The following is a 56,673-nucleotide window of genomic DNA, read 5'->3' as shown; positions in this document are numbered from 1 at the left end:
ACACGACGTACACGACGATCACAACGACGTAGATCACCGCGGTTGCGACGGCGCTCCAGATCGCGAACTTCTTCGCATCGTCAGAGGCCCGTTGAGCGCCCGCGTAGTCGCCCATGGCCCACAACTTGCCGACCGATGTCGACTTGACGATCGAGACCACCCCGAGCGGCAGGCAGCAGAGCACGGTCGACAGGATCGCCCACACGAGATAGTCGTCGGGCTGCGCGGCACGAGGAGGCCCCACCGGGTAACCCGGCTGCGCGAATCCGGGTTGGACGTAGCCCTGCCCTGGACCCGGAACGTATCCCTGCTGGGCGTATCCCTGCTGCGGCGCACCGAACTGCCCCTGCCCGAACTGCGGGTCGGGAACCTTCGACTCACTCGAATCGGGCGAGCCCTCACCAAGGGGCGTGTTCGTTTTGTCAGGCTCGACGCCGTCGGGATCAGTCATCACCGTTCGATATTCCCCTCAGTTCTGATGTTCACACTCTAGTTCAGTTAGCTGAATATTTGCCACCCGCCGTTCGGGCGACGTCACTTGGAACCGACGACCAGGCCCCGTCCCGTCACGAGCGGCAGATCCAACGCCGTGACCAGTCCCGGACGGGCGGCGACGACAGCCGGCACGGCGTTCACAAGTCGCTGCGCGGTCACAATCATGCCCGACACGTTGTGGTCGCCGTCGCGGCCGTGGTGAGTCATCTCGACATTCATGTGGGGTTCGCCGGAGATGACGATGCGGTAGCAGCCGTCCCCTTCGGCCGGGCGTGGCCACCCTGGACACTGGTCGCGGTGTGTGCGGGTGTAATGCTCGAGCACAATCCGGTCGACGCCGTCGACCTGCCCGACCACCTCGAAGTGCAGCGCGGCCATCGTGCCCGCTGGAATCTGCACCGACACGGTGTCGACGTCGGCCGACGCCGCGACCTTGTCATGCCGCTCGACAAGCGGCTCGTCGAGCGTCACACCGAGCCCCGCCGCGATCTGACGGACAACGCTGCCCCACGCCAATGACAGGACACCCGGCATCAAGAGCATCGGGGTGTGGTCGAGAGGCTTTCCGAAGCCGAACAACTCAGCCATGACAACGGGTTGGAAATACGTGGAGTAGTCGGCGATCTCCATGCAGCGGACTTCGTCGATCTCCTGCGACAGGCTTGTCATCGACAGTGGAAGCACATCGTTCGCGAATCCCGGGTCGATGCCGTTGACGTGAATACTCGCGCCGCCCGTCTGCGCAGCATTCTCGACGGACTCGATCATCGACTCGGGCAGCACACCGTACGGGAACTGCAGGATCACCGGCCCAGACGACACGACGTTGATTCCGGCCGCGACAAAAGACGTGAGGTCGGCGATCGCCTCGGCCACTCGATCGTCGGTCATGGCCGTGTGAACGATCGCATCCGGCCTGAGCGCGAGGAGGGCGTCCTTGTCGTTGGTCGCGACGACGCCGAGGTCTCGATCCAGTCCGGCGAGACGCCCCGCGTCCTGCCCCACCTTCACCGGATCCGACACCCACACGCCGACGAGTTCGAGGTCGGGGTGCGCGTCGATTCCCGTGATCGCATGTCGGCCAACAGTTCCGGTGGACCATTCCACAACTCGCAATGTCATGAGCCCCACGCTATGGCCAGGCTGTCGATCCTGGGACCGTTTTGGTCCACCGCGGCCGAGAACGGCGACGGCCGCCGAGAACGGCGACGGCCGCCGAGAGTCACAGTCATGTGCCCCTCGGCGGCCGTCGAATCAAAGAGCCTCTAGCCGCTGATGATCACCAGATCATTGGCGGCCTTGTCGTGCCATCCCTGCATGCGGCCCGAGTTGTCGAACAGCGGAGAGAGGTACACGACGATCGCGCCGACGTAGCACGCGATCGCACCTGCGAACGGAATGATCTGTCGAACAAAAGCACGACCGAGACCGATCGGCTGACCCGACAACTGGTCGACGACCTTGATGTGCATCGCCATCTTGCCGAGCGTCGCACCCTTGATTCCGATCATCAACCACTCGTAGAGCAGTCCGAAGGCCATCGCCAGCAGCATGACGACGAAGAATCCCATGACTCCGGCACCGCCGCCGTCACACGTTGTGGTCCCGAACGAGTTGGTGCTGCACTCGATGGGATCGGCAACGATCGACGCCGCGCCGACCCCGAACATGATTCCGTAAATCACGCCGTAGATGACACCGTCGATGAGGCGAGCGAGAAAGCGCTTGCCGATGTCCGCGACCTGCACGCGCCCCAGTCCAACGATGTCGACATAGCCGGTGTTGGCCTGAGGAGTGAATCCTGCCGGAACCGTGCCCGGGGAGACCGACCCGTCTGGCTGGCGGTTCCACTCGCCTCCTTGCTGGCCTGCGAAGCCCGCATTCTCCTGGCCGAAAGCGCCGTACGGCTGCTGCCCGTACGCAGGCTGACCGGGCTGACCGTACGCCGGCGGCACCGGCTGACCGTATGCGGGCGGCTGCTGGCCGTAGTCGGGAGACGCGGGAGGTGTCTGCGGCTGCTTCTCGAAATTGGGAGTCTGACCGAACTGCGTCGCACCGTACGGGTCAGGCTGAGCGTTCGGGTCTCCAGGATTTCCCGGCGGATTCGTCATTTGGTGTGTCCTTAGCAATTCGGGTCGAGGCGAAGTGATGATACCTGTACCCAGCGCTCGTTTGTGACGTCCACTCGAAGACAGCGGCAACAGTCATTCGGTCGAGCGACACGAATGGCGAACCAGTCTTCGCGAATCACGGTGCAATCCCATACGGGCGCCCACGGCGCACACGACAAAACCGCGCCGGGGAGTCTCCCCGGCGCGGCCAAGTCAGTGCGCAATGCCGCCTCGTCAGCGATTCTCATCGAAGCGAGCACCTTCCGGCTTGCTGTCCATGCACAGGAAGACGATCAGAGCGATTCCGCCGACAACAGGGACGAAACCGATGAGGTACATCCAGCCGCTGTAGCCGGCGTCATGGAGTCGACGCACCGCCACGGCGATGGTGGGAACGAGCACACCAAGGCTCCACACGAGCAGGAGAAGTGCAACGATGCCGCCGAGGGCATCGCCAACAGTGCCCCCGATGCCGACGATTCCAATGAGAACGAGGATGTACAGAACAGCGACGACGGCGAAGTTCGCCAGCACCCACCACCAGTACTCGCCACGGCTCGCTCGCCCGTCGAATCGTGCGTACTTCTGGAAGACGCGACGGGCAGCGTCCGCGAAGCCGATTCCATACCAAGGAAGGTTGAGAGTTCCGGGGTCACCGGACTGCGGGACACCTGCCGCGCCGTACGGGTTCTGACCGTATTGCGGCTGCGGCGCGTATCCGCCCGGCTGCTGACCGAACTCGGGCTGCGGCGGCTGCCCGTATGCAGGCGGCTGCTGGCCGTACTGCGGCTGGCCCTGCGGCGCGCCGTACGCCGGAGGCGGAGTCTGCGGCTGACCCTTGTCGAAGTTCGGAGTCTGGCCGAACTGGGTCTGGCCGAACGGATCCGGCTGCGCGTTCGGATCGCCGGGGTTCTGAGGCGGGTAAGTCATGGTCGTCCTGTTCGGTTCGGATCATGGAGACGCGTTCTCGTCTGAGCACGGCCGGGCCAGGGTGACGATACCTGCACTTCCGCCACACTTCATCCGGTCAGGGGACCCTGCGGACGCCGATCGAAGCGTGCGCCCAGTCACGATTGTGGCCGACAGATGTCAGCGGCGGGCGCGGACTTTGCGCAGGATCATGTCGCCCATCGGGATGCCCATGCTGTACACGACGCCTTTGTATCCATACGAGGTCTTGCGGTACTCGACTCGGGAGTACCACAGCGACACAGGGTCCTTCGCATACGAAGCGGTCATTCCGCGCTTGGTTGGAGTCAACCGCATGATCGTGAGATTCCGCGGGCCGACACCGTAGTAGTCCTGGTAGTAGGTATTGCCGATGATCCTGGCGTGCGCCAGCGGCGTCGGAATAGCGCCGAACTCAACGAACTGGGCCGTGTACCGCCCAGTTTCGATCCGAGCTTCAGCGATACCAGCTCCCGCAGGCAGACCGAGGCAGAGCGCGGCAGCAGCGAGTAGAACAACAATCATCTTCTTCATGTGCGGAACATTAGCAATAAACCGGACAGATGCCGAGCATGCCGCTCGCACCTACTTCTCCGGCCCGTCGTGGCCGCGGAGTTCGTTCAAGGCGTTGCGAATCCGCTGAGTGTCGGCGGCGGTCCAGCCGTCGGGATTTGTCACCGCGACCCATCCGTCGAGGATCTGTGTGCCGTAATTGTGTCCGTGGCCGTCCGGAACGCCCGCCGCGTTGCCGAGATCGGCGCTGACCTGCCAGAACGTGACGATCGGATACCACCGCATCGCGGAGGCGTCATCGGCCGTCCGTTCGGCGAGCCAGTCCGGTTCGGAGAACAGCAGATCCGTGGACCACCAGACGACGGGGTCGGACGGATGCTGGATGTACAGGACCCGCGGCGACAACCACTCTCGTGGATTCCGTGTGATGCCTTCGGCGTCGTTCGCGAACCGAACCACCAGGCCGTCCGCGTACGTCGGTTCCGTCTCCGGCGTGCCGGGATCGCGCCTGTCGGTGAGACTGCGCCACAGCGGATTCGAGTTCGGCGGGCCCACCCACAGAACGCCGTCGACGGTGTCCCGGATCTCGGCGAGGCCGTCGAACGCCCCCTCGCCCGCCTGCGTTCCCAAGCTCTCGCCGTAGACGAACAGCTTCGGGCGATGCTCGGCGGGTTTGGTGAGCCACCGATCGTGGACGGCCGTCACCAACGCTCGTCCGGCATCGGCGGCGGCCTGTCGATCGGCGACGAACGACAGCCAACTCGGCAGATACGAATACTGCGCGGCGACGAGTGCCGAGTCGCCGTCCGCGACGAGTTCCATCGTCTGCGCGGCCGTCGGATTGACCCATCCTGTGCCCGTCGTCGGGATGACGACGAGAGTCTTCCGATCGAATGCGCCGGTGCGTTCGAGTTCGTCGACGATCACCCTCATCCGCGCATCGGTGTCGTCAGCGGTCTCCAAGCCTGCGTAGACCCGGATCGGCTCCTTCGCCGGGCGGCCTGTCAATCGACTCAACTCGGACGCTCGGACTCCGCCTGAGACGAAGTTCCGGCCCTCGAAGCCGAGCGACTCCCACGACGCCTTCGACGCCGGGCTCCCCGACTTCTCCGGAAGGGTCGGTCGAACCGCACCGTCGCGAGTGGTGTCGTTCTGTGCACTGAACGCCCAGTTCAACGCAGCATAGCCCACGCGGACGCCGATGCCCGCGACGAACAGATAGGTGACGAGTGCAACGACGACCACGCCGACGGCGACGGCTGCACGTCGCGGAAAGCGCCACCGCCTGATCAGCAGCCCGGCGACCCACCTGCTCTCGTCACGTAGGCCGCGGGCGGTCGCCAGAATCACCAGGCCGATGACTGCGCTCAACACGATCGTCCTGGAGTAACCGAGGACGGTGGGCGGGACAGTGCCCATGTAGTCGGCGATCTGGCTCTGCCACCGCACCGCTGCGACCAGCATGAGCACCGTGCCAACGGCACAGATCGTGTAGATCCCCAAACGGATCCTCGTCTGCACGAGCGTCGACGGCGGCCAGAACGCCAGTCTCGGAGCCAGCCAGCGTCGCGCCGCTGCAGCGACGACGATCCCGATTCCGTGGCCGATCGCAGCACTGATCCCGCCGATGAGACCTTGGAACATCCAGTCACGCGGCAGGAGGGACGGCGTCAGCGACATCCACAAGAACAGCGTCGCCCCCACGAGTCCCGCTGTCGGGACCCGCAGGAGCGAGCCGATGGAATCGGCTGCGCGACGAGCAGGCGAAGGAAGCGCGCGAAGATCGAGGAGGCTCAGCCGAAGAGCTCCGGCAGTGTGCCTTCGTGTGCTTCCCGCAGTTCGGTGAGCTTCACGGAGAACTGGTCCTGGACCTCGAGCTCGTCGCTGCCCTGGTCTACGACGCCGATGCGAGTCCACGGCATCTGACGCGCCGTCAGCATGCCCGTGAACCGGGTCTCCTCCGACCGTGGAACGGCGACGAGCACACGTCCGGTCGACTCCGAGAAGAGCCACACGAACGGGTCCGCGCCTTCCGGCAGCAGGATCCGGCAGCCCGTCTCACCGGCGAGAGCAGCCTCGGCGACCGCCTGGATCAGGCCGCCTTCAGAGAGGTCGTGCGCCGCCGACACGAGACCGTCACGCGACGCGGCGATCAGGATGTCGCTGAGCAGGCGCTCACGCTGGAGGTCGACCTTCGGCGGAACGCCACCGAGGTGATCGTGCTCCACCTGCGACCAGATCGAACCGTCGAACTCGTCGAGGGTGTCGCCCATCAGGATCAGCGTCTCGCCCGGCTCGGTGCCGATACCGTTCGGGATACGGCGACGGACGTCGTCGATCACACCGAGCACTGCCACCACCGGAGTCGGCAGGATCGCGGTCGAGCCGGTCTGGTTGTAGAAGCTGACGTTGCCGCCGGTCACCGGGATGCCCAATTCGGCACAGCCGTCGGCGAGGCCGCGGACGGCCTGGCTGAACTGCCACATCACGGCGGGGTCCTCCGGCGAACCGAAGTTGAGGCAGTTGCTCACCGCACTCGGCTTGGCGCCCGACACCGCGACGTTGCGGAACGCTTCGGCGAGAGCGAGCTGCGCGCCGTTGTACGGGTCGAGGTACGTGTAGCGCCCCGACGCGTCGGTCGAGATCGCGACGCCGCGCCCGGTCTCCGCGTCGATGCGGACCATGCCGGAGTCGGCGTGCTCGGCAAGGACGGTGTTGCCGCGGACGTAACGGTCGTACTGCTCGGTGATGAACTTGCGGCTGCACAGCGCGGGGCTGGCGACCATCTTCAGGAACGTCTCGCGCAGTTCGTCGCCGGTCTCGGGGCGCTTCAGGCCGGCGGTGGTCGACGCGATGACGTCGTCCTGCCAGTCGGGGCGCTCGACGGGACGGTTGTACACCGGGCCGTCGTGGGCGACGGTGCGCGGCGGGACGTCGACGACGGTCTCGCCGTGCCAGGTGATCTGGAGGTGCTCACCGTCGGTGACCTCGCCGATCACGGTGGCGAGCGCGTCCCACTTGCGGCACACCTCCATGAACTTGTCGACGTTCTCCGGCGTGACGACTGCGCACATGCGCTCCTGCGACTCGCTCGAGAGCACCTCGGCCGGCGTCATGCCGACGGCACGCATCGGGACCTTCTCGAGGTCGATGTGCATGCCACCGTCGCCCGCTGCGGCGAGCTCGCTCGTGGCGCACGACAGTCCGGCGCCGCCGAGGTCCTGGATGCCGACGACGAGCCCTTCGCGGTACAGGTCGAGGCAGCACTCGATGAGGACCTTCTCGGTGAACGGGTCGCCGACCTGGACACTCGGCAGCTTCTTGCGGTTCGGGCCGTTCTCTTCGGAATCGTCGAACGTCTCCGACGCGAGGACCGACACGCCGCCGATGCCGTCGAGGCCGGTGCGGGCGCCGAACAGGATGATCTTGTTGCCCGCACCCGACGCGAAGGCGAGGTGCAGGTCTTCGGCGCGGAGGACGCCGGCGCACAGTGCGTTGACCAGCGGGTTGCCCTGGTAGCTTGCGTCGAAGACGGTCTCGCCGCCGATGTTCGGCAGGCCGAGCGAGTTGCCGTAACCGCCGACGCCGCGGACCACGCCGTCGACCACACGACGGGTGTCCGGATGATCGGCCGCACCGAAACGCAACTGGTCCATCACCGCGATCGGGCGGGCGCCCATCGCCATGATGTCGCGGACGATGCCGCCGACGCCGGTGGCCGCGCCCTGATACGGCTCCACGTAGCTCGGGTGATTGTGCGACTCGACCTTGAACGTCACCGCCCAGCCGTCGCCCACGTCGACGACGCCCGCGTTCTCGCCGATGCCCGCGAGCATGCTCGACCGCATCTCGTCGGTGGTGGTCTCACCGAAGTAGCGCAGGTGCACCTTCGACGACTTGTAACTGCAGTGCTCGGACCACATCACCGAGTACATCGCGAGTTCCGCGTCCGTGGGGCGACGGCCCAGGATCTCGCGGATACGCGCGTACTCGTCGTCCTTCAAACCGAGCTCGGCGTACGGCTGCGGTGTGTCGGGGGTCTCGGCGGCGTGGGAAACGGTATCTACCTGGGCGCTCACAGCAGACATTCTATGTCAGCGGGCGAGTGCTCCGGTCCATCACCCAATACGGCTCGATCGACTGCATCGGGGAGGCGTCGCCACTAGTGTCGTATCAGACAGTCGATTCGGGGGGATCACGATGAATGTCGGTACTGCGCGCGACTATTTCACAGCGGGCCTCGGAGCTCTCGGCGTGCTCGTCGCCGAGACACCACCCGACCGAGATCGGGCGCTGGCCGCGTTCACACTCGCCACCGACGTCGACCCGACGATGGGCGACGCCTGGCTCGGGCGCGCGGCAGCGGGTGACCGGTCGGGAGCATGTGTGCTCGGCCTGTACCGCTCGCGGACACGGATCGGCGCAGACCAGCGGCGTATCGGCCTGCCTGCCGGACACCTCGTCGGACATCTGCCGACCGGCATGTTCATCGACCTTCCGGTGTCGACGGCGTCGGACGCCGCAGTCGTCTACGCGGCGTCGTTGCTCGCCGGAGGCGACCCGGACGGCGCAGCCGACGTCCTCGACGCCGACGCCGACGGACCGTCGACGCAGTACTGCCGAGCGCTGATCGCGTTGACCCGCCAGCAGTGGCGGGACGTCCTCGAAGCCTTGTCGGAGACGACGTCGTCGGACGAGTATCTGCGCGCGGCCTGCGACTTCCTCGCCGGAACGGCGTGCGCCCATCTCGGGTTGTTCGACGAAGGCCTGCGCCGCCTGGAGTCGGTGCGCAACTCCGTCCTGGTCAACGCCCGTGCGCAGTCGCTGTTCATGATGGGCATGACCCTGCGGACGAAAGGCGATGAGGACTCCGCACTGCCATGCTTCCAAGAGGCGTACGCCGTCGACCCGACGCTCGCCGAGGCGGCCCGCGCAATCGCCGATCCCCGGTACCGACTGGCCGTCGAGGGCACGACGACGACGCCTTCCGCGTCGCACACCTCACCGGACGACGCCGCGGCGCTCGCCGTCATCGACGAACTCGACGCGCAGATCGGTTTGGCGGCGGTGAAGGATCAGGTGGACCGACTCCGGTCGGCGGCTCGCCTGGCACAGGTCCGATCGGAGAAGGGACTGCGCACGCAGTCACGGAGCCTGCATCTGGCATTCACCGGTCCACCCGGAACCGGCAAGACGACCGTCGCGCGCCTTGTGGGCCGATTGTTCCGGGCGCTCGGCGTCCTCGACTCCGACGCCGTCGTCGAAGTCAGTCGGAAAGACCTCGTCGGCACTCATCTCGGTTCGACGGCGCCCAAGACGTCCGCGGTCATCGACTCTGCAGTCGGTGGCGTCCTGCTGATCGACGAGGCGTACACGTTGATTCAAGAAGGACTGTCCGGCGGCGACGCCTTCGGCCGTGAGGCCGTCGACACGCTCCTCGCTCGGATGGAGAACGACCGCGACCGGCTGGTGGTGATCATCGCCGGGTACGACGACGAGATCAATCGCCTTCTCGCCGCCAACGAGGGCCTCGCGTCGCGTTTCTCCCGCCGCCTCCGATTCGACTCGTACACACCGGCCGAGTTGGTGCGGATCGCCGAGTCGATCGCGCAGTCGCGCGACTCACGCCTCGACCCCGGAGCGGTCCGCGTCCTCGAGGAGTCGTTCGACGCACTCTGCTCCTCGAACATCGGATCACGTCCGGCGATCGACGTCGCAGGCAACGGCAGGCACGCCCGCAACCTGATCGAGGCCGCCGAGGAAGAACGCGAACACCGACTCGCTGCGTCGGACGATCTCGACTCGTTGACGGCCGTCGACCTCATGACCCTCACCGCATCCGACGTTCGAGCCGCCCTCGCACGTGTCGCTGTCGGTTAACCAGGTCCGTTACAGTCAGAAAATGACATATGACGCAAACAGCGAGGCTCAGCGACTTCGGGCCAAGGCGAAGACGTTGACGGTCTGGATCTGGATCATCGGCGCGGTCGGCGTCTTCTTCGCAGCGTCGCGGCTCAGCATGGCCGCCCGAAGCGCCGAGAATCCGGCGTCGGGAGGCACCGCCTACCTGACCGGTTATCTGATCGCCGCAGCACTCTTCGTGATCATCCCCGTCGTCGCGGCAACCCTTGTCTATCGCCGCCGCTCGCGTCTTCTCGCCCATGCTCGCGAACTGGACGGCATGCCGTAGCTCGGACGTATCCCACCGTTGCCCGGTGTCGCGCGCCCCTAGAGACCCAGTCTCTCCAGGATGAGGTCGGCGATGTCGGCCGGGGAGCCGTCGGAGGGACGGATCACCAGTTCCGGCGTCACGGGACGTTCATACGGCGAGTCGATGCCGGTGAACTGCGTGATCTCGCCGGCCCGCGCCCGCGCGTAGAGCCCCTTGGGATCGCGGGCTTCACAGTCGTCGAGCGGAGTGTCCACGAAGACTTCGTAGAACGGGATGTCCCGCGCGGCGTGGATCTCGCGGGCGCGTTGCCGTTCGGCGGCGAACGGGCTGATCAGTGATACGAGTGCAACTGCGCCCGAGTCCGCGAAGAGTGATGCGACCTCCGCTGTTCGGCGGATGTTCTCACGCCGGTCGTCGTCGCCGAATCCGAGATCCGCGTTGAGGCCGTGCCGGAGATTGTCACCGTCCAGCAGATACGCCGGACGCCCTTCGGCGACGAACCGTCGTTCCAATTCTGTCGCCAGCGTCGACTTGCCCGAGCCCGACAGCCCGGTGAGCCAGATCGTCGCGCCGCGGTACGACCGATGCTCGCGGGACACCTTCGTCGCCTGCCACACCACGTTGGTGTCGTGGCTGACGGGCGCCCCGATCATGCCGGCCGCGACCGTGGCGTTGGTCGACTCGTCGATCAGAATGAAACTGCCTGTCTGGCGGTTGCGTCGGTACTCATCGAACATCATCGGATGTTGACAGTGGAGCGCCACGCGAGCGATCTCGTTGAGCTCGATCAGGTCGGCGTCGGCGTCCCGGTGCAGGGTGTTGACGTCGAGTCGGTAGGTCAGCGAGGTGACGGACACCCGCGTCTGCCGGGTGCCGCACAGCATCAGGTAGGTGTCGCCCTCCGCCAGCGCCGTCGACTCGGAGAACCAGCACACCATCGCGTCCATGTCCCGGCCGACATGCGGCCGGTTGCCCGGCCGGACCAGCATGTCGCCTCGGACGATGTCGATCTCGTCGGCCAGCTCGATCGACACAGCCGCCCCCGCGACCGCCTCCGCCATCTCGCGGCCTCCCGGCCCCCAGATCTTCGACACCTCGGTGCCGAAGCCGCCGGGCAGCGCGACGACTTTGTCGCCGACGGCGAGCGCTCCGCCCGCAACGGTTCCGGCGAACGCGCGGTGGTCGAAGCCGTCGCCGCGCTGTGGGCGGATCACGTACTGAACGGGGAAACGCGCGTCGATGAGATTGCGGTCGGACGCGATGTGCACCGTCTCGAGGTGCCCGAGGAGCGGTCGGCCCGTGTACCAGTCCATCACCTCGGACTTGTCGACGACGTTGTCGCCGCGGAGCGCGGAGATCGGGATGAACATGACGTCGGTGACGTTGAGCTTGGCCGCGAAAGCTGTGAACTCGTCGACGATCTCCTCGTACCGCTCCTGGGAGTAGTCGACGAGATCCATCTTGTTGACGCACACGGTCAAGTGCGGGTTTCCGAGCAAGGACGACAGGAACGCGTGTCGACGAGTCTGCTCGAGCACACCCTTGCGGGCGTCGACGAGAATGATCGCGAGGTCCGCAGTCGAGGCCCCGGTGACCATGTTGCGCGTGTACTGCACGTGCCCCGGAGAATCGGCGATGATGAACTTCCGCGCAGGCGTCGAGAAGTAGCGGTAGGCGACGTCGATCGTGATGCCTTGCTCACGTTCGGCGCGAAGACCGTCGGTGAGCAAGGAGAGGTCGGCGGTCTCGTCGCCGCGCTGCGCACTGGTCCGCTCGACCGCTTCGAGCTGGTCGGTGAAGATCGACTTCGAGTCGTAGAGAAGACGTCCGATGAGCGTCGACTTGCCGTCGTCGACGCTGCCTGCGGTGGCGATGCGCAGCAGATCGTTGCGGCCTCGCTCGGCGTTGTGGGCGGTGCTCATCAGAAGTACCCCTCCTTCTTGCGGTCTTCCATGCCTGCTTCGGAGATGCGGTCGTCGGCGCGGGTCGCGCCGCGTTCGGTCACGCGGGTGGCGGCGACCTCTTCGATCACCTTCTCCGGGGTGTCGGCGTCGCTCTCGACACAGCCTGTGCACGTCGCGTCGCCGACTGTGCGGAAACGCACCCGCTCCACATGCGCCGTCTCACCGGGATACTTCTCGAGAAACCTCGTGTCGGCGAGCAGCATGCCGTCGCGCGGAACCACCGGCCGTTCGTGTGCGTAGTAGATCGACGGGAGCTCGATCTGCTCGGCGGCGATGTACTCCCAGATGTCGTGCTCGGTCCAGTTGCTCAGCGGGAACACGCGGATGTGCTCACCGCGCGCGTGTCGTCCGTTGTAGAGATTCCACAGTTCAGGTCGCTGGTTCCGCGGGTCCCACGCGCCGAACGAGTCACGGAAGCTGAACACCCGTTCCTTCGCGCGCGCCTTCTCCTCGTCTCTCCGGGCGCCGCCGAACACCGCGTCGTACTTTCCCTCGCGGATGCCGCGCAGCAGCGCCGCGGTCTGCAGCCGGTTGCGCGAGGTGCCGGGGCCGGTCTGCTCGACGACACGACCGGCGTCGATGTCGTCCTGCACGCTGCTGACGACGAGCCGCGCTCCGGTCTGCTCGACGAGGCGGTCGCGGAATTCGATGACCTCGTCGAAGTTGTGACCGGTGTCGATGTGCATGAGGGGGAACGGCACGGGCGCCGGCCAGAAGGCCTTGCGTGCGAGGTGGAACATGACGACGGAGTCTTTGCCGCCGGAGAACAGCATCACCGGGTGCTCGAACTGCGCCGCGACCTCGCGGAAGATGTGGACCGATTCGGCTTCGAGTTCGGCGATCACTGCGAGAAGCCTCCTTGACGTGTCGAATATTCGACACCTAGTGTTGCAAATGTGTCACCGACGGTAAGCGAAAGTGGAAGTGCGCGTCAACCTTCCCCACCGACCAGGCGGGTGACCGTTGTGCTCGACTACATCGTCGCGCATGCGGGTCACCCTCCCACTCTGGCCGACATCGTGCGCGACACACACCTGCCGCGCGCAACCGTGCACGCGATCGTCGCTGAACTGGTCGACGCCGGGTGGCTGACACGGCGATCCGACACCGGCGGAGTCGGCCTCGGTGCCGCGTTCCTGCACACCGCCCGCCGCGCCGTCGGCGCCGATCGCCTCGTCGTGGAGGCTCGCCCCGCGATGGAAGGCCTCGTCGCTCAGACCGGTGCGCCCTGCTTCCTCGCCCGCCGCATCGACGACGAGACGATCACCGTCGTCGAGTACTGCTGGCCCCTCGACTCCGCTCGGGGATCAGAAGGAGACGCCGCTCGGGGATCAACGACAGACGTCGAGTGGATGAAGCCGAACCGGCCGATCCGTCTGCGGCCGCCGATCTGCCGCGAGTTCGTCGCGTGGTCGGAACCCGCAGCCCGGGAGGCATGGATCGCCCGCGCCCCCGAGACCGACCGCCCACGCCTGCGTGCGGTGCTCGCCGAGATCCGCCACCGCGGATACTCGATCGAGCGGATCACCGACGGCCATCGGGCCGTCATCGACACACTCGCCGGACTCGACTCGGTGCCGAGCACCCTGCGTGAACGTGTCGGCGGCCTACTCGCCGAACTGTCCGCCATCGACTACGTGGCCGCCGAGTTGACCGACGACGCCGAGGTAGGCGCGGTCACCATCGGTGCCCCGATAGTCGATGACGGTCGAGTGATCGGCGCGATCGTGTCGTGCCCGCACACCACGATGTCTGGCCGCCTACTGCGCGAATGGGGAGCGCAGACCGTCGCGGCGGCCGCGTCCGTCGGCGTATAAGAGAAAACATGCCGCACAAACTCACCAACACCGCCGACCTGACCCTCGAGCCCGTTGATGCGAACACCGTTGCATGGAAGCTCGACGAGGCGCCCCGCGGCCTCGATTCGAATTTGATCCGGCTCCCCGCCCACGGCGAGATCGGCGGGCACGTCGGCGGCGAGGTGGACGTGATCGTGCACGTCGTCGCCGGATCGGGCCGCATCGGTTCGGGTGACCGCGAACTCGACGTCGTCGCGGGCGATCTCCTGTGGCTCCCCCGTCGATCACACCGATCGATCACCGCGGGCGACGACGGCCTCAGCTACCTGACGATCCACACCCACCGCGAACCGACCCTGACGATCGAGTCACCGCCGAGCCCCTGAGCTCCAAGCCCCACACTGTGCCGCCCCGCAAAGCTCGCCAGAACGGGCACCACACCAGATGGACCGCCGCGCAGTCGGTCTATTTGATCTAGAGCGCCCCTCAGATCAAATGGCCCTCCGCGGTGTCGGCCCCATTTGATCCCGGCCACCGACACGAAGCCATCACTCATCGCTCACCCGGACTACCAACCAAGCACTTGCTAGGTTAGAGTCGCAGGTATGACCAACGTCGTGATTCCTCCCGCCCTCGGGCCCGACGACCTCGGCCCCGACACGTCGCCTGTCGCATACGAGACCGACGGGGCCGTCGCCTACGTGACGCTGAATCGTCCCGACTACCGCAACGCGCAGAACTCGGTGATGACGTATTCGCTCGACGCCGCCTTCGGGAAGGCCGTCGACGACGCTTCCGTCAAGGTGATCGTGCTCCGCGCCAACGGAAAGCACTTCTCCGCGGGCCACGACATCGGCACGCCGGAACGCGACTTCAACACCTTCTACCCGAACACTGCGACGCTGCACTGGGATCACACCCGGCAGGACGGCGCCGCGCTCGACAGCAACCAGCGACTCGCTCGCGAGATCGAGGTCTACATGGGCATGTGCCGCCGTTGGCGGGACATCCCCAAGCCGGTCATCGCCCAGGTGCACGGTGCGTGCATCGCGGGCGGCCTGATGCTGGCGTGGGCCGCCGACTTCATCGTCGCGTCCGACGACGCGTTCTTCTCCGATCCCGTCGCCCGCATGGGCATCCCGGGTGTCGAGTACTTCGCGCACGCCTACGTCCTCGGAGCACGGCGCGCCAAGGAGATCCTCTTCACCGGCCAGCGGTTCACCGCGGCGCAGGCGCTCGACTGGGGCATGGTCAACCACGTCGTCCCGCGCGACGAACTGCAGGCAAAGGTCGACGAGATCTGCGCACAGATGACCGAGATGCCGATGCAGGGACTGTTCCTGTCCAAGAAGGCCGTGAACATCTGCGAAGACCAGATGGGCATGCGCAACGCGATGGACTCCGTATTCGGCTGGCATCACTTCGCCCACGCCGCAAACGACGCCGACTCCGGCGACTCGCTCGGCGGCATGGATGCGAAGTCCATGAAGGCCAGCGCCGAGAAGAAGGGCTGATCGTCATGGATCTGCTGTTCGACGACGCCGCGCAGGCGTTCCGCACCGAAGTCCGGACGTGGCTCGACGCCAACGTTCCGACTGAGCCGCTCCCCTCGATGGACACCGCGGAAGGTTTCGAGGCCCACCGCGCGTGGGAGCAGAAGATGGCCGACGCCAGACTGTCGGTGGTCTCCTGGCCGGAAGAGTTCGGCGGCCGGGACGTCCCTCTGCTGCACTGGCTGATCTTCGAAGAGGAGTACTACCGTTCGGGCGCTCCCGGACGCGTGAGCCAGAACGGCATCTTCCTGCTGGCGCCGACGCTGTTCGAGCACGCGAGCCCCGAGCAGCTCGCCCGGATCATGCCGCGCATGGCCAGGTCGGAAGACATCTGGGGTCAGGCATGGAGCGAGCCCGAAGCGGGCAGCGACCTCGCGTCGTTGCGGTCGACTGCCACCCGCACCGAAGGCGGCTGGCTGCTCAACGGCCAGAAGACCTGGAGCTCGCGGTCCAGCTTCGCCGACTGGGGCTTCGGCCTGTTCCGCTCCGACAAGGACGCCCAGCGCCACAAGGGCATCACCTACTTCATGTTCGACCTGCGCGCACCGGGCGTCACCGTCCGGCCGATCGCGCAGCTCGACGGCGAGGCGGGCTTCGCCGAACTGTTCCTCGAGAACGTGTTCGTCCCCGACGACCCGTCCAACCCCGGCGAGTCCGGGGTGATCGGCGATGTGAACAACGGCTGGAAGGTGGCGATGAGCACCGCCGCCAACGAGCGCGGCCTCTCGCTGCGCTCCCCCGGCCGCTTCCTCGCCGCCACCGACCGCCTCGTCGCGCTGTGGAGTAGCCGGCGCGACGAGGTCCCCACGTCCGACGAAGCTGTCGCGGATGCGTGGATCGGGGCTCGGGCCTACGAGCTGTCGACCTACCAGACGGTGAGCCGACTGGCCGCGGGCGGACAACTCGGTCTCGAATCGTCCATCAACAAGGTGTTCTGGTCGCAGTGGGACATCGCCGCCCACGAGACCGCGCTCGATCTGCTCGGCGCCGACGCCGAACTCGCCGGTTCGTGGTCGGACGGATACCTCTTCTCGCTGTCGGGCCCGATCTACGCCGGCACCAACGAGATTCAACGCAATGTGATCGCCGAGCGACTCCTCGGCCTGCCCCGCGGAGATCGATAGTCATGGACTTCCTGCTCAACGACATCCACACCGATCTCGCCCAGACGGTCGACGACATCCTCGAACGCGCGGGCGGCATCGCCGTCGCACGCGCGTGGGCCGACAACGGCGACACCGCACCTGCTCTCGCCGTCTACCGTCAGCTCGCCGACGCCGGGATCACCGGCCTGATCGTCCCCGACGAGATCGGCGGCAGCGGCGCCGGAGCCACCGAGATGGTGGTCGCCCTCGAACGCGTCGGACGCGCTGCACTGCCGGGCCCGGTCAGCGAGACCTTCGCCGTCGTGCCGTCCACGCTCGGCGCCTCGTCGCAGTTGGACGCACTGCTGTCCGGAACGCCCGCGACGTGCGCCCTCGCACCGGTCGCACCACGAGCAACGAACCCCGACGTCGCCACGCCATATCTGCTGGCCGACGGCGCGGTGTTCACCGCGTCGCACGGTGAGCTCCTCGAGTCGGTGGACCCGACCCGACGCGTGGCCGAACTGACCGCGGGCGATCGCATCGGCGACGCCGACACCACAGCGGCCGCCGACCTCGGCGCGCTCGCCACCGCCGCACAGTTCCTCGGGCTCGGATCGGCGATGCTCGACATGGCCGCCGACTACGCGAAATCGCGCAAGCAGTTCGGGCGCGAGATCGGTTCGTTCCAGGCTGTGAAGCACCATCTCGCCGACGTGGCGATCGCCATCGAGATGGCCCGCCCACTCGTCCACGGCGCCGCAGTCGGCCTCGACGGCCAGGCGCCCGAGGGCACCGACGTCGCGCGCGACATCGCGGCGGCGAAGGTCGCAGCGGGCGAAGCCGCCTACCTGGCCTCGCGCCGCGGGCTGCAGGTGCTCGGCGCGATCGGCTACACCGCCGAGCACGATCTCTCGCTCTATCTGACGAAGACCCGTGCGCTGTTGTCCGCCTGGGGCACCCCCGCGTACCACCGCGCACGGATTCTGGAGACGTTGTGACATCCCCGATCAGCGCGGAAGACCGCGCGGCACTGGCCGACTCGATCCGTGACGTGCTGCGGAAGCGTTCCGACTCCGAGGCCGTCCGTCGGGCCATGCAGGCTGACGGTCGCATCGACCGCGATCTGTGGGGAACGCTGTGCGCCGAGATCGGCGTCGCAGCCCTCGCTGTTCCCGAGGAATACGACGGGGCAGGCGCGTCGTGGGCCGAGGCCGCCCTGGCGGTAGAGGAACTCGGCGCCACGCTCTCGCCGGTGCCGGTGTTCTCCTCCGGCGTCCTCGCCGCAGGCGCCGTTCTGGCGTCCGGTGACGCTGAGGCCGCAGCTCGCCTGCTGCCGGGTCTCGCTTCCGGTGAGACGATCGGGGCTCTCTGCTGGGCGTCGCACGCCGGATGGGCTGTGCCCGGAGTGACCGCCGAGGCCGGACTTCTGTCCGGCACCGCCGAATACGTTCTCGACGGTGAGACAGCCGACACGTTCATCGTGCTCGCAGGCCGGGACGGCGCGCTGTCGTCGCACCTGACACTGCATGAGGTCGACTCATCGGCGCCGGGTGTCACTGTCACGCCGCTGCCACTGCTCGACCCGACTCGCGCGATCGCCCGTGTGTCGTTCGACGAGACGCCGTCGACTGCGATCACCGCGCCCGGCGACATCGCCGAGCGCATCCGGACGCTCGCCTGGGCGCTGTTGTCGGCGGAGCAGGTCGGCGGCGCTGCACGCGCTCTCGCCCTGACAGTCGAGTACACCTCGGCCCGCAAACAGTTCGGGCGCACCCTCGCGTCGTTCCAGGCGTTGAAGCACCGGATGGCCGACATGTATGTCGGTGTCGAGGCGATGCGGTCGATCTCGGCTGCGGCGATCGACGCCGTCGTCGCAGGCCGCTCAGACGCTGCCGAACTCGCCGCAACCGCCCACGTGTACTGCTCTGAGCAGTACATGAGCATCACCGGCGAAGCCGTCCAACTGCACGGCGGGATCGGCATCACCTGGGAGCACGACATCGGGCTCTTCTTCAAACGAGCACAGGCCGACGCTCAGCTGTTCGGTCGCCCCAACGAAGCCCTGCAGCTCGTCACCTTGTGACCGTCACCCACGCGTGCGAAATGTGCACGTGAGCGGATGTACGCGGGCCTATAGCTCCTCGTATGCCCGCTCACGTGCACATTCCATGTCGCTACTGGCGCGAACTCATCCCGCGCCGGTAGCGAGGAGGAAGAGAAGTGCGACGTTGAGGACCACGATCACCACGACCGAGGCGAACGAGCCCCAGCGCAGCGGCGCCCGGTCGACGAACGCGCCCATCAGCGCACTGTCGGAGGTGTAGCGGCGCAGCGGGATGAGCGCGAACGGGATGCCGAAGCTCAACACCACCTGCGAGATCACAAGAGCCATCGTCGGATCGACACCCGCGGCGAGCACGATGATCGCCGGTACCAGGGTGATCGATCGGCGGACGAGCATCGGGATGCGACGCCGGATGAGGCCAGACATGATCGCTCCACCCGCATACGCTCCGACCGAGGTCGATGCGATGCCCGACGCGAGCAGGCCGACCGCGAAGATCACCGCGACGACCGGGCCGAGCGCGTCGCGCACTGCACTGTGCGCGCCCTCGATGGTGTCGGTGCCTTCTCGCCCGGACAGGCTCGTGGCTGCCAGGACCAGGAGCGCGATGTTCACCGTCCCCGCGACGACCAGCGCGATCACCACGTCCACTCGCGTGGCTTTCAGCAAAGACGTGATCCGGCCTTCGCCGATCGATCGGCCGTGCCGGTCGACCACAAGCGAGGAGTGGAGATAAATCGCGTGCGGCATGACCGTTGCGCCCAGCATGGACGCGGCGAGCAGAACGGTCTCGGTGCCCTGCAGACGAGGGACCAGTCCACCGAGCACGTCACCCGCTGCGGGCGGTTCGACGAGCAGACCGGCTATGAACCCGACGACGATCACTGCCAGCAGCACCACGATGATCGCCTCGAACCTCCGCTGGAATCTCCGATTGGCGGCCGTGAGCAGGACCATCGAGACCACGCCCACGATGGCCCCGCCGAGCGGCAGCGGCAATCCGAACAGCAGATGAAGCGCCACCGCTCCGCCGATCACCTCGGCGATGTCGGTGGCGCCGGCAACGGCCTCCGCCTGCATCCAGTAGGCGATCCGAGCACGACGACCGAGCCGGCCTCCGATCGTCTCCGGCAGCGTCCGGCCGGTCACCACACCGAGCTTGGCCGACTGGTACTGGATCATCACGGCCATCACGTTCGCGACGACGAGCACCCAGACCAGCAGGTACCCGTACTTGGCACCTGCCGTGATGTTGGCGGCAACGTTCCCGGGGTCGACATAGGCGATCGCCGCGACGAACGCGGGGCCGAGCAGGCCCACTGATCGCATCCGCCCGGCAGTTCGTTGTTTCAACACGAGGTAAGGGTAGATCGAATCAGAATGTTCGGTCAACCGAACTCTAGGTGTGGGATATCCGCCACATCAGGAGGGCCGTCAGGCGAAAGCGGCCGCAACCTGCTCGGCGGTGAGACCGTAGTCGGCGAGCGAATACTTGTGCTGCGGCTTGCGGTCGCCCGACTTGGAGTCGGCGTCGAGCGCCACCATCGCTGCACGCCCCTCCGCCGACAGCGGAGTGCCGAGAGCGTCGTACACCCGGCCGACAGCGGCGAACGGGTCGGCGCGGAGCTCGTCGAACTGAACGTCCACGAACTGGGCCGGATCGTACTTGGCCCTCGCCTCCGAGAACGACCGCAGCCCACGCGACCAGAGGTCGAGCTGCGTCTGGCCGATGCGATCTCCCGTGAAGACCGTCGAATGCCCCTCCGTCGCATGCTCGGCGAGGCTGCACATCGATGCGATGATGGTCTCCGGCGGGCGATGAGTCTGCACGATCAAGGCGTCCGGGTACGCGGCCATCAGCGCGTCGAGCGCGAACAGATGGCTCGGATTCTTCAGCACCCAGCGTCGGCCCGGATCGTTGAGGCCGATCAACTGCAGGTTTCGACGATGCCGCTGGTACGCGGGTGTCCAGTCCTGCTCGGCAAGCCAGGCCGAATACGTCGGAAGGTACGCGAGCGACTCGTACGAGATCGACATGACCGACTGACGCAGCAGCTGCCAGCACTCCTCCACCTCACCGGCACTCATGTAGTGCAGGCCCATGAACTCCGGGTTCTCCACATGATGCTGATTGAGGCCCGCCTCGATCTGCTGGAAGACGGGATTGTCCTCCCACGTGTCGCGAGGCGGACGCGGCTGAGGGAACTCCGTCAACCACATCTCGAGTCCCTGGTGAGCGGGGTCGGCCGCAAGCAGACGGTGCAGGGCCGTCGTGCCGGTGCGGGGAAGGCCCGTGACGAACACCGGCCGCTCGATCGGAACGTCGACGTACTGCGGGTTGTTCTTCCATCCCGCTTCACTGAGAAGTCGCGCGATCAGCGCGCCTTTGAGGAAGAACCGGAACATCTTGCTGCCGAGCTCGGTGAGCCCGGCGTCCACCCGGTACGACTCCAGGAGCTTGGCGAGTGCGGGCAGGTAGTCCTGGTCGCCGAAGTCGTCGAGTCCCACCGTGCGGGTGGCGGCAGCGTGCAGATCCTCGACGGTTCCGACGGAAGTACGGGGCTCAGTCATGGTATTCACCGCAGTTCACGTCGAGTGTGTGGCCGGTGATCGGGGCCGCCATCGACGATGCGAGGAACACCGCCGCGTCCGCGATCTCGTCGGGCTCTGGCAGCCGCTTCAAGTCGCTCTTGGACGCCGTCTGCTCATACACCTGCTCGGCGGTGATCCCGTACTTCTTGGCGATCTCACCGAAGTACCACTTGAGCTGGTCGTCCCAGATGTAGCCGGGAGCGACGCTGTTGACGCGGATCCCCTTCGGGCCGAGCTCCGTGGCGAGCGACTGCGACATGGCCAGAAGCGCCGACTTCGCGAGCTTGTAGCTGCCGTACCGCGGCTCCGAGTGCCGGATCACCATCGAGTTGATGTTGACGATCGAGCCCTTCGACGCCTCGAGCGCGGGCGTGAACGCCTTGATGACACGCAACGTGCCGAGAACCGTCAGGTCCAGGCTCGACGTGATCTGGTCGAAGTCGGTGCGCGCGAGCGGCTTCATCGACGGCATCGCGAAGGCGTTGTTGATCAACGCGTCGACGGCGCCGTACTCGGCGGTCACCGCTTCGACGAGGGAATCGACAGCCGCATCATCGGTGATGTCGGTCGGGACGACAAGCGCCTGACCGCCCGCGTCCCGCACCTCGGCGGCGACGTCGTCGAGCCTGGACTGAGTCCGGGCCGCGAGCACCACGCGCGCGCCGTGCGCGGCGGCGCGCAGACACAACGACCGACCGAGTCCCGGCCCGACGCCGGAGACGACGACGACTTTGTCTTGCAGTAGAGACATTGTTTCCTCTTTCGATGGGTCCCTCGACTGCGCTCGGGCACCCGGGATCGGTTGGAGAGTCAGCCGAGCATTCGGCGGGCGAAGGCTCGCTGGCGGACTGCGATCCGCTGCGCCCAGCCGTCGGCGTCGATCCGATTCGACTCGGCGAACGGGAGGTGAGCGGCGACGTCGGTGTCGTCGACGACCACCGCTGTCGGGCCGAGTTCGGGGCCGATCGGGACATCGGTGCGCTGCCAGCGGAACTGCAGGATGCCTCGCCTGCGGCCGGTGGTCTCGATCCAGTTCGCGACGCCGGGGTCGTTCGCCGAGATCACCAGGCGGATGTTGCCGTCCGGGTCGACCTGAGCCTGCGCCGAGTTCAACGACGTCTGATGATTGACGTAGTCGAGCGAGATGTACCAGAGGCTGCCCAGCTGGAAGCCCTGGTAGGGCGCGTCCGACTTCGGGACCGTGACGATCATCGCCTTCCCCGCGGGCAGATCGAAGTGCCCGACCGAGGAGTACTGCGTCGACAGTCCGCCGGGCGTGGTGCGCGGCGCGGTGAACGTGTTGACCGGCTCGTCGAGGTAGAACCACTTCGGAAAGTTGAACCACGTGTTGATGCGCGCGGTCAGCATCTTTGCCGCGATCGCATAGCGGCGGGCGACCTTCTCGGTGTCGGGCTCCTCGGGAGCGGTGCCGACGGTGTCGACGCGCTCGATGGTCACCGACCCCTTGGTCTCGCTCGCCCAGTCGCCGTAGACCTCTCGCACTGCGAGCATCGAGGCGCCCTCACCCAGGACGAAGTAGCCGGGTCCTGGGTCGGCGACAGCAGGACCGAACGTGATCTCGAACGCTCCGTCCTCGTCGAGGGTGATGCGCCGGTCGTCGAACGCGTCGTCACCGCCGGGGACGTTCGTCGGCGTGTAGTCGCCGCGCAGCACCTGGAAGCTCAGGTCGACGGTGCTGCCGCGCACTCCGCGCACCACATACGTGGCGTCCGGCTCGACGGTCGCGTGGTAGTAAAGCGTGTCCGGGTTGTCCAGACCCATCTTGGAATACGGGCCGGTCGACGTCACGAAGTACGGGTGACTCTTGCTGTGCGAGCGGGCGAGCTGCAGGATCGACGAGATTCCACCCGCGAGGTAGTCGAGCCCCTCGGCGCGGTCGGCGTCGGTCTCGGCGAACTCCGCCGCGGCGACCATCGACTCGGCCTGGGCGATCGCGTCGGTGAACGGCTTGGTCACCGAGGTCGGTTCGTTCACAACCATGTGTCGCCACCGTTCCAGGTGATGAAGTTCTCGAGCTCCTCCTGAGCGGGTGTCACCCGCGGATGCTCGGTGGACAGGTATCCGCCCCGGTAGAACAGCAGCGGCTTGTCCTGCAAGACCTCGCCGAGGACGTTGGCACGACCGATCACGATGTGGTGATCGCCGCCGTCGTTGACGGTCTCGACCGTGCACTCCACCCAGGTGAGGCTGTTCCGCAGAACGGGCAGCCCGGCGGGTGACGGGTCCCATTCGATCTTCGAGAACTTGTCCTGACCGGGAGCGCCGAACGTCGCGCTGACGTCCTGCTGCCGGTTCGACAGGATGTTCACCACGAACGATCCGCGCTCTTCGATGACCGGCCACGTGCGCGAGGTCTTCATCGGACAGAAGATGACGAGCGGCGGGTCGAGCGACAACGCCGCGAACGACTGGCATGCGAAGCCGACGGGATTGTCGTCGGCATCGAGCGTCGTGATGACCGTGACGCCGGTGCAGAACTGCCCCATCGCCGTCCGGAACTGTCGGGAATCGAATTCGTCGGTGCCGTACGGCGATTGCGGTGCCATGCGATCTCTTTCGTGTTGTCGTCTGAAAGAAAGAAGAACCCGCCGGGTGGATGAGCGGGTAGTCCGTCATCCGCCCAGCGGGAGGGTGTTACTTCAAGCCGATGGTGAAGTCGTGGCCCCAGAGGCTCACGGCCGTCGACTCGCGTGCGATCCACTCGTCGTCGTCCACCTGGCGTCCCTCACAGCCGAACTCCACATCGAATCCGCCGGGCGTCTTCATGTAGAACGACAGCATCAGGTCGTTGACGTGACGGCCGAGCGTCGCCGACATCGGGACCTTCTTGCGGAGCGCACGGTCGTGAGCCAAGCCCACGTCGTCGGCCTCGGGCACTTCCACCATCAGGTGGACGATGCCGGTGCTGTTCGGGATCGGCAGGAAAGCCAGCGAGTGATGGCGCGGGTTGCAGCCGAAGAAGCGCAGCCACGCCGGCTCCTCCCCTTCCTGGCGGCCGACGACCTGCGGGGGCAGACGCATCGAGTCGCGCAGTCGGAAGCCGAGCACGTCACGGTAGAAGGCCAGCGCCTTCGCGTCGTCGGTTGTGGTCAGGACCACGTGACCGAGGCCCTGCTCTCCCGTGACGAAGCTGTGGCCGTAGGGGCTCACCACGCGGCGGTGCTGCAGTGCGACACCGTGGAACGCTTCGAGGACGTTGCCGTCCGGATCCGAGAACACGATGAGCTCGGCGACGCGGCGGTCGGCGATCTCGTCGGCAGTGCCCTCACGGAACCCCACACCGTTCTCGGTCAACCGATCGCGAACGTTCTGCAGCGCCGCGGCATTCGCGGTCTCCCAACCCGAGCACGCGAGGTGATCACGGTCGGACGGGACGATCACCAGTCGCGCCGGGAAGTCGTCCATTCGCAGGTAAAGGGCGCCCGGGATGGTTCCGGTGCCCTCGACCATGCCGAGGACCTTCAGTCCGTACTCGCGCCACGCATCCATGTCGGTGGCGTCGATCCGCATGTAGCCGAGAGACCGGATGGGGCTCTGGTCGTCAGTCATGTTTCTTCCTTGGGTTCTTGTGCGTTCGTCGCGAATCAGACCATCGTGTCGCCGATGGGGATGCCGAACTCCCCGTTGCCGAACGCCTGGTAGGCACGCTCGGGATCGTTGGCGGCGTGGACGCGGCCTGCGTGAGCATCGCGCCAGAATCGCTGAATCGGCGTGCCGTTCTCCAGTGCGTTCGCGCCGGAGTTCTCGAACAGCAGATCGATGGAGGCGATGGCACGGCCGGTGGCGCGCACCTGGTCGCGACGAGCGGCCAGACGCAGTTCCATCGGAACCTCCTCGCCTGCGACGATCAGGTCGTACTCGTCCTGCAGGTTGCCCGACAGCTGACGCCACGCGGCGTCGATGTCACTGGCGGCCGCGGCGAGACGCACCTTGGCGAACGGATCGTCCTTGGCCTTCTCGCCGGCGTACGCGGCGCGGACGCGCTTGCCCTGATGCTCGACGTGCGCGGCGTAGGCGCCGTACGCCATTCCGACGATCGGAGCCGAGATGGTCGACGGGTGGATGGTGCCCCACGGCATCTTGTAGACCGGCGCGGTGTTCCGCTCGAGGCCCGGCGCCTGGCCCATGCTCATGGTGCGGAAGCTCAGCATGCGGTGGCTCGGGACAAAAGCGTCCTTGACCTCGATGGTGTTCGAGCCGGTGCCGCGCAGGCCGACGACGTTCCAGACGTCCTTGATGTTGTAGTCGCTGCGCGGGATGAGGAAGCTGACGAAGTCGACAGGCTTGCCGTCCTTGAACACCGGACCGCCGACGACCACCCAGTCGGCGATGTCGCTGCCCGACGACCAGGCCCACGAGCCGTTGACCTTGTAGCCGCCCTCGACGACCTCACCCATGCCCATCGGCGCGTACGACGACGAGATGCGGACATTCGTGTCCTCGCCCCACACGTCTTCCTGCGCCTGCTGCGGGAACAGCGCGAGGTGCCAGTTGTGGATGCCGATGATGCCTGCGACCCAGCCAGTCGATCCGCACGCGGTCGCGATACGACGAACCGCCTCGTAGAAGGTGACCGGGTCGACCTCGTGGCCGCCCCACTGCGCGGGCTGCATGAGCTTGAAGAAACCGGTCGCGGCCAGCAGTTCTGCGACCTCGTCGGGAACGCGACGCGCGTCCTCGGTGGACTGCGCGCGCTGCGCGAGCTCCGGCAGCAATGCGTCGATCTTGTTCAGCACTTGCTGTGCGGCTTCACTCCGCTGTGCTCCCATGTGACTCTCCTTGTTCCGTCGGGCCGAATGCCTGTCGATGACCAATATTAGAACACGTTCTCGTTTTGAGTGGAACATGTTCTACTATCGATCTATACGAGCACTGAACGAGCAGACATCGACGAGGAGCAACGAGATGACTGACACCACAATCCGCGAGATCGACACCGGCACCCCGCCCACCCGCTTCGCACGTGGTTGGCACTGCATCGGTCTGGTCGACGAGTACACCGACGGCAAGCCGCACTCGCTGGAGATCTTCGGCACCAAGCTCGTCGTCTGGGCGGACAGCAACGGCGACGTCAAATGTCTCGACGCCTTCTGCCGCCACATGGGCGCCGACCTGTCGCAGGGCAAGGTCCGCGGCGACAACGTCGCGTGCCCGTTCCACGGCTGGCAGTGGAACGGCAAGGGCCGCTGCGCCGAGGTGCCCTACGCGAAGCGTCACCCGAAGCTCGCGAAGACCCGCACGTGGCCGACGATGCAGCGCAACGGTCAGGTGTTCGTCTACAACGACCCCGAGGGCAATCCGCCGCCGGAAGAAGTGATCATTCCCGAGCTCGCCGAGTTCGGCGACGGTCAATGGACCGGCTGGACCTGGAACAAGCTCGTCATCGAGGGCTCCAACTGCCGCGAGATCATCGACAACGTCGTCGACATGGCGCACTTCTTCTACGTGCACTACGCCCTGCCCGACTACTTCAAGAACGTCTTCGAAGGCCAGACCGCGGCGCAGTACATGAACTCGCACGGCCGTCCCGACGTCGCGTTGTCCACGGCCTACGGCGACACCCGCCTCGAGTCGATCGCCGCCTACTACGGTCCGTCATACATGCTGAACCCGATGGTGCAGTACTACGGCGAGTACGCGGTCGAGACCATCCTCACCAACTGCCACTACCCGATCGACTCGAACTCGTTCGTCCTCATGTTCGGCGTGATGGCGAAGATTCCCGAAGGCTTCTCGCCTGAGCAGGGCGCGAAGATGGCGAAGAAGATCACGCAGGGTGTCGAGGTCGGCTTCATGCAGGACGTCGAGATCTGGAAGCGGAAGACCCGCATCGACAACCCGCTTCTCGTCGAAGAGGACGGACCGGTGTACCAGCTGCGTCGCTGGTACGAGCAGTACTACGTCGACGTCGACGATGTGACCGACGAGATGGTCGGCCGCTTCGAGTACGAGATCGACACCGAGAAGGCCCTGGAGAACTGGAACATCGAGGTTCAGGAGAACCTCGCGATTCAGGCCGAGGAGAAGGCTGCCGCAGAGGCCGCTGAGGCCGCCAAGGGCGCGTCGGTCTGATGACCGCACTGGCATCGGGCGGCGGCTGGGCGAAGGCGCCGGACTACACCGACGACCCGGCCCGGCTGTCGTCGATCGCCGACGCCACCGCTCGCGACCGCAGGCACTATCTTGCGGGCGGGATGTCGGAGATCGAATGCCGGACGTGTCACGCGTGCGTGCTCGTGAAGAAGACGAGCCCGCATCACACGAGCGTCCAGTGGAACGACGACGCCCGCGCCCGATGCCCCGAGTTCTCGGCGATCCTCGCCGAGGGCGGCAACCCCGCGATGCTGCCGACATGCCCGCGCATGTCGGCGAGCATCGACCACGGCGTGTCCGAGGGCATCATTCCCAAGGAATCGCCGGTCACCGATCCCGACGGGTACTGGTGACGCGTCAGTTCGCGACGCGGGCGGCGGCCTCCCGGCCGGAGACCCGGCCGAACGCGAGGGCGTCGGCGATGTGGAAGCCACCGTCCTTCCGCCAGCTGTACGTGGAGCTGACCTCGCCTGCCGCGTAGAGCCCGTCGATCACCGATCCGTCGGTCCGCAGGACACGCGACCGACCGTCCCGGCGCGGACCACCGTTGCTCCATCCGAGCAGCGGGGTGACGCGCACAGCGTAGAACGGGCCCCGACGGACCGCGGCCAACGTCGCCGCTGCGCGGCCGAACAGGTCGTCGACTCCGTCGTCACACGCCTGGTTATAGGTTTCGACGCTGCGGACCAGGACGTCCGCGTCGAGTCCGATCGCGTCCGCCAGTTCGGCCAAGGTGTCGGCGCGAACGATCATTCCCGACTCGATCTCCGCACTGTTGTCGGCGCTCCACCGGGTGTCCTTCATCAACATGTTCCAGCCCACCGGAAGCACATCCGGGGTCGGACTGAGCGGTCCGGCGGAGCGGACCGCCTCGTCGAAGATCAGGTGGAACGCCCTGGTCGGGAACAGTTCGTGCCGTCCGCTGCGCACCGTGTGTCCATGCTTCGGCGTTGCGGTCTCATCGATGAAACGTCGCCCGTCGTCGCCCACCCAGAGGTAGCTCTGGGCACCCCACAGCGCGAGGAAGTGACCGAACTCGTCATCACCGCGGATGCCGGTGATCGTCATCATGTTGTCCATGTGCCAGAGGTCGGCTCCGATCCGTTGGGCCATCGCGTGACCGTCACCGGTCGACGCGGGTGATCCCCACAGCGCGTGTTCCTCGACTCGGAGGTAGTCGCGGACCATCTGCGGATTCGCGGAGAACCCTCCGGTGGCCAACACGACACCGCCCCGCGCGCCGATCCGCGACCGCCCGGCGGGGCCGTCGACGTCGACGCCGACAACCGCCCCACCGTCGGTGACCAGGGCCGTCGCACGAGTGCCGAACCGCACCTCGACACCGCGCTCGTCCAGGGCGCGGCGGAGGAAACCGTAGAGGAGTCCGTCCCCCATCCGTCCGCCGATCGTGTCCATTCCGGCGTAGCAGTCGCTGCCGTCGAGCTCCTGATACTCGGGCTCGGTGTGAAAATCGCCGCTGCGTCCCACGTCGGCGCCCATCGACCGCATCCAGTCCGACAGTCCGACCGTCGCCCGTGCCCACGCCTCGACCACGTCGTCGGCGACGGGAAACGGACCGTTCAACGTACGCAGGAAGACCTCTGCACGGTCGGCGTCCCGGTTCACGAACCATCCACTGCCGGACACTCGTGTGTTGCCGCCCGCCGTCGATTCCGGCGATTTCTCGACAACCAGCACCGACGCGCCGTTCTCCCGCGCCTCGAGTGCGGCCGCAGATCCTGCGGCGCCGGACCCGATCACCACCACGTCGTACTGCTCGCTGAACTCCGTCATCGCTCACCCGTCCCTGTCGTCCGATCGAACTCCTCCCTGCAGACTCTGGGCAACCGCAGGAATCGGCAAGAACAGGTCCCGCCGAGTGGGACGCTGCCTGTCGTGCTGCCGAGAATCGAATGCGAGAACCGGTCGACATCAAGGCCGAGCGGGCGAAGAATCAAGTGTGCCCCCAACTCTGGACGAGGAGTCCGTCATGCCTGCTCACACGCCCGCCCCCACAGCGCCCATCTGGTTCGATCTCGCGTCGAGCGACCCCGACCGGGCAGCCGACTTCTACACGGCGCTGTTCGGCTGGACCGCCGACGAGCCTGCCGCCGAATTCGGTGGGTACCGCAACTTCCTCCGCGACGGCGAACCGATCGCGGGCCTCGGTCCGGCGATGGATGGCAGTCCGTCCGAAGTCTGGACCGTGTACTTCCGCTCCGACGACCTGTCCTCCACCGTCACTGCTGCCCAGTCCGCAGGCGGAACGGTCGTCGCCCCGCCGATGCCGATCGGCGACCTCGGGTCGATGGCTGTCCTCGCCGATCCCGCGGGCGGCGCGTTCGGCCTCTGGCAGCCGGGTCTGCACACCGGCTTCGCGACCATGGGCGAGCACGGGGCGCCGTACTGGTTCGACGAGATGAGCATGGACTACGCGGCGTCCAAATCGTTCTACGAGAAGGTCTTCGGTTGGTCGCTCGCCGAGATCGGCGAAGGAACAGAAGGCGGACCGAACCAGTACTCGCAGGTCCTCATCAACGGGCAGGCGCAGGCCGGGATCATGGCCGCGGCGGGCATGTTGGGCGACGACCACCCGTCGTTCTGGCAGGTGTACATCACCGTCGACGACGTCGCCGCGACGCTGGACCGGGTGATCGAACTCGGCGGCACCGTCCTGATGCCCGCCGACGACACCCCGTTCGGCGTTCTCGCGTCCTTCAAGGACCCGCTCGGCGCCGCGATCTGCATCGCCACACCACCAGCTGACATGTGACGTCTCGCCTGGCGGGAGGCCCCTCTTGTGCTCTCCGCCGATTGTGACCAGCATGTCGTCACAGTCGGCGGAAAATCCCCGCGACCCCTCGACCCACACAATCGTCTAACCTAGACTGAAACGTGTTCTAGTTTTGTGGAGTTCGAAGGGAAACACATGGCCACCGAAGAGTTCGACGTCATCGTCGTGGGAGCGGGCGGGGCAGGCTTGGCAGCCGCGCTCACCGCGAAGACGAAGGGCCTCAAGACCGTCCTGATCGAGAAGTCGCCGTACTGGGGCGGCTCCACCTCTCGTTCCGGCGGCGGCGTCTGGATCCCGAACAACAGCGTGCTCAAGCGCGACGGCGTCGAGGACACCGTCGACGCGGCCCGCACCTACGTGCACGCGATCATCGGCGAGCACGCGCCTGCCGACCGCATCGACGCCTACATCGACCGCGGTCCCGAAGCACTCGACTACCTGATGGCGAACTCCCCGCTGAATCTGGAATGGGTCAAGGGCTACTCGGACTACTACCCGGAGGCCCCTGGCGGACGCGTCGGTGGACGCAGCGTGGAGCCTCGCCCGTTCGACGCCCGACTGCTGGGCGACGACCTCGCGACCCTGCACCCGCAGTACACCAAGGCGCCGCTCAACATGGTGGTGCTGCAGAGCGACTACAAGTGGATGAACGTCGGCATGCGCCACTGGCGCGGCATCGCCAAGATGGCGAAGGTCGCCGGACGCTTCACCTGGTCCAAGAGCCGCAACAAGAAGATGATCGCGATGGGCGCGGCGCTCGCCGCCGAGCTCCTGATCGGCTGTCGGAAGGCCGGCGTCGACATCCGACTGAGCACTCCGCTCACCGGCCTGATCGTTGAGGACGGCAAGGTCGTCGGCGCGAAGATCGAGTCCGACGGCGCTCCCGCCGAGATCCGCGCGAAGTACGGCGTGATCATGGCCAGCGGCGGATTCGACCACAACGCCGAGATGCGCGCGCAGTACCAGCGCGCACCGATCGGCACCGAGTGGACCACAGGCGCCGCGTCGAACACCGGCGACGGCATCCGCGCGGCCCTCGACGCAGGTGCCGACGTGTCACTGATGGACGACGCCTGGTGGGGCCCGACCATCCCGCTGCCGAAGGGCCCGTGGTTCGCGCTGTCCGAGCGCAACGTTCCGGGCACCTTCATGGTCAACGAGCGCGGTGTGCGCTTCATGAACGAGTCGCTCCCCTACGTCGAGGCAGGCCACCAGATGTACGGCGGCGACTTCGGCCAGGGCGACGGCCCCGGCGCCAACATCCCGGCCTGGCTCGTGATGGACCAGCGCTGCCGGAACCGCTACCTCTTCGCAGGCCTGCCCGCACGCCAGCCGATCCCACGTAGCTGGCTGGAGTCGGGTGCGATCGTCAAGGCGGGCACCATCGCCGAACTGGCCGAGAAGATGGGCGTCCCGGTGGACGCGTTGACCGCCACCACCGAGCGCTTCAACGGCTTCGCCCGCAGCGGTGTCGACAGCGAGTTCGGTCGCGGCGTCAGCGGTTACGACAACTACTACGGCGACCCGACCAACAAGCCGAACCCGAACCTCGGCGTCGTCGACAAGGCCCCGTTCTACGCCGTCAAGATGGTTCCGGGCGACCTCGGCACCAAGGGCGGAATCGACACCGACGTCGCCGGACGTGCGCTCCGCGCCGACGGCAGCGTCATCGACGGCCTGTACGCCGCAGGCAACACGAGCGCGCCGGTCATGGGCCACACGTACGCCGGCCCCGGCGCCACCATCGGACCCGCCATGGTCTTCGGATACCTCGCAGCCCTCGACGCCGCCGACAAGGCACGCCAGGGCGACGTCACTCACGCAGGAGCCTGACATGCCCATCGATCCCTCCATCGCTCTCGGCGCCGATCTCGGCGAGCAGTCGTTCTCGTGGACCGCTCGTGAGATCGCGTCGTACAACCTGGCAGTCGGCGCCGCCGCCGACCCCATGGACGTCGTCGGACTGCAGTACGTCGACGACGCGGCGCCCAAGTCGTTGCCGTCGTTCGCCACCGTGGCCGCGAACTTCTTCGCCACCGAGGCGCCGAAGGTCGTGTTCCCCGGCGTCGACATCGACCTCGCGAAGGTCGTGCACGGCAGCCAGCAGGTGCGCGTGCACCGTCCGATCCCCGCGGCCGGATCCGCGACCACCCGCACCCGGATCTCCGAACTGCAGGACAAGGGTTCGGCGGCCGTCATCGTTCAGGAGGCGGTGACCGTCGACGAATCCGGCGAGCCACTGTGGACCACTCGGTCGTCGATCTTCGCCAAGGGCGAGGGCGGCTTCGGCGGCGAGCGCGGAACGTCGAATCGGGTCGACTACCCCGACCGCGAGCCCGACCACGTGATCACCGTGCCGACGCTGCCCCAGCAGGCCCTGCTGTACCGCCTGTGCGGCGACCGGAATCCGCTTCACAGCGATCCTGCGTTCGCCGAGGGCGCGGGGTTCCCACGGCCGATCCTGCACGGTCTGTGCACCTACGGCACAGTTTGTCGCGCCGTCATCGACGCCGTGTACGGCGGCGATGCGACCAAGGTGGTCGATTACTCGGTGACCTTCGCGGGTGTGGTGTTCCCCGGCGAGACACTTCGGATCGAAGCCTGGGAAGATGGCGATCGACTGCTCGCGACAACCAGCGTCGTCGAACGTGACGGCGCGGCTGCCCTGGGCAACGTCATCTTCAGCACTGTCTAGTTGAAAGGACTTGCATGTCCACGTCTCTGCTTCCCGTTCTCGACGACAACCGTGAGGCCATGGCCGCCGATTTCGCCGATGTGATCGATGCGGAGGTGAAGAAGCAGTCGGGCCTGTCGGGCACGACGCTGAAGGCCGCATACGGTGCGGCGCAGAAGTTCAAGCCGGGTGTGGTGGTCGGTGCGACCAACAAGATGCTCCCCGAGTTCTTGACGGCTCTCTCGCCGCTGTGGGACTCGAAGCCCGCAGGGACCGCGTTCGGCGCCCACCTGGCCGCCAACAGCGACGCCGCCACCGAAGCGCTCCTCGCGGTGACCGACAGCCGAACCGAGTCGGCTCCCGCGGCCCTGTCGAAGGCCTACAAGGCCGTCCGCGGCAAGGCGAAGAACTATGTGGTCGAGGCGCTCCCCGCAGTGGGCGGCGTCATTGAGAAGTACGCGGGCTGACCCACACGGTCACTCCCGTTCAGGCGCCGCTCGAAGCTCTGTGCTTCGGGCGGCGTCTGCCGTAATGTCAGTTATGGTCAGGCAGCGCTGGTGACGATGAGCAGGAGTGCGGCGATCACGCCGATCACTCCGGCCAACAGAATCAACACTCGCCCGATGTGGAGACGCGCATTCTCGATCCGCGCCGATGATGCGACCTGCTGTGCAGCCATGATGATCCACTTCCGCTCATGTTCGGCTCTACGATCCGTGTTACTACAGTTACACAAGTTACAAATGAAACAGGTGAAGTGATGGTGCGTGTCGACGATCGAACAGATGACAAGCCGATGACGTTCCGGACTGCGTGGCTGATTCTGATCGCGTGCAGTGCGGTGAGCCTTGTCGTCGCCGCGATGGCAGCCCTCAACACCGCCCTGCCCGGCATCGCCGCCGACACCGGATCGACCAATTCACAGATGACGTGGATCCTCGACAGCTACACACTCGTGCTCGCCGCCCTCCTTCTCCCGGCCGGCGCGATCGGCGACCGGTTCGGTCGCCGCGGCGTGCTGCTCGTCGGGCTCGTGATCTTCGGGATCGGATCCCTGTCGGCGATCTGGGTGGACGGTCCCACCGAGTTGATCGCGACGCGCATCGTCGCAGGCGCAGGCGCCGCACTCATCATGCCGACGACATTGTCGCTGATCACCGCGGGTGTACCGCGCGAACGCCGGGCCGTCGCCATCAGCATCTGGGCGGCGGTCGCGGGTGCGGGCGCGATCGCAGGCTTCTTCGTCACCGGCGTGCTGCTCAACTTCTTCCACTGGCATTCGGTGTTCATCACGTTCGCCGTCTCGACCACTGTCGTTCTCGCGCTGACGTTCACCATCGGAACGTCGAAAGACGAGAATCCGGGGCGCTTCGACATCGTCGGCTCCCTCACCTCGATGGCGGCCGTCGCAGGTGTCGTGTTCGGTCTTCTCGAAGCACCGCACCGCGGATGGGCCGACCCGCTGATCCTGCTCTGCTTGATCGGCGGCGCTGCACTCGTCGCGGTGTTCATCGTCGTCGAACACCGACGCACCGATCCCCTGCTCGACGTCGACCTGTTCCGGAATCGGGCGTTCGCTTCCGGTTCGCTGTCGGTGGGACTGCAGTTCCTTGCCTCGTTCGGAGTCTTCTTCCTCGTCCTGCAGCAGTTACAGCTGGTGTTCGGGTACTCACCGCTCAAATCGGCCGTGGCACTGTTCCCGATGGTCGCCGGTGTCGGCCTCTTCGCAATGATCGGCAACTGGGTGGCAGTGCGCTACTCGCTGAAGTTCGTGCTCGGCGTCGGGGTGGCGATCGCGGCGCTCGGCGTCCTCCTTCTCGGAATCGTCGAGACGGACGAGTACTGGAAGGTCGGCGCCCTGCTCGGAGTCTGCGCGATCGGGATCGGCCTGGCGACAGCCCCGTCGACCACCGCGATCATGTCGAACACCCCGCTGGAGAATCAAGGAGTCGGCTCTGCGGTTAACGACACGGCCCGCGAACTCGGCGCGGCCATCGGCATCGCCCTCGCGGGAAGCATCATGGCCGCAGGCTACGAGGAGAGGATCGGCGCGACGGCGGACGCGGCGAAGGCCCAGATCGGCATGCAGGACCCCGCGGCCGCCAGTGCCGCCGAGGAGGCGATCCGCGGGTCGCTCGCCGGTGCGGTCAAGGTGAGCGAGAGCCTGCCGCCCGAAGGCGCACGCCTCGCCGAGGCGATCACCTCGGGCGCGCAGGCGGCGTTCCTCCCGCCGATGCAGACCGCGTGCCTGGTGCTCGGTGGCGTCCTCGCTGCGGGCGCGGTGTTCCTGGGGTGGTTCACGCCGCGTGATCTCGACGCGGCCGCCTCACCCGAGGCATGACCGTGCCTCGCATCGAGCACTGGTCGCATCGGGTAGGCGAGGAATCCGTGCTCGTCTACCCGGACGGCTGCATGGACCTCGTGTGGGACGACGACGGCGTCTGGGTCGCAGGCGCCGACACCGGCCCTCGGACCGTGACCCGCCGAGCCGGCTCGCAGATCTCCGGCATCCGCTTCTCGCCGGGGCTGCTTCCTGCGCTGCTCGGTGTGCCAGCGGACGAACTCACCGACTCCGTGGTGCCCCTCGCCGACGTCGGGTCGTCCCTCGTCCGATCTCTCGGCACCCCCGAGCGCGCAGGCCTCGCAGCGGCACGGCTCGACGTCGATCGATGGGTGACGCCGACGGTCCGCGCGTTGGCCTCGGGCGCTACGGTCGCCGATGTCGCCGACCGCCTCGGCGTCACCGAACGGACCCTGCACCGGAGAGCCGCCGCAGCGTTCGGGTACGGACCGCGACGGCTCCAAGTGATTCTGCGGGCCGGTCGCGCCATCGATCTGGTGCGGACCGGCGTCGACCTGTCCGACGCCGCGGTGACGGCCGGATACGCCGACTACCCGCATCTGTACCGCGACATCGTCCGGTTGACGGGGCGTCGACCCGCCCAGTTCAGGCCCGCCCAGTTCACACCCGCGCAGTCTCGTCAGAGGCCGGCGTAGAGGTCGACCTCGTTGCCGTCGGGGTCGCGCACGGTGGCGTACCGCTGGCCCCACGGCGCGTCGAACGGCGCTCTGGCCACCTCGCCGCCGCGTTCGGCGGCCTTCGCGGCGACGGCGTCCACCTCGGCGGGAGTCGAGCACTCGAACGCCAAGCTCATCGCCGACGACCCCGGCGCCGACCGTGTCCACTCCGGGTCGAATGACATGATCGTCGACACCGGGTCGAACAGGACGCGGAAACCGCCGAGATCCACTTCGACGTGCGGCGCGTCGGCCGGAGTCTCGGGGATCTCCAGCCCGAGCAGGCGGTAGAAGTCGAGAGAGATCGACAGGTCGTCGCAGACGATGCTGATCGCGTTCAAGCGCGGTGAAGAAGTCATGCCCCTCACGCTATGTGCACCGACGTCGACTGTCATGAACGTTTCGGACACCATGCTTCGAATCGAGCCGATATCTCATCGACGCCGGCGGCGCCCGCGGTCACCGCGATGATCAGGTCGTACGCATCGTCGTCAGGCGCGTCGACGTCGTATCCGTTCAGACCGTAGAAGACCACGACCGACATCCAGCCGAGCCGCTTGTTCCCATCGATCAGTGGGTGATTGCGGACGACGGACTCCAAGAGCGCTGCCGCTTTCACATGAATCGACGGATATGCGTCTGAACCGAAGACCGTCGATCGGGGACGGTTCGCAGCCGCGTCGAGGAGTCCCACGTCGCGAACTGCGGGGCACCCGAGCTCGTTCGCCAGAAACAGCAGGTCTTCGAGATCGAGGTACTCGGTCATTGCGCCAGACGGTCGAGCAATGCGGCGTATCGCTCCCGACCTGCGTCCGACAGTTCCCGGACTCGCGCGTCTTTGGTGCGTCTGGCCGCCGCCGCGACGATCGCTCGGGTTGCGGCCTCCTGCTTGCTGACGCCGTCCGCTTCCGCCAAGAGCTCGAGCGCCCGGTCCTGTTCGTCCGTCAATCGGAGAGTCATCGCCATGAACTGATGATACCGCTTCGATACCACGTTTCGGGGGCGTTGCGCGCCGCAGCCCGAGGCAACAGTATGAGTGCGTGCGAATCCCCCTTCTGAAGACCAAACAGCCCGACGTCGACGGCCTGGTGATCGCCGTGACCGGCGCCGCCCGCGGGATCGGGCTCGCGACGGCCCGCCGACTCGCCGCAGGTGGAGCACGTGTCGCGATCGGCGACCTCGACGCGGACTCCGCCACGGCAGCCGCGTCCACGGTGACCGGCGCGCGCGGCTATCGGCTCGACGTGACCGACGACGAGTCGTTCGCCGCGTTCCTCGCCGCCGTCGCCGCCGACATGGGGCCGATCGACGTGCTGGTCAACAACGCCGGAGTGATGTGGGTGGGCCCGTTCGACGAGGAGCCGACCACTGCATCCGAGGCGATGGTCGCCGTCAATCTACTCGGGGTGATTCGCGGTGTGCGTCTGGCCGCCCCGCCCATGCGAACCCGAGGCCACGGGCAGATCGTCACCGTCGCATCGTCGGCGTCCCGTCTCGCGCCGCCCGGGATGTCGACGTACGCAGCCACCAAGCACGGGGTGCTCGGCTACCTCACGGGCGTTCGGGAAGAGCTGCGCCGCAGCGGCGTCACGGTGACCGTCGTGATGCCGACGGTCGTCGACACCGAACTCGCCACCGGCGCGGCCACCGGATCGGTCGCCTTGCTCCAGCCCGACGACGTCGCGGACGCCGTGTTCGAAGCGGTCGGAACCCGCCGCTTCCACGTGTGGGTGCCGGGGAAGATCAGTCCACTCATCGCGCTCAGCGGAATCCTGCCGCAACCGTTGCGCGATCGAATGATGCGTTTTGCTGTGCCGGATCAGGTCGAGGCAGTTTCCGGGTCCACCGCGAGGGACGCGTACGAACGCTCCGTCACAGAACGGAAGGATTGATCCGCATCGATCTGGTGCGCGGCAGATTTGCTGCTTGTCGATGCATATTATGCTGTCAGCGGTTTTCTGATTGACGTACAGTTTGCGGATGGCGCAGTCCCAGGGCCTGCGGGAGTCGATCCGCCGGGATGCACAGTGTGACGTGCGGCGACACGCGAAGTACAACCAAATGCGCCACGACTCGCGACTCATGTGCGTCGACTCACTCAGATAGGCTAGCCTCTTCGCATTCACGGACGTTTTTTGCGAGGAGAGCCATAAATATGGGCCAACACACCACCGCGCCCCAGAAGGGGTTGCGTGCAGGTCTCGCAGTAGCGCTCGTCGTCGGACTCGGCGGCGGGGTCTACGCCGTCTGGGATGCCAAGCACGGTGAGTGCAGCGACGTCAGCGATATCTCGGTGATCGTCGAGGGCGACCTCGGCGGTTACGTCACCCAGTTGGCCGACCAGGCGGAGAAGAACAGCTGCATCGACTACACCGTCGAAGCCGTTCCCGCCAGCCACGTCAACGACCGTCTGACACAGGCCGACGCACCCGACATCTGGGTCGCGGAGTCGCCGACGCGGGTTCGGCAGGTCGCCAACACGCTCGGCCGCACGTGGTCGGACATCGGCCCGTCGCTCGGCACGTCTCCCGTCGTCGTCGCCGGCCACCAACTCCCGGATCTGCCGTCGTGGTCGAAGGTCCTCACGATGCCTGCGCTCCGCGTCGATCCGCCCGCCAAGAGCGATGTCAGCAACGCCGCCGTCGTCGGGGCGCTCGCGGAGATGTCGTCCGGTTCGATGACGCACCAGCAGCTCATCGACACCCTCACGATGCGCGCGCTCCGCATGAACGACGAGGACGGCGCCCCGGACCTCAAGGCGATGGCCGCGAGCGACAAGCCGTCCCTCGCTCTCACCACCGAACGAGTGTTCGCGGCGTTCAAAGCCGCTGAGCCCGATGCCGCCATCAACGCGGCCGTGCCGCAGTCGGGCACCGTCGCCCTCGACTACCGCATCGCGAACGTCGCGCAGGGCGACCGCGAAGCGCCCGCCGATGACGCCATCGTCGCCCTCACATCTGTCTTGCAGACCGATGAGGGCAAGAAGATCCGGCAGTCCGAGAACATCCGGCCCGCCGACAGTTCACCGCTGCCCGACGACCGGGGTGTCGGCAACGCCAACATCATCGTCCCGCCGAACCGTGAACTCGTCGACAACATCCAACGCAAGTGGACGGCGTTGACCCTGCCGATCCGTGCTCTCGTCGTTCAGGACGTGTCCGGCTCGATGAAACAGGACGCGGGCGGCAAGTCGCGCGCCGAACTACTTCGTGACGCGTCGGTGTTCGGCCTGTCGAAGTTCCCGCGCAACACCTCGCTCGGCTACTGGGAGTTCAGCAGTGACCGCGGCGGCGAAGGGATCCCGTACCGCGAGGTCGTGCCGATCGGTCCGGTGCTCGGCACCACGGACGGAAAGTCGAACAAGGATCTCCTCGCGGCCGCCATCGACAACAGCCTCTCCAACCTGCACGGCGGCACCGGCCTGTACGACACCGCGCTCGCGTCGTTCAAAAGGGTCTATGAGACGTACGACCCGGCGTACTCGAACAGCGTCATCCTCATGACCGACGGCCGGAACGAGGACCGCAACAGCATCACGCTCGAGCAGCTGGTGTCCGAGCTCAACATCATGAAGAACCCGGCCCGGAGGATCCCGATCATCACCGTCGGCATCTCGAAGGACGCCGACGTGAACGCCCTGAAGAAGATCTCCGACGCCACCGGCGGAAGCTCGTTCATCGCACTCGATCCGAAGGACATCGGCCAGATCCTGCTCCGCGCGGTGTCGTACCGCGTCGAAGGCGCCTGACTCTCGCAAGTCGGCCCCATTGGACGGGAAGGCACTTCCACTTATGCCGAGGTCAAACAGACCGCCGAGGTGGTGCTGCCCGGCGTGACGTGGCGGCGGCTTCCGCTATGGCGATACGCCATCACGTGGCAAAGACCCACATAGGCCGATTCCTTGCCGGTCACCGCAGGAACACGCCGATCACGAAACTCACAACATGGAAGGAAAGTATCACCGGGGTGCGTTTCGTACGCCACCCCTACGTGACGTTTGCGGCACAACGTACGCAGTTAATGAGATGCGGACGCCCTGGGAGCCGGGGTACCGTACTGGGCGTGGAGTTGCTTGCGATCGAGGATGTCTAGCCCGCCGAACCCCGGCGGGCACACTGCAGTCGATGAATGAACGGCCGTCGCCAGAGACGGTCCGCCCGACTGTGTGTCCGATGCTCTCTCTCCCTCGCGCCCAGGGCTGTCCCTCCGGCGCTCGACGAATCGAGTCGGCTCCACATGTCTACACCCCAGAATTCTGCCGTCACCCTGCGTGACCTCTCCTTCGCGTGGCCGGACGGCGCCATCGCCCTGTCGCACGTCGACGGGACGTTCACCCAAGGACGCACCGGCCTCGTCGGCCGCAACGGCTCCGGCAAGTCCACGTTGCTCCGGCTGATCGCCGGACTGCTCACTCCGACAGCAGGACGCATCGACACCGCCGGCGACGTCGGGTATCTGCCTCAGACCCTCACTCTCACCACGGAGACGACCGTGGCCGAGCTTCTCGGAATCGACCGCACGCTCGCCGCGCTGCGGGCCATCGAAGCCGGCGAGGTCGACGAGGCCCACTTCGAGACCGTCGGAGACGACTGGGACATCGAAGCCCGTGCCGCGCAGGCTCTCGATCGGATCGGATTCACCGCCGACGACCTCGACCGCCGAGTCGCCGAAGTGTCGGGCGGCGAGGCGATGCTCATCGCGGTCACCGGTCTCGCGCTGCGACGCACTCCGATCACCCTGCTCGACGAGCCGACCAACAATCTCGACCGTCCCACCCGGGCGAAGCTCGCCGCGATGGTCGACGACTGGCCCGGCACGCTGATCGTCGTCAGCCACGACCTGGAACTCCTCGAACACATGGACTCCACCGCGGAGCTCTACAACGGCGAGGTGACCGTCTTCGGCGGGCCGTACAGCGAGTGGCGATCACATCTGGACGCCGAGCAGGCCGCAGCGGAGCAGGCGGCGCGGACGGCGCAGCAGACGCTCAAAGCCGAGAAACGACAGCGAGTCGAGGCCGAGACCCGGTTGGCTCACCGAGCGAAAGTCGGCAAGAAGGCGCAGGTCGACGGTGGACTGCCGAAGATCCTCGCCGGTGCCCGGAAGCGCCGAGCGCAAGAGTCGGCGGGCGCACTTCGGACAACCCTGGACGACAAGATCGCCGATGCTCAGGCCGCCGCCGACTCCGCCGACGCCCGGATCCGCGACGACGACCACATCTCACTGGTGCTGCCCGCACCCGATCTGCCACGGAGCCGGCATCTCGCCGAGTTCACCGGCGCCGATTCCACAGCGTCCGGGACCGTCGTCGTCGCGGGCCCCGAGCGCGTCGCGATCGTCGGGCCGAACGGTTCCGGCAAGACGACTCTGCTGACCCAGTTGGTCTCGGGCGCCCAACCCGAGGGCGGACGTGCGTCGGGGCGCCTGCTCACATCGTCGTTCGGCTACCTTCCGCAGCGGCTCGACGGCCTCGACGATGCAGCGAGCGCGTTGGCGAACGTCCAGGCGGTGGCACCGAACGTCGAGCCGGGTGACGTCCGGAACCGTCTCGCACGACTGCTGATCCGAGGCGCGGCCGTCGACCGGCCCGTGTCGACGCTGTCCGGAGGCGAACGGTTCAGGGCATCGCTCGCCACGCTGCTGTTCGCCGAACCGCCGAGTCAGCTGTTGATCTTCGACGAACCGACCAACAACCTCGACGTCGCCAGCGTCGAACACCTGGCGGAGGCCCTCGACGCCTACCGCGGGGCGTTGATCGTCGTCAGCCACGACTTCGGTTTCCTCCGACGAATCGGCGTCGACACCGTCATCGAACTCGGGCGGGACGGCTCACTCACCCAGCGCGCGGAGCTCCCCGAGTAGCCCTCGACGCGCTCAAACGCGTCAGGCGTCGACTCCCGCTCGCGAATTGTCCGTGAGCGGGAATCGACGCCTGAGGCGTTGAGGCAGAGTCAGCCGGGAAGACCGGGGATGGTCGACAGTTCCGGAAGGTTCATCCCGATCTGATCCCTGCAGAACGAGCCGGTCGCGGCGCCGACGATGATCGCGCCCTGCCCGGCGTCCTTGCCTTCGATGTTCTGAGCCACTTCCAGAACGGACTTGCCCGCCTTGAGGTCGGCACATGCCTGCTCGCCCACGGCGACGGCCTCGTCTTCGTTGGCGAAGGTGATGTTGGAGGCCTCGAGCGCCTTGAGGTATGCAGCGCGGTCGGTCGAGTCCGACGACGATCCGTCGTCACTGCACGCTCCGAGGAACGCAGCACCGGCGATCACCGGGGCGATGAAGAGCAGTCGTGCACGCATGGGAGATGTCCGATCTGTAGGAGGCGTGACGAGAGTACCGGGTGTCGGTCAGGACACCGTGACCGCGTCCGCCGCCGTGGACTTGGCCCACTTGTAGTCGGCCTTGCCCGCAGGGGTCCGCTTGACCTCGTCGACGAAGACCACGGTGCGCGGGACCTTGTAGCGCGCCAGCGTCTGACGGCAGTGCTCCTGCACATCCTCCAGGGTCGGCTCGTCGAAGCCCGGGTTCAGCGATGCGACAGCCGCCACTCGCTGGCCGTACTTCGGGTCGGGCGCCGGCACGACAAGCGCGTCCGCGATCGCCGGATGACCGTGCAGCGCGCCCTCGACCTCTTCGGCGTACACCTTCTCACCACCGGTGTTGATGCACTGGCTGCCACGACCGAGGAAGATGATGCTGCCGTCTTCGCGGACGTACCCCATGTCGCCGAGCACCGAGATCCGCGTGCCGTCGGAAAGGGTCGGGAACGTGCGGGCGGTCTTCTCCGGGTCCTTGTAGTACCCGAGCGGGATGTTGCCGATGCGGGCGATGTGGCCCACCTCGCCCGGCGTGGTGATGCGGTTGAACTGCTCGTCGACGACCATCATGCGGTCGGTCGGCGGCACCATGAGGTTGCCGTTCTCGTCCATCTTGATCTCGCCGTCGTTGCCCGACTCCGAAGCACCGAAGTTGTCGCGCAGCAGGAGTTCCGGCTTCACTGCGAGCATGCGGTCGCGCACGCTCTGGCTCCACAGCGCGCCACCCGAGGTGATCGAGAACAGCGTCGAGAAGTCGGCGGTGTCCTTCTGCTTCTCCATCTCGTCGGCGAGCGGCATGCCCATCGCGTCGCCCACGATGAGGATCATCTGGGTCTTGTCGCGCCCGATGTTGCGGATCATCTTCTCGGCGTCGAAGTCGCGCTCGAGGATCAGGCGGCTGCCGAGCGAGATGAACGTGAACAGCGAGTACGACGCTGCGCCGTGCATCAGCGGGGCGGCGATGAGGAACGACATCGACGGGAAGTTCTGGACCTCACGTGCGAGTTCTTCCAGATCGGCGCGCGGCGGGCCGTACGGGTTGCCACCCGAGATCGGCTTGCGGAAGAAGTCGTCGTGCTGCCACATGACGCCCTTCGGGTACCCGGTGGTGCCGCCCGTGTAGATCATGTAGATCTCTTCGCCGTTGCGGGCGTCGAAATCGCGCTCGGACTGCTGGGTCTTGTAACCGTCGAAGTCGACGATCTCGACTGTGCGTCCCTCGAGAGCGGCAGCGGCAGCGGTCAGTTCGTCGACGACGTCGCCGATCACGAACACCGTGCGCAGCAGCGGCAGCTTGGCCATCAGCTCGGCGACGCTGCGCTGGTGCTCAGGCAGCTCGACGACGATCGCCGCCGAGTCGGAGTTGTCGAAGATGTACTCGAGTTCGGCGTCGGTGTAGCGGTAGTTCACGTTCACCGGCACGGCGCGGATCTTGATCAGACCGAGAAGCGACGTCACGTGCTCGACGCTGTTCTTCAGGTACAGCGCGACATTGTCGTCCTTGCCGACGCCGTGTGCAGCGAGGTTGTGCGCCACCTGGTTGGCCAGCCCGTCCAGCTCCGCGTAGGTGATGTCGGTGCCGTCCCACGTGAGGACCACACGCTCGGGAACGGCGTCCGCAACGGTCTCGAAGACGTCTGCGAGGTTGAACTTCATCTTTCTAGATTCTCCTTGGGAGGGCCGAGCAATTCGGGTGGTGGTCAAGCGGTGAGGACGAGGCCGGACGTCGGAACACCCGTGCCTGCGGTGACGAGGACCTGCGATGCGCCCTCGACCTGGTTGACGGAGTCGCCACGCAGCTGGCGGACGGCCTCGGCGATGCCGTTCATCCCGTGGATGTACGCCTCACCGAGCTGGCCGCCGTGTGTGTTCAGAGGCAGTCGGCCGCCGACTTCGAGGGCTCCGGGCTCACGGACGAAGTCCTTGGCCTCGCCGCGTCCGCAGAATCCGAGCTCTTCGAGCTGGATGAGCGCATACGGGGTGAAGTGGTCGTACAGGACCGCCATGTCCATGTCGTCGGGCCGGAGGCCGGACTGCGCCCACAGCTGCCGACCGACCAGACCCATCTCCTCCAGAGCAGGCAGATCGTCGCGGTAGTAGCTGGTCATGATGAACTGGTCGCGCCCACTGCCCGACGCGGCGCCCGCGATCGACACCGGCTTCTGCTTGAGGTCCTTCGCGCGCTCCGGGGAGACGACGACGATCGCGACACCACCGTCGGACTCCTGGCAGCAGTCGAGCAGATGGAGAGGCTCGGCGATGTATCGCGACGCCTGATGGTCCTCCAGGGTGATCGGCTTGCCGTAGAAGAACGCGTTCGGGTTCACCGCGGCATGCTTGCGGTCGACGACGGCGACGCGGCCGAAGTCTTCACTCGTCGCTCCGTACTCGTGCATGTACCGCTGAGCCGTCATCGCGACGAACGCCGCGGGCGTCGACAGGCCGTGCGGGTACGAGAACGCGTTGTCGGTGCCCGAGGAATTCTCCTGGTTGGCGACAGCGGCGCTGACCTGGCCGAACCTGTTTCCCGACCGCTCGTTGAACGCGCGGTAGGCGACCGCGACGTCGCACACGCCGGTCGCGACGGCCATCGCCGCCTGCTGCACCGTGGAGCACGCCGCGCCGCCGCCGTAGTGGATGCGGGAGAAGTACTTGAGCTCCGGGATGCCCACCGCGCGAGCGACGGCGATCTCGGTGTTGGTGTCCATCGTGAACGTGACGAGACCGTCGACGTCGTCGGCGGTCAGGCCCGCGTCGGCCAACGCCGCGTTGATGGCCTCGGCGGCCAGACGCAGCTCGCTGCGGCCGGAGTTCTTCGAGAAATCGGTGGCTCCGATGCCTGCGATCGAGGCCTTGCCGGAGAGAGTCCTGCTCATCACGCCTCCTGGCTGGTGAAGACGACAGTCGAGATGACGTGCTTGCCGAGCGAGTTGGTGCCCGTGACGGCGACGGTCACCCGATCGCCGTCGACAGCGGTCACCTCACCGGTGAAGGTCAACGAGTCGTAGGCGTACCAGGGCACGCCCAACTTCAAGTTGATCGACCCGATCCGCGCCGACGGGCCCGCCCAGTCGGTGACGAACCGCTCGACCAACCCGGTGTCGGTGAGGATGTTGACGAAGATGTCCTTCGACCCCTTCTGATGCGCGAGGTCCCGGTCGTGGTGCACGTCCTGGAAGTCGCGGGTCGCGAGGGCGGTGGCCACCACGAATGTCGGGGTGGCGTCGATGGTCAGCGGCGGCAGCGCGGCGCCGACGGCGATCGTGGTCACTTGGCTGCTCCTGCCGGAGTGAAGGCGTACAGAGTCCACGCGTCGGCGACTCCGTCGGTGGTGGATCCCCCGTCGCTGCGCTCGCCCGCGGGGAAGTCCAAGAACGTCACCTCGACCTCGAGCCCGATGCGGACGTCGGCCGGATCGATCCCGCGGAGTTCGCCGAGCATGCGGACGCCCTCCTCGAGCTCCACCAGTGCCACTGCGAACGGCAACGAGCGGCCGGGCACCTTCGGCGCGTGATGAATCACGTGGCTGTAGACGGTTCCGCGACCAGACGACACGACGTAGTCGGTGGTGCCGAACTCACCGTCCTCACCGCGCGGCTTCCACGTGGCGGGGATCGGCGGGTGACGCAGCGACCCGTCGTCGAGCTTCTGAATGCGCAGCTCATGGGCTGCGACACCGTCCCAGAAGAAGGCAGTGTCACGGGACTTGGACGGCTTGATGAGCTTGGCCGGGTCGAGGTCGGGCGTCGCGCTGACCGGCTCGGTCTTCGCCGCGGGCCGGAACTTGAGGATGCGGAAATGCATCTCCGCGACGAGTTCGTCTCCCACCGACCAATTGTTCTTGGTCGTGAAGAACCAGCCCTCGCCGAGAGCCGTGTTCTTAGGACCCACGACGTCGACGAGCTCCGACGAGATCGTGACCTCTTCGCCGGGCGAGGTGTAGCGGTGGTAGACGGTGTCGCAGTTGGTCGCGACCACCGAGGTGTATCCGGCCTCGTCGAACAGCTCTGTCGCCAGGCCCAGCGGATCGTCATCGGCGCGGACACCGTGCAGACCGCGCATGGTCCACACCTGGGCCATCGCGGGCGGGGCGACGACGCCGTCGTGGCCTGCCGCGCGGGCCGCGTCGGCGTCGACGTAGATCGGATTGTCGTCGCCCATCGCCTCGACCCAGTTGTGAATCATCGGCTGGTTGATCGGATCGCGGCCCTTCTTGGGCGCGCTCGCGCCCTTCGCCTTGATCGCATCCGCTGCGGTGCGGATCTCGTCGTGCGTCATCGTCATCGCTTCACCCTCGGCAGACCGAGACCGGCGGTGCCGATCATGTCTCGCATCACTTCGTTGACGCCGCCGCCGAACGTGATCACGGCATTGCGCTTGGCCATCATGTCGAGCCAGTCGACGAGATCGGCCGTCGTCTCGTCGGTGAAGTCGCCGTACCGGCCGACGATCTCGTCGGCCATCCGGTGGATCGTCTGCACACGCTCGGTCGCGAACACCTTCGTCGCCGCGGCCGACGCCATCGAGATCTCACCGCTCGACGCGACCTCCCAGTTAAGCAGTTCGTTCAGACGCTCGTATGCGCCGATCGTCGCGAGCGCGCGTCGGACGTCATCGCGGCTGTTCACCGGCTCGCCGTCGACCTGCGCGGTGGCAGCCCAGTCGCGGACCTTGTCGGCGACGCCGCCGATGCGTCCCGACGGGCCGAGCATCACACGTTCGTGATTGAGCTGGGTGGTGATCAGCTTCCAGCCGTCGCCCTCTTCGCCGACCCGCATCGAGACGGGAACCTTCACGTCGCTGTAGTACGTCGCGTTCACGTGATGCGCGCCGTCCGCGGTGATGATCGGGGTCCACGTGAAACCGGGATCACGGGTGTCCAGGATCAGGATCGTGATGCCCTTGTGTTTGGGGGCGTCCTGATCGGTCCGGCAGGCGAGCCAGATGTAGTCGGCGTCGTGGCCGCCGGTGGTGAAGATCTTCTGCCCGTTGACGATGTAGTTCTCGCCGGTCTCGTCCAGCGTCGCCTTCGTGGTCAACGACGCGAGGTCGGTGCCCGCGTCGGGTTCGGTGTAGCCGATCGCGAAATGCACGTCGCCCGCGAGGATGCGCGGCAGGAACAGGTCCTTCTGCTCCTGGGTGCCGTACTTCTGCAGCGTCGGCCCGACGGTCTGCAGCGTGACCGACGGCAGCGGAACGTCGGCGCGGACCGCCTCGTTGGTGAAGATCTGCTGTTCGATCTCACCGAAGCCCTTGCCGCCGAACTCCGCGGGCCAGCCGACCCCGAGCCAACCGTCGGCGCCCATCTGCTTGATCACCTTGCGGTACGCGGGACCGTGACGCTCCACGCGCATGGTGCGCGCATCGTCGTCGGAGATGAGGGTGGAGAAATAGGTGCGCAGTTGGTCACGGAGGGCCAGCTGAGCCTCGGTGAACGCGATGAACATGCCGTCACCGGTGTCAGCCCCGGCGCCCGAGCCTGCCGGGTCGGTGTCGGCGAGGACCGCGAGGGTGCGATCGACGCCGCCGACAAGACGACCGAGATCCTTGGTGATGGAGAAGTAGCGATGCAGCGGGTAGGTGACGTCGACGCCGATCCCGCCGTGCAGGTGGGTCATGGTCCGCATCGTCGCCGGAAGCTCGGACGCGATCCAGTACATCGCGGTCGCGAGGTCGCCCTGCGCGTCGCGGCTCTGCGCCAGTTCCCAGGCCGCGGCGGTGCTCACCAGGCCGAGGGTCGCAGAGATGACGTAGACGTCGGCGAGCTGCTGCCCGACCGCCTGGAACGTGGCGATCGGCTTGCCGAACTGATGCCGGGTCGAGACGTGCTCGGCAGTGCGCGCGATCGCACCGGCCAGCAGTCCGTCGGCGTAGGCCGCGAGCAGCGCACGGTAGACGTCGACAAGAGGCTGCGGATTGTCGGAGACCACCCGGTCGGCGCGAGCACGGTCGAACCGGACGGTGTACTCGCCCCAGCCGGACGACGCGGTGGTCCTGGTGACAGTGACTCCGTCGGCCGCCGGATCGACGACTGCGATGCCGCCTGCTGCGGCGACGACCAGTGCTGTCGCCCCGTCGGCGTGCAGGACACCTGTCTTGACACCGGTCAGCACGCCGTCGACAAGCGTCGTCGACAGTCCCTCACCGAGTGCTCGACCCGGTTCGCCGACCGCAACCGCGAAGCGTCCCTCCGGATCGGTCGACGCCCCCACGAGACCGGCGGCGAGAGTGCCGATCAGCGGTGTGACGACTGCGTCACGACCGGCACGCACCACGAGTGGTCGGAGCGCGTCGACACCGAGGTCGTCACCGCCGAACTCCTCGCTGAGCGGCATCGCGGTGACGCCTGCGTCGACGAAGCCGCGCCATGCGGCGGCGTCGAAGCCGCTGTCGGCGAATTTTGTCTCCCAGTCCGGCTGCAAGCGCTTGACGACGTCGTCGGCGACGTCGGACACGGCTGCGGCCGCGGGGTCCAGAGTGAAGTCCACCCGGCACCTCCTGAAGGTAAATTAGAACGTGTTCCATTTGTAGCAGATGGTGAATGCCTCTACCTAGCACTTGCTTGGTTAGCGCGCAGTCAGCCTCGCGGGAGGCCGAGAATTCGCTCTGCCGCCGCGTTCTTAAGGATCTGCGTGGTTCCGCCCGCAATCGACAGACACCGATTGAGCAGCAGCAACTCGGTCGCCGACGAACTCGACAGACCCTCGACGCCGAGCAGATCGGTGGCGAACTCCGGCACCGACTGCCGATGCACCACACCGATCAGTTTTCGGACGCTCGACGTCGCGCCGGGATCGGTCCCCGACAGCCTCTGGACCACCGACCGTGCGTCGAGCACTCGCCCGATGTGCGCATCGGCGACGATCCGACCGAGTTCACGCGACTGCTCCGCGCTCAGTTCCACGCCGTCGATCTGACGCAGCAACGCGTCGACCTCCTTGCCCAGACCCGAACCGCCCATGGCCACGCGCTCGTTCGCGAGTGTTGTGCGCGCCAGTCGCCAGCCGCCGTCGACCGGCCCGACGACCATCTCATCGGGCACGAACACGTCGTCGAGAAACACTTCGTTGAACATCGCGCGGCCGGTCAGCTCTCGCAATGGACGGATGTCGATCCCGGCGGCCGCCATGTCGACGAGGAAGTAGGTGATGCCCTTGTGCTTCGGCACGTCGGGGTTGGTGCGCGCCAGGCACACGGCCCACTGCGACATGTGCGCCTCCGACGTCCAGATCTTCTGACCGGTGAGACGCCATCCGCCGTCGACGCGGACGGCTTTGGTGCGCAGCGATGCGAGATCCGATCCGGCCTCGGGCTCGCTGAACAGCTGGCACCACCGGATGTCGCCCGCGAGGGTCGGCGCGACGAACTTCTCGCGCTGAGCGTCCGTGCCGTGTTCGAGGATTGTCGGCAACGCCCAGCCCGCGATCACCAGGTCGGGGCGGGCGACGCCCACCCTGTCGAGTTCGGCGTCGATGAGCAGTTGGAGCGCCGGATCGGCGGCCAGACCGTATGGCTCCGGCCAGTGCGGTGCGAGCAGTCCGGTGCGGGCCAGCGCCGCGCGACGCTCCGACTCCGGTGCGGCCGCGACCTCGTCGGCGGCGGCGGCGATCGCAGGCCGCCGATCCTGGACGGACTCGAGGTCGAGCGAGAACTCGCGTCGGGAACCCTCCCGCCCGAGGCGGCCGAGTTCGGCACGCGCGGCCGATCCCTGGCCGAGGAGCATGCGGGTGGCGAGCGCCGACCGCAGGTAGAGGTGTGCGTCGTGTTCGAATGTGAAGCCGATTCCGCCGAGGATCTGGATGGCGTCCTTGGCGTTCGCGGGTGCGAGATCGGCGACGAGCACCGATGCGGCGAGACGGCTCAAGGCCGCCTGCGCACGCTCGCCGTCGTCGATCGCCGACGCCAGATCCCACGCGGCGGCGGTCAGCTGCTCGCTCCGGCACAGCATGTCGGCGCAGATCTGTTTGACGGCCTGGAACGATCCGATCGGCGCCCCGAACTGAGTGCGGACCTTCGCGTAGTCGACGGCCACGTCCAGGACGTGCCGTGCGACGCCGGACTGGTAGGCGGTGAAGCCGAGCACGAGGAGGTCGACGAGGAGCTCTGCGTCGTCGATCCGTACGAGCGAACCGTCGGTCAGACCCGAGAGACGCACCCGATGCGGGATCGCCGTGCCGTCGAGCGGACCGTCCATGACGGTGGCGTCGACACCTGCGGGCTCGATCGCGTACCAGCCGCTCGCGCCGTCGACGACAAGCGGAGCCAGCACGAGCGCGTCGTCCACCCACGCGGGTACCGGACCCAGATCAACCGATCCGTCGGTCAGCGTCAACGGCACCGCACCGCTGATCGCCGACGCCGGGACCACCACGGGCCGCTCCCCGGCCATGAGCGCTTCGGCGACCTCAGCCCCCTGCGCGGCGAGGACGTACGCACCGGCGACGGTCTGCGCCAACGGCCCCGGGACCAGCGACGATCCGCACGCTTCCAGCATCACGGCGACGTCTTCCAGACTGCCGCCCGCACCTCCCGCATCCTCGGCGACACCGGCCATGAACACGCCGAGTTCACCGATCTGGCCGAAGAACTCGCGCCATGACGCACCCCCGCCGTCGATGTCGGCACGGACGGCCTCGGCGACGGATCGGGCCGCCGCCCAGTCGGTCACGCTGTCGGCTACCACTCGTTGGTCGGATGACGTGGCGATACTCACGGGAGTTTCCTCTGCGTTTCGGTTGTTGCAAGCAATTAGAACCTGTTCTAATGACACCTAGGGTGTACACCATCGAAGTGCCGCTGCCAACCAGCGGCCGCCCGATATCGAGGGGGAATCCGCACATGGCAGGCCCGGCCACCAGCACAAGCGACGTCGAAGCACCGACGCCGCCGCCAACTCCGGCACCCACCTCGGGCGCCGAGGTCGGATCGGCTGCGCAGCGCGAGCGGCGCAGGCGGATCCTCGACGCCACACTCGCACTCGCCTCCAAGGGCGGATACGACGCGGTGCAGATGCGCACCGTCGCAGAGAAGGCCGACGTCGCCGTCGGCACCCTGTACCGGTACTTCCCGTCGAAGGTCCATCTCCTCGTGACAGCGCTCGCGCGCGAACTGGAACGAGTGGAAGGCCGCGTCGACCGCACACAGCTCCCGGGCGACGACCCGATGGCTCGACTGCGCCACGTGCTCGACATGATCACCTATGCGATGCAGCGCGATCCCCTCCTCACCGAGGCGATGACGCGGGCGTTCATGTTCGCCGACGCATCGGCCACCAGTGAGGTCGACCGAGTCGCCAACACCATCGACCGTCTCCTCGCGGGCGCGATGCTCGACCCCGCGGATGCCGAGGCCGAGCCGTCCGAGCACGAACTCGCGATCGCACGCGTCATCTCCGACGTGTGGATGTCGAACCTCGTGCAGTGGCTCACCCGCCGTGCATCGGCCACCGACGTCACCACTCGCATGGCATTGACGATCCGCCTTCTACTCGACAAATAGAGCGATCTTCCCGCTCAACGGGAACGCGTCACCTCCAGCGACATGACCGAGGTCACTATCGAGTCATCAGGACCCTTCCGGGCCCTGGCGAAGAACTCGATGGAGGACACGCATCATGTCTGCACCCACCCAGGACGACGAGTTCCGGACGATCGAATCGGCCGGAGCCCCCACCCGATTCGCACGCGGATGGCACTGCCTCGGCCTGCTGAAAGACTTCCAGGACGGCAAGCCCCACCAGGTCAAGGCGTTCGGAACCCAGCTCGTCGTCTTCCAGACGGAGAGCGACGGCGCGATCAAGGTGCTCGACGCCTACTGCCGCCACATGGGCGGCAATCTCGCCAAGGGTGAGGTCAAGGGCGATTCGATCGCCTGCCCGTTCCACGACTGGCGGTGGGGCGGCAACGGCCGCTGCACCGGAATCCCGTACGCGCGCCGCGTGCCGCCCGTCGCCAAGACCCGCTCGTGGCCGACCCTCGAGCGCAACGGCCAACTGTTCGTCTGGCACGACCCGCAGGGCTCCAAGCCGACCGACGACGTGACCATCCCCGTCATCGAGGGCTACGGCACCGACGAGTGGACCGACTGGCAGTGGAACTCGATCGTCGTCGAGGGCTCGCACTGCCGCGAGATCGTCGACAATGTGGTCGACATGGCGCACTTCTTTTACGTCCACTACTCGTTCCCGACGTTCTTCAAGAACATATTCGAGGGACACGTCGCCGGTCAGTTGATGAACTCTCTGCCTCGCGACGACATCAACGTCGGCACCAACTACGACGATCCCGACTCACGCCTGGAGTCCGAAGCGTTCTACTACGGGCCGTCTTACATGATCGACGTCCTCCGCAACTACGCGAACGGCATGTTGATCGAGACCAACCTGATCAACTGCCACTACCCGGTCGACGAGAACTCGTTCGTTCTGATGTACGGCGCGAGCGTCAAGAAGCCCGCGGGCATGGCGGCCGACGAAGCCGACGCGATGGCCGCGCAGTTCGCCCAGGGCGTGAAGGTCGGATTCGAGCAGGACGTCGAGATCTGGCGCGACAAGGCCCCGATCGACAATCCCCTCCTGTCCGAGGAAGACGGCCCCGTGTACCAGCTCCGCCGCTGGTACAAGCAGTTCTACGTCGACGTCGAGGACATCACCGACGACATGACCAACCGCTTCGAGTTCGAGATCGACACCACGCGTGCCGTCGAGAGCTGGGAGAAGGAGGTCGCGGACAACATCGCCGCAGGCCGCATCGTCAACACCGTCTCCTGACCCAGCCCCTCCCCTCCTTCACACTCCACTAACGAGGAATCATGACCCGACCCATTGAGAACATCGAAGCGATCGCCGACCAGATCCGCGATCAGGGCCCCGAGGCCGAAGATCTCGGCCGACTGCCCGACGAGACCGCGAAGAAGCTGAAGGCCTCCGGCGTGATGAAGCTGCTCGCGCCCGCACAGTACGGCGGCCTCGAAGCACATCCGCGCGAATTCGCCGAGACCGTCATGAAGGCCGCGAGCCTCGACGGCGCCACCGGATGGGTGTGCGGCATCGTCGGCGTCCACCCGTGGCAGATGGCGTTCGCCGACCCCAAAGTGCAGGAAGAGGTGTGGGGCGAGGACGACAACACCTGGATCGCGTCGCCGTACGCACCGACCGGCATCGCCCGCCCCGTCGAGGGCGGCTACATCTTCAACGGCCGCTGGCAGTTCAGCTCCGGCACCGACCACTGCGACTGGATCTTCCTCGGCGCGATGCTCGGCACTCCCGAGGGCGACATGGCGTTGCCGCCGACCATGCTGCACATGATCCTGCCGCGCAGCGACTACACGATCGTCGAGGACTCCTGGAACGTCGTCGGCCTCAAGGGCACCGGATCCAAGGACATCATCGTCAAGGACGCTTTTGTCCCGTCGTACCGCGTGATGAACGGCGACCACGTGATCGACGGAACCGCACAGGCAGAGGCCGGCATGACCTCGACACTCTTCAAGATGCCGTGGTCGTCGATGTTCCCGCTCGGCATCACCTCCGCCGTCATCGGCATCGCCGAAGGCGCCCTCGCATGCCATCTCGATTACCAGCGCGACCGTGTCGGCGCCCAGGGCGTCGCGGTGAAGGACGATCCGTACAACCTCTTCGCCATCGGCGAGGCCGCGGCCGACATCAACGCCGCCCGCCAGGAGCTGTTGGCGAACGTCGACCGGATCTTCGACATGGTCGAGGCAGGCAAGGAGATCACCTTCGCCGACCGTGCAGCGGGTCGACGCACTCAGATCCGGGCCGCCTGGCGCGCGGTGATGGCCGTCGACCAGATCTACGCGCGGTCCGGCGGCAACGCACTCCGGATGGACAAGCCGCTGCAGCGCTTCTGGCGCGACGTGCACGCCGGCCTGAACCACGCGATCCACGTGCCGAGCACCCCGTACCACGCGTCCGCTCTGGCCTCCATGGGCCTGGAGGTCCCGGACAACCTCCGCTCGATGATCTGACTCCCTCCCCGCACAGAAAGACCGCAACATGACCGACATCAAGAGCCTTGGCTACATCAAGGTCCAGACCCACGACATGGACCGCTGGCGCACCTTCGCGTTCGACGTCCTCGGCTTCGCGAAGGGCTCCGGCCCCGATGAGAACGCGCTCTACCTGCGGATGGACGAGCGTGCAGCACGCATCGTCGTCGTCGAGGGCGAGACCGACGAGATCGTCACCATCGGCTGGGAGGTCCGCGACGGCAAGGCGCTCGCACGCGTCCGTGAAGCCGTCACCGCCGCGGGCGTGAACGTCACCGACCTGTCGAACGACGAGGCGGACGCTCGCCGCATCGAGGCCGGGATCTCATTCACCGACCCCGCGGGCGCGACTCTCGAGGTCTTCCACGGACCCATTCTCGATCACAGCCCGATCGTGACCCCGTTCGGTTCCACGTTCGTGACCGGCGGCCAGGGACTCGGCCACGTCGTGCTCCCGGTGATGGACCTGAACGGCGCGTTCGAGTTCTACCAGGACGTGCTCGGCTTCCTGCCCCGCGGCGCGATGCGCATCCCCGCACCGCCGGAGTACGGGCCGGTCCGCATTCGGTTCATGGGCGTCAACGAGCGCCATCACAGCCTGGCGCTGTGCCCGGCGCCGCACGGCGGCGCGCCCGGCCTCATCCACGTGATGGTCGAGGTCGACACGCTCGACGCCGTCGGCCAGGCGCTCGACCGTGTTCTGAAGGACGGTTTCTCCCTGTCGTCGACGCTGGGCCGCCACACGAACGACAAGATGGTGTCGTTCTACGTCCGCGCGCCCGGCGGCTGGGACATCGAGTTCGGCTGTGAGGGCATGAAGGTCGACGAGGCCCACTACACGTCGGAAGAGATCACCGCCGACAGCTACTGGGGCCACGACTGGTCCGGAAGCGAGCCGCTCGCAGCGATGTGACGGTGCCACCAACCCGCCCGTCGAGCGGAGTCGAGACGTAGTGCGTCATCACGCGAGAGGGAGCCGTGTTGCCCACCCCACGGGGGAGCACGGCTCCCTTTCTCGTATCCGGGAGACCCCGCTGACCTGCGCTTTCAATGAAGTCGGCGTCATATTCGAAGAAAAACGTGACACAGGCCTCAGTGAGCGCTATTCTCAATATGCCTAATCGAAATACCGAGGTCACAGCCTTGATCTCAGTCGGTTAGGCAATGACACTCAGCCCCCACCCTCCTGGAGAGTCATGACCGACAACACTCCCAACGCCGTCCTCGACCGCGTCTCCCTCGTCCTCGACGCCTTCGAAGGACACGCCCGTCAGAACCTCGCCGAGATCGTCCGCCGCACCGGACTGCCCCGGTCGTCCGCCCACCGCATGCTCGAACGCCTCGTCGCGCTCCGCTGGCTCCGCCGCGACGGTCGCGACTACGAGCTCGGCATGCGCCTGGTGGAACTCGGTTCCCTCGCAGTGCATCAGGACCGCCTGCACTCGGCCGCCATGCCGTTCCTCCACGAGCTCCACCGGATGACGGGCTTCGTCATTCACCTCGCAGTCCTGCAGGGCAGCGACGTGGTGTACCTCGAGAAGATCGGCGAAGGCCTCGGCAAGGCGCTCCCCACCCGCGTCGGCGGCCGCCAGCCCGCACACTGCACGGCCATCGGCAAGGCGCTGCTCGCACACACCGACGACATCGACCAGAGCGCACCGCTGGAGCGCCGCACGCGCTTCTCGATCGCATCGTCGTCGGCATTGACTGCCGAGCTCGCGAAGGTTCGCGCGCACGGCGTCGCGTTCGAACGCGAAGAGGCGGTCGCGCGATTCGGCTGCGTCGCGGTGCCGATCGGCGAACCCGGACAGGCCGTCGCCGCGATCTCGATGTGCGGCCCGATCGAGAAGATGACCTTCGACAACCGTCTCGCATCGCCCCTGCGGATGGCCGCGCTCGGCATCTGGCGGAACACCGCGGACGACGCGGTCCGCATCACGCCTACCCTCCAGCAGCGACGCGGCTTCCTTCCCGCGGCGCAGCGCCCCGTCGCCTGACCGCGAGATCCCCTGCTCTAACCGACGCCGCTCCCGATCATTCGGGGGCGGCGTCGTTCGTCGCTGCGGCGGCCTCAGCGGCGGCTCGCGCCATCGCGTCCACCTCACGCCAGCGTTCCGGGGCAGGCGGAATGAGGCGCCCGTTCTCATCGAGTGCAGGCGTCAACGCCGCGTACGTCGCGTCGATCTCGTCGTAGAGGTCCTGCGCCAGCTCCAGTTCCGCCTGATAGTGCCGGTGCGCCCAGCGAAGTGCGAGCCTCGGATACGCCCATGACGGTTCGATCGTCGCCAACTCGCCGTCGTTCTCGGCCGTCTTGATCAGGTCACGAAGCTGGTCCATGTAGTCGGTCAGAATCGCCTTCAGACGGTCCGGGGAGCTCAAGTGCCCGAGCCAGATGCGCATCAATACCGGGTGTTTGAGAATCGGGAGGTCGACCGGCCCGGTCA

Annotated in this window: 52 protein-coding genes and 2 pseudogenes (2 of these 54 running past the window's edge); 25 read left to right on the top strand and 29 right to left on the bottom strand. The window is 66.7% G+C overall.

The features are described 5' to 3' along the window. From GM1_RS23265 to purL, 7 genes and pseudogenes are all read right to left on the bottom strand, one after another. A pseudogene (locus GM1_RS23265) lies at positions 1–220 on the bottom strand (CD225/dispanin family protein); its annotated part reaches 50 nt to the left of the window's first position; the annotation flags it as partial. 314 nt (positions 221–534) lie between these two features. Then, entirely contained in the window at positions 535–1,617 is a 1,083-nt protein-coding gene (locus GM1_RS10560) for an NAD(P)H-dependent amine dehydrogenase family protein (protein ID WP_040519842.1), read from the bottom strand. Between the two features lie 143 nt (positions 1,618–1,760). Next, complete coding sequence (locus GM1_RS10555) at positions 1,761–2,606, bottom strand: RDD family protein (RefSeq protein WP_008378651.1); 846 nt, start codon at positions 2,604–2,606, stop codon at positions 1,761–1,763. 234 nt (positions 2,607–2,840) lie between these two features. Next, positions 2,841–3,536: a DUF805 domain-containing protein gene (locus GM1_RS23135; protein ID WP_008378648.1), complete on the bottom strand. Its 696-nt coding sequence runs from the start codon at positions 3,534–3,536 to the stop codon at positions 2,841–2,843. 159 nt (positions 3,537–3,695) lie between these two features. Next, a complete protein-coding gene (locus GM1_RS10545; protein ID WP_040519840.1) occupies positions 3,696–4,088 on the bottom strand; it encodes a hypothetical protein in 393 nt (130 codons plus the stop codon). Between the two features lie 51 nt (positions 4,089–4,139). Then, complete coding sequence (locus GM1_RS10540; RefSeq protein WP_085950666.1) at positions 4,140–5,747, bottom strand: alpha/beta hydrolase; 1,608 nt, start codon at positions 5,745–5,747, stop codon at positions 4,140–4,142. 113 nt (positions 5,748–5,860) lie between these two features. Beyond that, positions 5,861–8,146, bottom strand: coding sequence for a phosphoribosylformylglycinamidine synthase subunit PurL (gene purL / locus GM1_RS10535; protein WP_008378643.1), 2,286 nt, complete (start codon positions 8,144–8,146; stop codon positions 5,861–5,863). 121 nt (positions 8,147–8,267) lie between these two features. Here purL and eccA point away from each other — a divergent pair, with 121 nt between their 5' ends. Continuing rightward, positions 8,268–9,947, top strand: coding sequence for a type VII secretion AAA-ATPase EccA (gene eccA, locus GM1_RS10530; RefSeq protein WP_008378641.1), 1,680 nt, complete (start codon positions 8,268–8,270; stop codon positions 9,945–9,947). A gap of 22 nt (positions 9,948–9,969) precedes the next feature. Next, the gene (locus GM1_RS10525; RefSeq protein WP_040519837.1) at positions 9,970–10,257 is read left to right on the top strand and encodes a hypothetical protein; all 288 of its coding nucleotides are present in this window, start codon (positions 9,970–9,972) and stop codon (positions 10,255–10,257) included. Between the two features lie 38 nt (positions 10,258–10,295). On the opposite strand, the gene cysC is transcribed toward GM1_RS10525, so the two are convergent. Both cysC and cysD read right to left on the bottom strand, forming a co-directional pair. Continuing rightward, a complete protein-coding gene (gene cysC, locus GM1_RS10520) occupies positions 10,296–12,161 on the bottom strand; it encodes an adenylyl-sulfate kinase (RefSeq protein ID WP_008378637.1) in 1,866 nt (621 codons plus the stop codon). After that, complete coding sequence (gene cysD / locus GM1_RS10515; RefSeq protein WP_052005373.1) at positions 12,161–13,099, bottom strand: sulfate adenylyltransferase subunit CysD; 939 nt, start codon at positions 13,097–13,099, stop codon at positions 12,161–12,163. The genes cysC and cysD overlap by 1 nt, the downstream gene beginning before the upstream one ends. A 60-nt stretch (positions 13,100–13,159) precedes the next feature. On the opposite strand from cysD, the gene GM1_RS10510 reads away from it, so the two are divergent. The 6 genes from GM1_RS10510 to GM1_RS10485 all read left to right on the top strand — a co-directional run bounded on the left by GM1_RS10510 (position 13,160) and on the right by GM1_RS10485 (position 18,726). Beyond that, entirely contained in the window at positions 13,160–14,020 is an 861-nt protein-coding gene (locus GM1_RS10510) for an IclR family transcriptional regulator (RefSeq protein ID WP_052005372.1), read from the top strand. 8 nt (positions 14,021–14,028) lie between these two features. After that, the gene (locus GM1_RS10505) at positions 14,029–14,388 is read left to right on the top strand and encodes a cupin domain-containing protein (RefSeq protein WP_008378632.1); all 360 of its coding nucleotides are present in this window, start codon (positions 14,029–14,031) and stop codon (positions 14,386–14,388) included. A 219-nt stretch (positions 14,389–14,607) separates the two neighbouring features. Further along, positions 14,608–15,516: an enoyl-CoA hydratase gene (locus tag GM1_RS10500; protein ID WP_008378630.1), complete on the top strand. Its 909-nt coding sequence runs from the start codon at positions 14,608–14,610 to the stop codon at positions 15,514–15,516. Between the two features lie 5 nt (positions 15,517–15,521). Next, complete coding sequence (locus GM1_RS10495) at positions 15,522–16,679, top strand: acyl-CoA dehydrogenase family protein (protein WP_008378629.1); 1,158 nt, start codon at positions 15,522–15,524, stop codon at positions 16,677–16,679. 2 nt (positions 16,680–16,681) lie between these two features. Beyond that, positions 16,682–17,641 carry an acyl-CoA dehydrogenase family protein gene (locus tag GM1_RS10490; protein WP_008378628.1) on the top strand — a complete coding sequence of 320 codons (960 nt, stop codon included), beginning with the start codon at positions 16,682–16,684 and terminating at the stop codon, positions 17,639–17,641. Continuing rightward, a complete protein-coding gene (locus tag GM1_RS10485; protein ID WP_008378627.1) occupies positions 17,638–18,726 on the top strand; it encodes an acyl-CoA dehydrogenase family protein in 1,089 nt (362 codons plus the stop codon). The genes GM1_RS10490 and GM1_RS10485 overlap by 4 nt, the downstream gene beginning before the upstream one ends. A 105-nt stretch (positions 18,727–18,831) precedes the next feature. Here the strand turns inward: GM1_RS10485 and GM1_RS10480 are convergent, their stop codons facing one another. The 7 genes from GM1_RS10480 to hsaA form a co-directional block, all read right to left on the bottom strand. Then, positions 18,832–20,064, bottom strand: a complete 1,233-nt coding sequence (locus GM1_RS10480) for an Nramp family divalent metal transporter (protein WP_085950664.1) — start codon at positions 20,062–20,064, stop codon at positions 18,832–18,834. Between the two features lie 78 nt (positions 20,065–20,142). Next, positions 20,143–21,279, bottom strand: coding sequence for a sulfotransferase family protein (locus tag GM1_RS10475; protein WP_008378624.1), 1,137 nt, complete (start codon positions 21,277–21,279; stop codon positions 20,143–20,145). Next, positions 21,272–22,051, bottom strand: a complete 780-nt coding sequence (locus tag GM1_RS10470) for an SDR family oxidoreductase (protein ID WP_008378622.1) — start codon at positions 22,049–22,051, stop codon at positions 21,272–21,274. Before GM1_RS10470 ends, GM1_RS10475 begins: the two co-directional genes overlap by 8 nt. A 59-nt stretch (positions 22,052–22,110) precedes the next feature. Then, the gene (locus tag GM1_RS10465) at positions 22,111–23,301 is read right to left on the bottom strand and encodes a hypothetical protein (RefSeq protein ID WP_008378620.1); all 1,191 of its coding nucleotides are present in this window, start codon (positions 23,299–23,301) and stop codon (positions 22,111–22,113) included. Further along, positions 23,292–23,867, bottom strand: coding sequence for a 3-hydroxy-9,10-secoandrosta-1,3,5(10)-triene-9,17-dione monooxygenase reductase subunit (gene hsaB / locus GM1_RS10460; RefSeq protein WP_008378618.1), 576 nt, complete (start codon positions 23,865–23,867; stop codon positions 23,292–23,294). The genes GM1_RS10465 and hsaB overlap by 10 nt, the downstream gene beginning before the upstream one ends. A gap of 88 nt (positions 23,868–23,955) precedes the next feature. Next, positions 23,956–24,870 (bottom strand): iron-dependent extradiol dioxygenase HsaC, encoded by a 915-nt coding sequence (hsaC, locus tag GM1_RS10455; RefSeq protein ID WP_040519831.1) that lies wholly within the window; start codon positions 24,868–24,870, stop codon positions 23,956–23,958. A 35-nt stretch (positions 24,871–24,905) separates the two neighbouring features. Further along, a complete protein-coding gene (gene hsaA / locus GM1_RS10450) occupies positions 24,906–26,090 on the bottom strand; it encodes a 3-hydroxy-9,10-secoandrosta-1,3,5(10)-triene-9,17-dione monooxygenase oxygenase subunit (protein WP_008378614.1) in 1,185 nt (394 codons plus the stop codon). Between the two features lie 136 nt (positions 26,091–26,226). On the opposite strand from hsaA, the gene GM1_RS10445 reads away from it, so the two are divergent. Beyond that, entirely contained in the window at positions 26,227–27,393 is a 1,167-nt protein-coding gene (locus tag GM1_RS10445) for a 3-ketosteroid-9-alpha-monooxygenase, oxygenase component (RefSeq protein WP_008378612.1), read from the top strand. Next, on the top strand, positions 27,393–27,767 hold the full coding sequence (locus tag GM1_RS10440) for a hypothetical protein (protein WP_008378611.1): 375 nt from the start codon (positions 27,393–27,395) through the stop codon (positions 27,765–27,767). The genes GM1_RS10445 and GM1_RS10440 overlap by 1 nt, the downstream gene beginning before the upstream one ends. Positions 27,768–27,771: 4 nt before the next feature. On the opposite strand, the gene GM1_RS10435 is transcribed toward GM1_RS10440, so the two are convergent. Next, positions 27,772–29,208 (bottom strand): FAD-dependent oxidoreductase, encoded by a 1,437-nt coding sequence (locus GM1_RS10435; RefSeq protein WP_008378609.1) that lies wholly within the window; start codon positions 29,206–29,208, stop codon positions 27,772–27,774. Positions 29,209–29,404: 196 nt separating this feature from the next. Here GM1_RS10435 and GM1_RS10430 point away from each other — a divergent pair, with 196 nt between their 5' ends. The 4 genes from GM1_RS10430 to GM1_RS10415 all read left to right on the top strand — a co-directional run bounded on the left by GM1_RS10430 (position 29,405) and on the right by GM1_RS10415 (position 33,349). Further along, positions 29,405–30,187, top strand: coding sequence for a VOC family protein (locus GM1_RS10430; protein WP_040519830.1), 783 nt, complete (start codon positions 29,405–29,407; stop codon positions 30,185–30,187). 156 nt (positions 30,188–30,343) lie between these two features. Next, a complete protein-coding gene (kstD, locus tag GM1_RS10425) occupies positions 30,344–32,041 on the top strand; it encodes a 3-oxosteroid 1-dehydrogenase (RefSeq protein WP_008378605.1) in 1,698 nt (565 codons plus the stop codon). A 1-nt stretch (position 32,042) separates the two neighbouring features. Beyond that, the gene (chsH3, locus tag GM1_RS10420; RefSeq protein ID WP_008378603.1) at positions 32,043–32,903 is read left to right on the top strand and encodes an enoyl-CoA hydratase ChsH3; all 861 of its coding nucleotides are present in this window, start codon (positions 32,043–32,045) and stop codon (positions 32,901–32,903) included. Between the two features lie 14 nt (positions 32,904–32,917). Continuing rightward, complete coding sequence (locus GM1_RS10415; RefSeq protein WP_008378601.1) at positions 32,918–33,349, top strand: DUF6918 family protein; 432 nt, start codon at positions 32,918–32,920, stop codon at positions 33,347–33,349. Between the two features lie 77 nt (positions 33,350–33,426). On the opposite strand, the gene GM1_RS23130 is transcribed toward GM1_RS10415, so the two are convergent. Continuing rightward, entirely contained in the window at positions 33,427–33,561 is a 135-nt protein-coding gene (locus GM1_RS23130) for a hypothetical protein (RefSeq protein ID WP_263053692.1), read from the bottom strand. Between the two features lie 81 nt (positions 33,562–33,642). Here GM1_RS23130 and GM1_RS10410 point away from each other — a divergent pair, with 81 nt between their 5' ends. Together GM1_RS10410 and GM1_RS10405 are read left to right on the top strand one after the other, a co-directional pair. Then, positions 33,643–35,223: an MFS transporter gene (locus GM1_RS10410; RefSeq protein ID WP_008378599.1), complete on the top strand. Its 1,581-nt coding sequence runs from the start codon at positions 33,643–33,645 to the stop codon at positions 35,221–35,223. Continuing rightward, positions 35,220–35,879 carry an AraC family transcriptional regulator gene (locus GM1_RS10405; RefSeq protein WP_052005370.1) on the top strand — a complete coding sequence of 220 codons (660 nt, stop codon included), beginning with the start codon at positions 35,220–35,222 and terminating at the stop codon, positions 35,877–35,879. The genes GM1_RS10410 and GM1_RS10405 overlap by 4 nt, the downstream gene beginning before the upstream one ends. Here the strand turns inward: GM1_RS10405 and GM1_RS10400 are convergent. The 3 genes from GM1_RS10400 to GM1_RS10390 are packed head-to-tail and all read right to left on the bottom strand — an operon-like array spanning position 35,864 to position 36,866. Beyond that, complete coding sequence (locus GM1_RS10400) at positions 35,864–36,259, bottom strand: VOC family protein (protein WP_040519828.1); 396 nt, start codon at positions 36,257–36,259, stop codon at positions 35,864–35,866. The genes GM1_RS10405 and GM1_RS10400 overlap by 16 nt on opposite strands. A 32-nt stretch (positions 36,260–36,291) precedes the next feature. Continuing rightward, positions 36,292–36,666: a type II toxin-antitoxin system death-on-curing family toxin gene (locus GM1_RS10395; RefSeq protein WP_008378593.1), complete on the bottom strand. Its 375-nt coding sequence runs from the start codon at positions 36,664–36,666 to the stop codon at positions 36,292–36,294. After that, a complete protein-coding gene (locus GM1_RS10390) occupies positions 36,663–36,866 on the bottom strand; it encodes a hypothetical protein (protein WP_008378591.1) in 204 nt (67 codons plus the stop codon). The genes GM1_RS10395 and GM1_RS10390 overlap by 4 nt, the downstream gene beginning before the upstream one ends. 74 nt (positions 36,867–36,940) lie before the next feature. Between GM1_RS10390 and GM1_RS10385 the strand changes: the two genes are divergently transcribed. From GM1_RS10385 to GM1_RS10375, 4 genes and pseudogenes are all read left to right on the top strand, one after another. Continuing rightward, positions 36,941–37,792, top strand: coding sequence for an SDR family NAD(P)-dependent oxidoreductase (locus GM1_RS10385; RefSeq protein ID WP_008378589.1), 852 nt, complete (start codon positions 36,941–36,943; stop codon positions 37,790–37,792). 263 nt (positions 37,793–38,055) lie between these two features. Beyond that, complete coding sequence (locus GM1_RS10380; RefSeq protein WP_008378588.1) at positions 38,056–39,648, top strand: VWA domain-containing protein; 1,593 nt, start codon at positions 38,056–38,058, stop codon at positions 39,646–39,648. Positions 39,649–40,028: 380 nt separating this feature from the next. Next, a pseudogene (locus GM1_RS23340) lies at positions 40,029–40,646 on the top strand (ATP-binding cassette domain-containing protein); the annotation flags it as partial. 48 nt (positions 40,647–40,694) lie between these two features. Further along, a complete protein-coding gene (locus GM1_RS10375; RefSeq protein ID WP_444542569.1) occupies positions 40,695–41,762 on the top strand; it encodes an ATP-binding cassette domain-containing protein in 1,068 nt (355 codons plus the stop codon). 89 nt (positions 41,763–41,851) lie between these two features. Here GM1_RS10375 and GM1_RS10370 read toward each other — a convergent pair whose 3' ends face one another. The 7 genes from GM1_RS10370 to GM1_RS10340 all read right to left on the bottom strand — a co-directional run bounded on the left by GM1_RS10370 (position 41,852) and on the right by GM1_RS10340 (position 50,933). Further along, the gene (locus GM1_RS10370; protein WP_008378585.1) at positions 41,852–42,202 is read right to left on the bottom strand and encodes a DUF732 domain-containing protein; all 351 of its coding nucleotides are present in this window, start codon (positions 42,200–42,202) and stop codon (positions 41,852–41,854) included. A 48-nt stretch (positions 42,203–42,250) separates the two neighbouring features. Further along, positions 42,251–43,876: an AMP-binding protein gene (locus GM1_RS10365; protein WP_008378584.1), complete on the bottom strand. Its 1,626-nt coding sequence runs from the start codon at positions 43,874–43,876 to the stop codon at positions 42,251–42,253. Between the two features lie 44 nt (positions 43,877–43,920). Further along, positions 43,921–45,096, bottom strand: a complete 1,176-nt coding sequence (locus GM1_RS10360; RefSeq protein WP_008378583.1) for a lipid-transfer protein — start codon at positions 45,094–45,096, stop codon at positions 43,921–43,923. After that, positions 45,096–45,491 carry a MaoC family dehydratase gene (locus GM1_RS10355; protein ID WP_008378582.1) on the bottom strand — a complete coding sequence of 132 codons (396 nt, stop codon included), beginning with the start codon at positions 45,489–45,491 and terminating at the stop codon, positions 45,096–45,098. Before GM1_RS10355 ends, GM1_RS10360 begins: the two co-directional genes overlap by 1 nt. After that, positions 45,488–46,504: a bifunctional MaoC family dehydratase N-terminal/OB-fold nucleic acid binding domain-containing protein gene (locus GM1_RS10350; protein ID WP_008378581.1), complete on the bottom strand. Its 1,017-nt coding sequence runs from the start codon at positions 46,502–46,504 to the stop codon at positions 45,488–45,490. Before GM1_RS10350 ends, GM1_RS10355 begins: the two co-directional genes overlap by 4 nt. Further along, positions 46,501–48,708 (bottom strand): acyl-CoA dehydrogenase family protein, encoded by a 2,208-nt coding sequence (locus tag GM1_RS10345; protein WP_040519827.1) that lies wholly within the window; start codon positions 48,706–48,708, stop codon positions 46,501–46,503. Before GM1_RS10345 ends, GM1_RS10350 begins: the two co-directional genes overlap by 4 nt. 89 nt (positions 48,709–48,797) lie before the next feature. Beyond that, positions 48,798–50,933: an acyl-CoA dehydrogenase family protein gene (locus tag GM1_RS10340; RefSeq protein ID WP_008378579.1), complete on the bottom strand. Its 2,136-nt coding sequence runs from the start codon at positions 50,931–50,933 to the stop codon at positions 48,798–48,800. A gap of 125 nt (positions 50,934–51,058) precedes the next feature. On the opposite strand from GM1_RS10340, the gene kstR reads away from it, so the two are divergent. The 5 genes from kstR to GM1_RS10315 all read left to right on the top strand — a co-directional run bounded on the left by kstR (position 51,059) and on the right by GM1_RS10315 (position 56,226). Beyond that, positions 51,059–51,718, top strand: a complete 660-nt coding sequence (kstR, locus tag GM1_RS10335) for a cholesterol catabolism transcriptional regulator KstR (protein ID WP_008378575.1) — start codon at positions 51,059–51,061, stop codon at positions 51,716–51,718. A 115-nt stretch (positions 51,719–51,833) separates the two neighbouring features. Next, a complete protein-coding gene (locus GM1_RS10330) occupies positions 51,834–52,988 on the top strand; it encodes a 3-ketosteroid-9-alpha-monooxygenase, oxygenase component (RefSeq protein ID WP_008378573.1) in 1,155 nt (384 codons plus the stop codon). A gap of 41 nt (positions 52,989–53,029) precedes the next feature. Beyond that, positions 53,030–54,208: an acyl-CoA dehydrogenase family protein gene (locus GM1_RS10325; RefSeq protein ID WP_008378565.1), complete on the top strand. Its 1,179-nt coding sequence runs from the start codon at positions 53,030–53,032 to the stop codon at positions 54,206–54,208. 28 nt (positions 54,209–54,236) lie between these two features. Then, positions 54,237–55,142: a biphenyl-2,3-diol 1,2-dioxygenase gene (gene bphC / locus GM1_RS10320; protein ID WP_008378564.1), complete on the top strand. Its 906-nt coding sequence runs from the start codon at positions 54,237–54,239 to the stop codon at positions 55,140–55,142. Between the two features lie 283 nt (positions 55,143–55,425). Then, the gene (locus GM1_RS10315; protein WP_008378563.1) at positions 55,426–56,226 is read left to right on the top strand and encodes an IclR family transcriptional regulator; all 801 of its coding nucleotides are present in this window, start codon (positions 55,426–55,428) and stop codon (positions 56,224–56,226) included. 37 nt (positions 56,227–56,263) lie between these two features. Here the strand turns inward: GM1_RS10315 and GM1_RS10310 are convergent, their stop codons facing one another. Beyond that, positions 56,264–56,673 carry the 3' portion of a PadR family transcriptional regulator gene (locus tag GM1_RS10310; protein WP_008378562.1) on the bottom strand. The gene runs 301 nt beyond the window's last position, so 410 of the gene's 711 nt are visible here — the last part of the coding sequence; its start codon lies off the right edge, out of view; the stop codon is at positions 56,264–56,266.

The sequence above is a fragment of the Gordonia malaquae NBRC 108250 genome (assembly GCF_000344135.1).
In the GTDB taxonomy this organism is placed as follows: Bacteria; Actinomycetota; Actinomycetes; order Mycobacteriales; family Mycobacteriaceae; genus Gordonia; species Gordonia malaquae.
This window is presented reverse-complemented; position numbering and strand designations above follow the sequence as displayed.

What these genes read in the sequence shown, in the direction of transcription:
- GM1_RS10560 (WP_040519842.1), bottom strand. Translation starts at nt 1,617, where the DNA reads ATGACATTGCGAGTTGTGGAATGGTCCACCGGAACTGTTGGCCGACAT.
- GM1_RS10555 (WP_008378651.1), bottom strand. Translation starts at nt 2,606, where the DNA reads ATGACGAATCCGCCGGGAAATCCTGGAGACCCGAACGCTCAGCCTGAC.
- GM1_RS23135 (WP_008378648.1), bottom strand. Translation starts at nt 3,536, where the DNA reads ATGACTTACCCGCCTCAGAACCCCGGCGATCCGAACGCGCAGCCGGAT.
- GM1_RS10545 (WP_040519840.1), bottom strand. Translation starts at nt 4,088, where the DNA reads ATGAAGAAGATGATTGTTGTTCTACTCGCTGCTGCCGCGCTCTGCCTC.
- GM1_RS10540 (WP_085950666.1), bottom strand. Translation starts at nt 5,747, where the DNA reads ATGTCGCTGACGCCGTCCCTCCTGCCGCGTGACTGGATGTTCCAAGGT.
- eccA (WP_008378641.1), top strand. Translation starts at nt 8,268, where the DNA reads ATGAATGTCGGTACTGCGCGCGACTATTTCACAGCGGGCCTCGGAGCT.
- GM1_RS10525 (WP_040519837.1), top strand. Translation starts at nt 9,970, where the DNA reads ATGACATATGACGCAAACAGCGAGGCTCAGCGACTTCGGGCCAAGGCG.
- cysC (WP_008378637.1), bottom strand. Translation starts at nt 12,161, where the DNA reads ATGAGCACCGCCCACAACGCCGAGCGAGGCCGCAACGATCTGCTGCGC.
- GM1_RS10505 (WP_008378632.1), top strand. Translation starts at nt 14,029, where the DNA reads ATGCCGCACAAACTCACCAACACCGCCGACCTGACCCTCGAGCCCGTT.
- GM1_RS10500 (WP_008378630.1), top strand. Translation starts at nt 14,608, where the DNA reads ATGACCAACGTCGTGATTCCTCCCGCCCTCGGGCCCGACGACCTCGGC.
- GM1_RS10495 (WP_008378629.1), top strand. Translation starts at nt 15,522, where the DNA reads ATGGATCTGCTGTTCGACGACGCCGCGCAGGCGTTCCGCACCGAAGTC.
- GM1_RS10490 (WP_008378628.1), top strand. Translation starts at nt 16,682, where the DNA reads ATGGACTTCCTGCTCAACGACATCCACACCGATCTCGCCCAGACGGTC.
- GM1_RS10475 (WP_008378624.1), bottom strand. Translation starts at nt 21,279, where the DNA reads ATGACTGAGCCCCGTACTTCCGTCGGAACCGTCGAGGATCTGCACGCT.
- GM1_RS10470 (WP_008378622.1), bottom strand. Translation starts at nt 22,051, where the DNA reads ATGTCTCTACTGCAAGACAAAGTCGTCGTCGTCTCCGGCGTCGGGCCG.
- GM1_RS10465 (WP_008378620.1), bottom strand. Translation starts at nt 23,301, where the DNA reads ATGGTTGTGAACGAACCGACCTCGGTGACCAAGCCGTTCACCGACGCG.
- hsaB (WP_008378618.1), bottom strand. Translation starts at nt 23,867, where the DNA reads ATGGCACCGCAATCGCCGTACGGCACCGACGAATTCGATTCCCGACAG.
- hsaC (WP_040519831.1), bottom strand. Translation starts at nt 24,870, where the DNA reads ATGACTGACGACCAGAGCCCCATCCGGTCTCTCGGCTACATGCGGATC.
- hsaA (WP_008378614.1), bottom strand. Translation starts at nt 26,090, where the DNA reads ATGGGAGCACAGCGGAGTGAAGCCGCACAGCAAGTGCTGAACAAGATC.
- GM1_RS10445 (WP_008378612.1), top strand. Translation starts at nt 26,227, where the DNA reads ATGACTGACACCACAATCCGCGAGATCGACACCGGCACCCCGCCCACC.
- GM1_RS10440 (WP_008378611.1), top strand. Translation starts at nt 27,393, where the DNA reads ATGACCGCACTGGCATCGGGCGGCGGCTGGGCGAAGGCGCCGGACTAC.
- GM1_RS10435 (WP_008378609.1), bottom strand. Translation starts at nt 29,208, where the DNA reads ATGACGGAGTTCAGCGAGCAGTACGACGTGGTGGTGATCGGGTCCGGC.
- GM1_RS10430 (WP_040519830.1), top strand. Translation starts at nt 29,405, where the DNA reads ATGCCTGCTCACACGCCCGCCCCCACAGCGCCCATCTGGTTCGATCTC.
- kstD (WP_008378605.1), top strand. Translation starts at nt 30,344, where the DNA reads ATGGCCACCGAAGAGTTCGACGTCATCGTCGTGGGAGCGGGCGGGGCA.
- chsH3 (WP_008378603.1), top strand. Translation starts at nt 32,043, where the DNA reads ATGCCCATCGATCCCTCCATCGCTCTCGGCGCCGATCTCGGCGAGCAG.
- GM1_RS10415 (WP_008378601.1), top strand. Translation starts at nt 32,918, where the DNA reads ATGTCCACGTCTCTGCTTCCCGTTCTCGACGACAACCGTGAGGCCATG.
- GM1_RS23130 (WP_263053692.1), bottom strand. Translation starts at nt 33,561, where the DNA reads ATGGCTGCACAGCAGGTCGCATCATCGGCGCGGATCGAGAATGCGCGT.
- GM1_RS10410 (WP_008378599.1), top strand. Translation starts at nt 33,643, where the DNA reads ATGGTGCGTGTCGACGATCGAACAGATGACAAGCCGATGACGTTCCGG.
- GM1_RS10405 (WP_052005370.1), top strand. Translation starts at nt 35,220, where the DNA reads ATGACCGTGCCTCGCATCGAGCACTGGTCGCATCGGGTAGGCGAGGAA.
- GM1_RS10400 (WP_040519828.1), bottom strand. Translation starts at nt 36,259, where the DNA reads ATGACTTCTTCACCGCGCTTGAACGCGATCAGCATCGTCTGCGACGAC.
- GM1_RS10395 (WP_008378593.1), bottom strand. Translation starts at nt 36,666, where the DNA reads ATGACCGAGTACCTCGATCTCGAAGACCTGCTGTTTCTGGCGAACGAG.
- GM1_RS10390 (WP_008378591.1), bottom strand. Translation starts at nt 36,866, where the DNA reads ATGGCGATGACTCTCCGATTGACGGACGAACAGGACCGGGCGCTCGAG.
- GM1_RS10380 (WP_008378588.1), top strand. Translation starts at nt 38,056, where the DNA reads ATGGGCCAACACACCACCGCGCCCCAGAAGGGGTTGCGTGCAGGTCTC.
- GM1_RS10375 (WP_444542569.1), top strand. Translation starts at nt 40,695, where the DNA reads ATGGTCGACGACTGGCCCGGCACGCTGATCGTCGTCAGCCACGACCTG.
- GM1_RS10370 (WP_008378585.1), bottom strand. Translation starts at nt 42,202, where the DNA reads ATGCGTGCACGACTGCTCTTCATCGCCCCGGTGATCGCCGGTGCTGCG.
- GM1_RS10365 (WP_008378584.1), bottom strand. Translation starts at nt 43,876, where the DNA reads ATGAAGTTCAACCTCGCAGACGTCTTCGAGACCGTTGCGGACGCCGTT.
- GM1_RS10360 (WP_008378583.1), bottom strand. Translation starts at nt 45,096, where the DNA reads ATGAGCAGGACTCTCTCCGGCAAGGCCTCGATCGCAGGCATCGGAGCC.
- GM1_RS10350 (WP_008378581.1), bottom strand. Translation starts at nt 46,504, where the DNA reads ATGACGATGACGCACGACGAGATCCGCACCGCAGCGGATGCGATCAAG.
- kstR (WP_008378575.1), top strand. Translation starts at nt 51,059, where the DNA reads ATGGCAGGCCCGGCCACCAGCACAAGCGACGTCGAAGCACCGACGCCG.
- GM1_RS10330 (WP_008378573.1), top strand. Translation starts at nt 51,834, where the DNA reads ATGTCTGCACCCACCCAGGACGACGAGTTCCGGACGATCGAATCGGCC.
- GM1_RS10325 (WP_008378565.1), top strand. Translation starts at nt 53,030, where the DNA reads ATGACCCGACCCATTGAGAACATCGAAGCGATCGCCGACCAGATCCGC.
- bphC (WP_008378564.1), top strand. Translation starts at nt 54,237, where the DNA reads ATGACCGACATCAAGAGCCTTGGCTACATCAAGGTCCAGACCCACGAC.
- GM1_RS10315 (WP_008378563.1), top strand. Translation starts at nt 55,426, where the DNA reads ATGACCGACAACACTCCCAACGCCGTCCTCGACCGCGTCTCCCTCGTC.